This window comes from Pseudokineococcus sp. 5B2Z-1, assembly GCF_037482305.1.
GTDB lineage: Bacteria > Actinomycetota > Actinomycetes > Actinomycetales > Quadrisphaeraceae > Pseudokineococcus.
The window spans coordinates 1-55,056 of the sequence record NZ_JBBHZG010000003.1; the positions used below are offsets into that span (position 1 = coordinate 1).

At 75.6% G+C, this 55,056-nt stretch carries 36 protein-coding genes, 1 tRNA gene and 1 pseudogene; 24 read left to right on the forward strand and 14 right to left on the reverse strand.

The window, feature by feature from the left end; translation table 11 throughout:
- Positions 1 to 533 precede the first annotated feature (533 nt).
- The 3 genes from gltB (at position 534) to pyk (ending at position 8,278) form a co-directional block, all read left to right on the forward strand.
- Positions 534 to 5,153, forward strand: a complete 4,620-nt coding sequence (gene gltB, locus WDV85_RS08550) for a glutamate synthase large subunit (RefSeq protein WP_339570207.1) — start codon at positions 534 to 536, stop codon at positions 5,151 to 5,153.
- Positions 5,146 to 6,639, forward strand: a complete 1,494-nt coding sequence (locus WDV85_RS08555) for a glutamate synthase subunit beta (RefSeq protein ID WP_171202051.1) — start codon at positions 5,146 to 5,148, stop codon at positions 6,637 to 6,639. The genes gltB and WDV85_RS08555 overlap by 8 nt, the downstream gene beginning before the upstream one ends.
- 148 nt (positions 6,640 to 6,787) lie before the next feature.
- Positions 6,788 to 8,278 (forward strand): pyruvate kinase, encoded by a 1,491-nt coding sequence (pyk, locus tag WDV85_RS08560; protein WP_339570208.1) that lies wholly within the window; start codon positions 6,788 to 6,790, stop codon positions 8,276 to 8,278.
- 281 nt (positions 8,279 to 8,559) lie between these two features.
- Here pyk and WDV85_RS08565 read toward each other — a convergent pair.
- Positions 8,560 to 8,633, reverse strand: a tRNA-Leu gene (locus tag WDV85_RS08565).
- Positions 8,634 to 8,724: 91 nt separating this feature from the next.
- On the opposite strand from WDV85_RS08565, the gene WDV85_RS08570 reads away from it, so the two are divergent.
- Together WDV85_RS08570 and WDV85_RS08575 are read left to right on the forward strand one after the other, a co-directional pair.
- Complete coding sequence (locus tag WDV85_RS08570) at positions 8,725 to 9,384, forward strand: ANTAR domain-containing response regulator (protein WP_339570209.1); 660 nt, start codon at positions 8,725 to 8,727, stop codon at positions 9,382 to 9,384.
- A 213-nt stretch (positions 9,385 to 9,597) separates the two neighbouring features.
- A complete protein-coding gene (locus WDV85_RS08575; RefSeq protein WP_339570210.1) occupies positions 9,598 to 10,947 on the forward strand; it encodes an ABC transporter substrate-binding protein in 1,350 nt (449 codons plus the stop codon).
- Between the two features lie 197 nt (positions 10,948 to 11,144).
- Here WDV85_RS08575 and WDV85_RS08580 read toward each other — a convergent pair whose 3' ends face one another.
- The 4 genes from WDV85_RS08580 to WDV85_RS08595 are packed head-to-tail and all read right to left on the reverse strand — an operon-like array spanning position 11,145 to position 15,279.
- Entirely contained in the window at positions 11,145 to 11,921 is a 777-nt protein-coding gene (locus WDV85_RS08580) for an ABC transporter ATP-binding protein (protein WP_298802898.1), read from the reverse strand.
- Entirely contained in the window at positions 11,918 to 12,934 is a 1,017-nt protein-coding gene (locus WDV85_RS08585) for an ABC transporter ATP-binding protein (RefSeq protein ID WP_339570211.1), read from the reverse strand. The genes WDV85_RS08580 and WDV85_RS08585 overlap by 4 nt, the downstream gene beginning before the upstream one ends.
- Positions 12,924 to 13,919 carry a branched-chain amino acid ABC transporter permease gene (locus WDV85_RS08590; protein ID WP_298802893.1) on the reverse strand — a complete coding sequence of 332 codons (996 nt, stop codon included), beginning with the start codon at positions 13,917 to 13,919 and terminating at the stop codon, positions 12,924 to 12,926. Before WDV85_RS08590 ends, WDV85_RS08585 begins: the two co-directional genes overlap by 11 nt.
- A gap of 13 nt (positions 13,920 to 13,932) precedes the next feature.
- Positions 13,933 to 15,279, reverse strand: coding sequence for a branched-chain amino acid ABC transporter permease (locus WDV85_RS08595; protein WP_339570212.1), 1,347 nt, complete (start codon positions 15,277 to 15,279; stop codon positions 13,933 to 13,935).
- Between the two features lie 329 nt (positions 15,280 to 15,608).
- Here WDV85_RS08595 and WDV85_RS08600 point away from each other — a divergent pair, with 329 nt between their 5' ends.
- Entirely contained in the window at positions 15,609 to 16,253 is a 645-nt protein-coding gene (locus WDV85_RS08600) for a GNAT family N-acetyltransferase (protein WP_339570213.1), read from the forward strand.
- Positions 16,254 to 16,310: 57 nt separating this feature from the next.
- Here the strand turns inward: WDV85_RS08600 and WDV85_RS08605 are convergent, their stop codons facing one another.
- Positions 16,311 to 16,856 carry a PaaI family thioesterase gene (locus WDV85_RS08605; RefSeq protein ID WP_339570214.1) on the reverse strand — a complete coding sequence of 182 codons (546 nt, stop codon included), beginning with the start codon at positions 16,854 to 16,856 and terminating at the stop codon, positions 16,311 to 16,313.
- A 94-nt stretch (positions 16,857 to 16,950) separates the two neighbouring features.
- Between WDV85_RS08605 and polA the strand changes: the two genes are divergently transcribed.
- On the forward strand, positions 16,951 to 19,713 hold the full coding sequence (polA, locus tag WDV85_RS08610) for a DNA polymerase I (protein WP_445263272.1): 2,763 nt from the start codon (positions 16,951 to 16,953) through the stop codon (positions 19,711 to 19,713).
- 46 nt (positions 19,714 to 19,759) lie between these two features.
- On the opposite strand, the gene WDV85_RS08615 is transcribed toward polA, so the two are convergent.
- Positions 19,760 to 20,617, reverse strand: coding sequence for a class I SAM-dependent methyltransferase (locus tag WDV85_RS08615; RefSeq protein ID WP_445263268.1), 858 nt, complete (start codon positions 20,615 to 20,617; stop codon positions 19,760 to 19,762).
- 486 nt (positions 20,618 to 21,103) lie between these two features.
- Here WDV85_RS08615 and rpsA point away from each other — a divergent pair, with 486 nt between their 5' ends.
- The 5 genes from rpsA (at position 21,104) to WDV85_RS08640 (ending at position 28,523) form a co-directional block, all read left to right on the forward strand.
- Positions 21,104 to 22,642, forward strand: coding sequence for a 30S ribosomal protein S1 (gene rpsA, locus WDV85_RS08620; RefSeq protein ID WP_339570217.1), 1,539 nt, complete (start codon positions 21,104 to 21,106; stop codon positions 22,640 to 22,642).
- Between the two features lie 134 nt (positions 22,643 to 22,776).
- Complete coding sequence (gene coaE / locus WDV85_RS08625) at positions 22,777 to 23,931, forward strand: dephospho-CoA kinase (RefSeq protein WP_339570218.1); 1,155 nt, start codon at positions 22,777 to 22,779, stop codon at positions 23,929 to 23,931.
- 101 nt (positions 23,932 to 24,032) lie between these two features.
- Positions 24,033 to 26,144: an excinuclease ABC subunit UvrB gene (gene uvrB, locus WDV85_RS08630; RefSeq protein ID WP_339570219.1), complete on the forward strand. Its 2,112-nt coding sequence runs from the start codon at positions 24,033 to 24,035 to the stop codon at positions 26,142 to 26,144.
- 247 nt (positions 26,145 to 26,391) lie between these two features.
- The gene (locus WDV85_RS08635; RefSeq protein WP_339570220.1) at positions 26,392 to 27,537 is read left to right on the forward strand and encodes a TerC family protein; all 1,146 of its coding nucleotides are present in this window, start codon (positions 26,392 to 26,394) and stop codon (positions 27,535 to 27,537) included.
- Positions 27,534 to 28,523 carry a TerC/Alx family metal homeostasis membrane protein gene (locus WDV85_RS08640; RefSeq protein WP_339570221.1) on the forward strand — a complete coding sequence of 330 codons (990 nt, stop codon included), beginning with the start codon at positions 27,534 to 27,536 and terminating at the stop codon, positions 28,521 to 28,523. The genes WDV85_RS08635 and WDV85_RS08640 overlap by 4 nt, the downstream gene beginning before the upstream one ends.
- Before the next feature lie 274 nt (positions 28,524 to 28,797).
- Here WDV85_RS08640 and WDV85_RS08645 read toward each other — a convergent pair whose 3' ends face one another.
- Both WDV85_RS08645 and WDV85_RS08650 read right to left on the reverse strand, forming a co-directional pair.
- Positions 28,798 to 29,361 carry an MBL fold metallo-hydrolase gene (locus tag WDV85_RS08645; RefSeq protein ID WP_445263273.1) on the reverse strand — a complete coding sequence of 188 codons (564 nt, stop codon included), beginning with the start codon at positions 29,359 to 29,361 and terminating at the stop codon, positions 28,798 to 28,800.
- Positions 29,362 to 29,426: 65 nt separating this feature from the next.
- Positions 29,427 to 31,223 carry a glycoside hydrolase family 15 protein gene (locus WDV85_RS08650; RefSeq protein ID WP_339570223.1) on the reverse strand — a complete coding sequence of 599 codons (1,797 nt, stop codon included), beginning with the start codon at positions 31,221 to 31,223 and terminating at the stop codon, positions 29,427 to 29,429.
- Between the two features lie 205 nt (positions 31,224 to 31,428).
- Here WDV85_RS08650 and WDV85_RS08655 point away from each other — a divergent pair, with 205 nt between their 5' ends.
- From WDV85_RS08655 to WDV85_RS08710, 12 genes and pseudogenes are all read left to right on the forward strand, one after another.
- A complete protein-coding gene (locus WDV85_RS08655) occupies positions 31,429 to 32,943 on the forward strand; it encodes a glucose-6-phosphate dehydrogenase (RefSeq protein WP_339570224.1) in 1,515 nt (504 codons plus the stop codon).
- Between the two features lie 88 nt (positions 32,944 to 33,031).
- Positions 33,032 to 35,938, forward strand: a complete 2,907-nt coding sequence (gene uvrA, locus WDV85_RS08660) for an excinuclease ABC subunit UvrA (RefSeq protein WP_339570225.1) — start codon at positions 33,032 to 33,034, stop codon at positions 35,936 to 35,938.
- 100 nt (positions 35,939 to 36,038) lie between these two features.
- Positions 36,039 to 38,471 carry a bifunctional diguanylate cyclase/phosphodiesterase gene (locus WDV85_RS08665; RefSeq protein ID WP_339570226.1) on the forward strand — a complete coding sequence of 811 codons (2,433 nt, stop codon included), beginning with the start codon at positions 36,039 to 36,041 and terminating at the stop codon, positions 38,469 to 38,471.
- Positions 38,472 to 38,516: 45 nt separating this feature from the next.
- Positions 38,517 to 40,697: an excinuclease ABC subunit UvrC gene (gene uvrC / locus WDV85_RS08670; protein WP_339570227.1), complete on the forward strand. Its 2,181-nt coding sequence runs from the start codon at positions 38,517 to 38,519 to the stop codon at positions 40,695 to 40,697.
- Positions 40,698 to 40,781: 84 nt separating this feature from the next.
- A complete protein-coding gene (gene rapZ, locus WDV85_RS08675) occupies positions 40,782 to 42,011 on the forward strand; it encodes an RNase adapter RapZ (protein ID WP_339570228.1) in 1,230 nt (409 codons plus the stop codon).
- Positions 42,004 to 43,062, forward strand: coding sequence for a gluconeogenesis factor YvcK family protein (locus tag WDV85_RS08680; protein ID WP_339570229.1), 1,059 nt, complete (start codon positions 42,004 to 42,006; stop codon positions 43,060 to 43,062). The genes rapZ and WDV85_RS08680 overlap by 8 nt, the downstream gene beginning before the upstream one ends.
- Before the next feature lie 115 nt (positions 43,063 to 43,177).
- Entirely contained in the window at positions 43,178 to 44,158 is a 981-nt protein-coding gene (whiA, locus tag WDV85_RS08685; protein ID WP_171202889.1) for a DNA-binding protein WhiA, read from the forward strand.
- A 303-nt stretch (positions 44,159 to 44,461) separates the two neighbouring features.
- Positions 44,462 to 45,466, forward strand: coding sequence for a type I glyceraldehyde-3-phosphate dehydrogenase (gene gap, locus WDV85_RS08690; protein ID WP_339570230.1), 1,005 nt, complete (start codon positions 44,462 to 44,464; stop codon positions 45,464 to 45,466).
- A complete protein-coding gene (locus WDV85_RS08695) occupies positions 45,463 to 46,680 on the forward strand; it encodes a phosphoglycerate kinase (RefSeq protein ID WP_339570231.1) in 1,218 nt (405 codons plus the stop codon). The genes gap and WDV85_RS08695 overlap by 4 nt, the downstream gene beginning before the upstream one ends.
- 33 nt (positions 46,681 to 46,713) lie before the next feature.
- Positions 46,714 to 47,472, forward strand: a pseudogene (gene tpiA, locus WDV85_RS08700) (triose-phosphate isomerase); the annotation flags it as partial.
- Between the two features lie 133 nt (positions 47,473 to 47,605).
- A complete protein-coding gene (gene secG / locus WDV85_RS08705) occupies positions 47,606 to 47,857 on the forward strand; it encodes a preprotein translocase subunit SecG (protein ID WP_363326077.1) in 252 nt (83 codons plus the stop codon).
- 97 nt (positions 47,858 to 47,954) lie between these two features.
- Positions 47,955 to 48,305 carry an RNA polymerase-binding protein RbpA gene (locus tag WDV85_RS08710; RefSeq protein WP_171202892.1) on the forward strand — a complete coding sequence of 117 codons (351 nt, stop codon included), beginning with the start codon at positions 47,955 to 47,957 and terminating at the stop codon, positions 48,303 to 48,305.
- A gap of 120 nt (positions 48,306 to 48,425) precedes the next feature.
- On the opposite strand, the gene pgl is transcribed toward WDV85_RS08710, so the two are convergent.
- Genes pgl through tal form a run of 5 tightly spaced genes read right to left on the reverse strand, consistent with a single transcriptional unit; the run spans position 48,426 to position 54,919 of the window.
- On the reverse strand, positions 48,426 to 49,298 hold the full coding sequence (pgl, locus tag WDV85_RS08715; RefSeq protein WP_339570232.1) for a 6-phosphogluconolactonase: 873 nt from the start codon (positions 49,296 to 49,298) through the stop codon (positions 48,426 to 48,428).
- A complete protein-coding gene (opcA, locus tag WDV85_RS08720; protein WP_339570233.1) occupies positions 49,295 to 50,518 on the reverse strand; it encodes a glucose-6-phosphate dehydrogenase assembly protein OpcA in 1,224 nt (407 codons plus the stop codon). Before opcA ends, pgl begins: the two co-directional genes overlap by 4 nt.
- Positions 50,515 to 52,044 (reverse strand): glucose-6-phosphate dehydrogenase, encoded by a 1,530-nt coding sequence (zwf, locus tag WDV85_RS08725; RefSeq protein ID WP_445263274.1) that lies wholly within the window; start codon positions 52,042 to 52,044, stop codon positions 50,515 to 50,517. The genes opcA and zwf overlap by 4 nt, the downstream gene beginning before the upstream one ends.
- A gap of 59 nt (positions 52,045 to 52,103) precedes the next feature.
- Positions 52,104 to 53,750, reverse strand: coding sequence for a glucose-6-phosphate isomerase (locus WDV85_RS08730; protein WP_339570235.1), 1,647 nt, complete (start codon positions 53,748 to 53,750; stop codon positions 52,104 to 52,106).
- Positions 53,747 to 54,919 carry a transaldolase gene (gene tal, locus WDV85_RS08735; protein ID WP_339570236.1) on the reverse strand — a complete coding sequence of 391 codons (1,173 nt, stop codon included), beginning with the start codon at positions 54,917 to 54,919 and terminating at the stop codon, positions 53,747 to 53,749. The genes WDV85_RS08730 and tal overlap by 4 nt, the downstream gene beginning before the upstream one ends.
- Positions 54,920 to 55,056 lie beyond the last annotated feature (137 nt).

The following is a 55,056-nucleotide window of genomic DNA, read 5'->3' on the forward strand; positions in this document are numbered from 1 at the left end:
GGTCACGTCAGGGGCGCCGGCGCCACGACCGGCGCACGGCGAGGCGCACGGCAGGACGGCGTCGTCCCCCTCGCCCCCGCACCCGCCCATCTCGAACACGTGTACGACACTAGGGGCGGAGTCCGACAACGCCCCCACGGCTCCGCGGCCTGTGGACGACCCCCTCTTCCACGGACCTGTGCGCTGCGGCCGGACACCCGCCGGTCGGTGCGGTTCGGGACGCCGATCTCCGCCGCTGCTCTGCGCCCTCGTCGCGAGCGGTCCCCGTCCTGCGAGCCGTCGACCGACGGCCGACGGGGCCCACCCCACCCCCTGATCACGCCGTGATCACGCCGCGATCACGTCGCGGTCACGACCCGGTCACCGCGCCAGGGGTGGTCTCGCGGGGTGGATCGACCGCCGGGGCGCCGCAGCCCCCGGTGTACCTTCTCCCGACCCGGGGCCGACGACGTCCCCTCCCGTCCCCCGTCCCGCCGGCCCGCCGGCGGGGCACGTCGACCGCCCCGGCGGTCCCCGTGAGGATGGTGCGACGCATGACGACGACCTCGCAGATCAGCCCGCAGGACCAGCACGAGAACCCGGCGCCCGGACCCCGCGCCGCCGTCCCGGCCCCGCAGGGCCTCTACGACGGCCGCCACGAGCACGACGCGTGCGGCGTGGCCTTCGTCGCCACGCTGCGCGGCGAGCCGGGCCACGACATCGTCGACGCCGCGCTCACCGCCCTGCGGAACCTCGACCACCGCGGCGCCGTGGGCGCCGAGGTCGACACCGGCGACGGCGCCGGGATCCTCACGCAGATCCCCGACGACCTCTTCCGCGCCCTGGCGGAGGAGGAGATGGGCGTCCAGCTCCCGCCCAAGGGCGCCTACGCCGTCGGCGTCGTCTTCCTGCCCGCCGTCGACGAGGGGGCGGCCGAGGCCGTGCGCCGCGTCGAGGCCCTCGCGGAGGAGGAGGATCTCGCCGTCCTCGGCTGGCGGGACGTGCCCGTCGCGGCCGAGCTCGTCGGCGCCACCGCCCGCGCCACGATGCCGCGCTTCCGGCAGCTCTTCGTCGCCGGCCGCGGCGCGCGCATCACGGGCATGGCCCTCGAGCGCCGGGCCTTCTGCCTGCGCAAGCGCACGGAGCGGGAGGTCGGCGTCTACGTCGCGTCCCTCTCGTGCCGCACCATCACCTACAAGGGGATGCTGACGACGGGCCAGCTCGAGCCCTTCTTCCCCGACCTGTCGGACCGGCGCTACACGACCGAGCTCGCCGTCGTGCACTCGCGCTTCTCGACCAACACCTTCCCGTCGTGGCCGCTGGCGCACCCGTTCCGGCTCATCGCCCACAACGGCGAGATCAACACCGTCCAGGGCAACCGGAACTGGATGCGGGCGCGCGAGAGCATGCTCAGCTCGTCGGTCATCCCCGGCGACCTCCAGCGGCTCTTCCCCATCTGCACGCCGGGTGCCAGCGACTCCGCGTCGTTCGACGAGGTCCTCGAGCTGCTGCACCTGTCCGGCCGCTCGCTGCCGCACGCGATGCTCATGATGATCCCCGAGGCCTGGGAGAACCACGCCTCGATGGACCCGGCCCGCCGCGCCTTCTACGAGTTCCACTCGATGTTCACGGAGGCGTGGGACGGCCCGGCCGACGTCGTCTTCACCGACGGCACGCTCATCGGGGCCGTCCTCGACCGCAACGGCCTGCGCCCCTCGCGGTACTCGATCACGTCCGACGGCCTCGTCGTCCTCGCCAGCGAGACGGGCGTGCTGGACCTCGACCCCGCCACCGTCGTGCGGAAGGGCCGCCTCCAGCCCGGGCGCATGTTCCTCGTCGACACCGCCGCGGGGCGCGTGGTCGACGACGAGGAGGTCAAGGCCGAGCTCGCCGCCGCGCACCCCTACGACGAGTGGCTGCACGCGGGCCTCGTCACGCTCGACGGGCTGCCCGAGCGCGAGCACGTCGCGCACACGCACTCCTCGGTGACCCGCCGCCAGCAGACGTTCGGCTACACCGAGGAGGAGCTGCGCCTGCTCGTCGCGCCGATGGCGCGGGCGGGCGCCGAGCCGATCGGGTCGATGGGCACCGACACGCCGATCGCCGTGCTCTCGCAGCGCCCGCGGCTCGTCTTCGACTACTTCACGCAGATGTTCGCGCAGGTGACCAACCCGCCGCTGGACGCCATCCGCGAGGAGCTGGTGACGTCGCTCGTCACGGGCGTGGGCCCGGAGCAGAACATGCTCGACGCCGGCCCGGCGCACTGCCGCCAGCTCGTCATCCCCTTCCCGGTCATCGACAACGACGAGCTCGCGAAGATCGTCCACGTCAACGCCGACGGCAACCTCCCCGGCTTCCGCTGCGTCCGCGTGTCCGGCCTGTACCGGGTCGACGGCGGGGGAGCAGCCCTGGCGGCCCGGATCGACGAGATCTGCGCGGAGGTGAGCGCGGCCATCGCCGACGGCGCCCGCTTCGTCGTCCTCTCGGACCGCGACTCGGACTCCGTGCTGGCGCCCATCCCGTCGCTCCTGCTGACGGCGGCCGTGCACCACCACCTGCTGCGCGAGAAGACGCGCACCCAGGTCGGGCTCGTCGTCGAGGCGGGGGACGTCCGCGAGGTCCACCACGTCGCCCTGCTCGTCGGCTACGGCGCGGCGGCCGTGAACCCGTACCTGGCGATGGAGTCGGTGGAGGACCAGGTCCGCTCCGGCCACCTCACCGGTATCGCCCCCGAGGACGCCGTCCGCCGGCTCATCTACGCGCTCGGCAAGGGCGTGCTCAAGGTCATGAGCAAGATGGGCATCTCGACGGTCGCCTCCTACCGGGGCGCGCAGACCTTCGAGACCATCGGCCTGTCCCAGGAGCTGGTCGACCGGTACTTCACGGGTACGACGACGCAGCTCGGCGGCGTCGGCATCGACGTCCTCGCCGAGGAGGTCGCCGCCCGCCACCGCACCGCCTACCCCGTCGGGGGCGTGCAGCCCGCGCACCGGCGCCTCGAGGTGGGCGGGGAGTACCAGTGGCGCCGCGAGGGCGAGCACCACCTCTTCGACCCGGAGACGGTCTTCCGCCTGCAGCACGCCACCCGCGCGGGGCGCTACGACGTCTTCAAGCAGTACACGCAGCGGGTCGACGACTCCTCCGAGCGGCTCATGACGCTCCGCGGCCTCTTCTCCTTCCGCGAGGGCGCCCGCCCGCCGGTGCCGCTCGACGAGGTCGAGCCCGTCAGCGAGATCGTCAAGCGGTTCTCGACGGGCGCGATGAGCTACGGCTCCATCTCCGAGGAGGCGCACGCGACCCTCGCCGTCGCGATGAACCGCCTCGGCGGCCGCAGCAACACCGGCGAGGGCGGCGAGGACGTCGAGCGCCTGCTCGACCCGGAGCGCCGCAGCGCCGTCAAGCAGGTCGCCTCGGGGCGCTTCGGCGTGACGAGCATGTACCTCACCCACGCCGACGACCTGCAGATCAAGATCGCGCAAGGCGCCAAGCCGGGCGAGGGCGGCCAGCTCCCGGGCCACAAGGTCTACCCGTGGATCGCGCGGACGCGCTTCTCGACGCCCGGCGTCGGGCTCATCTCCCCGCCGCCGCACCACGACATCTACTCGATCGAGGACATCGCCCAGCTCATCCACGACCTCAAGAACGCCAACCCGTCGGCGCGCGTGCACGTCAAGCTCGTCAGCGAGATCGGCGTCGGGACGGTCGCCGCGGGCGTGAGCAAGGCGCACGCCGACGTCGTCCTCATCTCCGGCCACGACGGCGGCACGGGCGCCAGCCCGCTGACGTCGCTCAAGCACGCCGGCGGGCCCTGGGAGGTCGGGCTGGCCGAGGCCCAGCAGACGCTGCTGCTCAACGGCCTGCGCGACCGGATCACCGTCCAGGTCGACGGCCAGCTGAAGACCGGCCGCGACGTCGTCGTGGCCGCCCTCCTCGGCGCCGAGGAGTACGGCTTCTCGACGGCGCCGCTCGTCGTGTCCGGCTGCATCCTCATGCGGGCCTGCCACCTCGACACCTGCCCCGTCGGGATCGCGACGCAGAACCCCGAGCTGCGGGCGCGGTACGGCGGCAAGGCCGACTTCGTCGTGAGCTTCTTCGAGTTCGTCGCCCAGGAGGTGCGCGAGCACCTGGCGGCGCTGGGCTTCCGCTCGCTCGACGAGGCCATCGGCCGCAGCGACGCCCTCGACGTCCGCCGCGCCGTCGACCACTGGAAGGCCTCCGGCCTGGACCTCGGCCCCGTCCTGCACCAGGTCGAGCTGCCCGAGGGCGCCTCCCGCCGGCGCACGACGAGCCAGGACCACGGCCTCGAGAAGGCCCTGGACCACCAGCTCATCGCCATGTCGCGCGACGCGCTCGAGCACGGCACCCCCGTGCGGGTCGCGAGCGCCGTCCGCAACGTCAACCGCACCGTCGGCACGATGCTCGGCCACGAGGTCACCCGCCGCTACGGCGAGCAGGGCCTGCCCGACGGCACCGTCGACGTCACCCTCACGGGCAGCGCCGGGCAGTCCTTCGGCGCCTTCCTGCCGCGGGGAGTCGTGCTGCGCCTCGTCGGGGACGCCAACGACTACGTCGGCAAGGGGCTGTCGGGGGGCCGCGTGGTGGTCCGCCCCGACGACGCCGCGCCGTTCGCGGCGCAGGACAACGTCATCGCCGGCAACACGATCGGCTACGGCGCGACGTCGGGCGAGATGTTCCTGCGCGGCGTCGTCGGCGAGCGCTTCTGCGTGCGCAACTCCGGCGCCACCGCCGTCGTCGAGGGCGTGGGCGACCACGCCTGCGAGTACATGACCGGCGGCACCGTCCTCGTCCTCGGCGGCACCGGCCGCAACGTCGGCGCGGGCATGTCCGGCGGGACGGCGTACGTGCTCGACCTCGACGAGGCCGAGGTCAACCAGGCGGCCGTGCGCAGCGGGGAGCTCGGGCTCCACCCGCTCGACGAGGCCGACCGGGTGCTCGTGGCGGACCTGCTCGTGCGCCACCGCGACGAGACCGGGTCGGAGGTCGCGGCGTCCCTGCTCGAGGAGGGCGACGCGGGCCTGGACCGCATCACCAAGCTGCTGCCCCGGGAGTTCTCCCGCGTGCTCGCCGTGCGGGCGCAGGCGGCCGAGGAGGGGCTGGACCTCGACGGCGACGTCGTCTGGGGCCGGATCGTGGAGGCGACGACGCATGGCTGACCCGAAGGGCTTCCTCACCCAGCGCGAGCGCGAGCTGCCGCAGCGCCGCCCGGTGGACGTCAGGATCATGGACTGGCGCGAGGTCTACGAGAAGCAGGAGGAGGGCGCGCTGCTGCGGCAGGCGGGCCGCTGCATGGACTGCGGCATCCCCTTCTGCCACCAGGGCTGCCCGCTGGGCAACCTCATCCCCGAGTGGAACGACCTCACGTGGCGCGGGGACTGGGCCGAGGCCGTCGAGCGGCTGCACGCCACGAACAACTTCCCCGAGGTGACGGGGCGGCTGTGCCCGGCGCCCTGCGAGAGCGCCTGCGTCCTCGGCATCAACCAGCCGCCGGTGACGATCAAGCAGGTCGAGGTGTCGATCGCCGACCGGGCCTTCGCCGAGGGGTGGGTCGTCCCGCAGCCCCCCGACCGCCTCACCGGGCGCACGGTCGCCGTCGTCGGCTCCGGACCCGCGGGGCTCGCCGCCGCCCAGCAGCTCACGCGCGCCGGGCACACGGTGGCGGTCTACGAGCGCGACGACGCCATCGGCGGGCTCCTGCGCTACGGGATCCCCGAGTTCAAGATGGAGAAGGACCTCCTCGACGCCCGCCTGGCGCAGATGGCGGCGGAGGGCACCCGCTTCCGGCCGGGCACGCCCGTCGGCGGCTCCGCGCCCGGCGCGGTCTCGGGCGCGGCCCTCGTGGCGCGCTACGACGCCGTGCTCCTGGCCGTCGGCGCCACGGCGCCGCGGGACCTGCCGGTCCCCGGGCGCGACCTGCCCGGCGTCATGCCGGCGATGGACTACCTCGTCCCCGCCAACCGCGCCGCCCGCGGCGCGGGGGAGGGGCCGGAGGGCCGTGACGTGCCGGCGGAGCTCGACGCCCGCGGCCGCGACGTCGTCATCATCGGCGGCGGTGACACCGGCGCCGACTGCCTCGGCACGGCGCTGCGCCAGGGCGCCCGCTCGGTGACGCAGCTGGCCCACGGGCCGCAGCCGGCCGCCGAGCGGACGGCGGGCGAGCCCTGGCCCGTCGACCCGCGCCTCTTCGAGGTGACGAGCGCCCACGAGGAGGGTGGCGAGCGCCGCTTCACCGCCTCCACCACCCGCTTCGTCGCGGGGGAGGACGGCCGGGTCGGCGGCCTGGAGATCGTCCAGGCGGAGCGGGTGGGGCGCGAGGTGCGACCCGTGCCGGGCACCGAGGAGGTGCTCGACACCCAGCTCGTCCTCATCGCCACGGGCTACACGGGCCCCGAGCGCGGCCCGCTCCTCGACGAGGTGGGGGTCGACCTCGACGAGCGCGGCCTCGTCGCCCGCGACGGCTCGTACGCGACGTCGGTCCCCGGCGTCTTCGTCGCCGGCGACGCCGGCCGGGGGCAGTCCCTCATCGTCTGGGCCATCGCGGAGGGCCGCGCCGCGGCGGCCGCGATCGACGCCCGGCTCTCCGGCCGGCCCAGCACGCTCCCCGCCCCGGTGCGCCCGACCGACCGGCCGCTCGTCGTCTGACGGGCCCTTCGACGGACGTCCGCCCGCCCCCTCGTCGCCACCCCCCGCATCACCGGGTGGCGCGGGGGCGGCGCGCGGCCGCGCCGGGCCGTCCCACGGACGGCCTCGCCCGCCGTGGCGGGGTGCCCGGCTCTGTAAGGTGCGTCACATGCGCCGCGCCAAGATCGTCTGCACCCTCGGCCCCGCCGTCTCGAGCCCCGAGCAGCTCCGCGAGCTCGTGGACGCGGGCATGGACGTCGCCCGCTTCAACCTCAGCCACGGCTCGCACGCCGAGCACTCGGAGCGCTACGAGGCGGTGCGCCGCGCCGCCGAGGAGGCGGGGCGCCCGGTCGCGGTGCTCGTCGACCTGCAGGGCCCCAAGATCCGGCTGGGCCGCTTCGCGAGCGGGCCGCAGGCGCTGCCCGTGGGCCACGTGCTCACCATCACCACCGAGGACGTGCCGGGCGACGCGACCCTCGTCTCGACGACGCACAAGGGTCTGCCGGGCGACGTCTCGCCGGGCGACCGCATCCTCGTCGACGACGGCAAGGTGACCCTGCGGGTCACCGGCGTCGAGGGCCCGCGCGTCGTCACCGAGGTCGAGGTGGCGGGCGTCGTGTCGGACAACAAGGGCCTCAACCTGCCCGGCGTGGCGGTCGGCGTCCCGGCGCTGTCCGACAAGGACGTCGAGGACCTGCGCTGGGGCCTGCGGCAGGGCTGCGACCTGGTGGCGCTGTCCTTCGTCCGCGACGCGGCCGACGTCGAGGGCGTGCACCGCGTCATGGACGAGGAGGGCCGGCGGGTCCCCGTCATCGCCAAGGTGGAGAAGCCGCAGGCGGTCGACAACCTCGAGGCCGTCGTCGACGCCTTCGACGGCGTCATGGTGGCGCGCGGCGACCTGGGCGTCGAGCTGCCCCTCGAGCAGGTGCCGCTCGTGCAGAAGCGCGCGGTCGAGCTGTGCCGCCGCGCGGCCAAGCCGGTCATCGTGGCGACGCAGGTGCTCGAGTCGATGATCTCCGCGCCCCGCCCGACCCGGGCCGAGGCGTCGGACTGCGCCAACGCCGTCCTCGACGGCGCCGACGCGATCATGCTGTCGGGCGAGACGAGCGTCGGCCAGTACCCCTTCGAGGCCGTGCGGACGATGGCGCGCATCATCGAGAGCACCGAGGACCACGGCCTCGACCGGATCAGCCCGCTGGGCACCAACCCCCACACCACGGGCGGTGCCATCACGCGGGCCGCGCTGGACGTCGGCGTCAACCTCGACGCCAAGCACCTCGTCGTCTTCACGACGACGGGCGACTCCGCCCGGCGCATGTCCCGCCTGCGCTCGGAGATCCCGCTCATCGTCTTCACGCCGGAGCCGTCGGTCCGCGCGCAGCTGTCCCTCACGTGGGGCGTGCAGACCTTCCTCATGCCCTACGTGACCCACACCGACGAGATGGTCCTCGCCATGGACGAGGTGCTCCTCGAGAGCGGCGTCGCGCAGGAGGGCGAGCTCGTCGTCGTCGTGGCCGGGGCGCCCCCGGGCATCCCCGGCTCGACCAACGCGCTGCGCGCCCACCGCATGGGCGACGCCGTCAACGGCGTCACGCAGGCCTACCGCGAGACCCGGCGCGACACGGGCGCCCGCCAGCTCGGCGCCCCCGACGCCGGCTGACCACCCCCCAGGCACCACCGGCCCCGACACCCCCGGCCCACCCGGTCACGACCTGACCGGGTGGGCCGTCGTCGTCCGGGTGCGCCCGCGGACCGGTGAGGCGCCCAGGCGGGGGGCGGTCGGTGGGGCGGCACGTCAAGCCCGACGTCCCCGCGGGGCGGCGGCCTCGCGGGGACGTCGGAGCCAGTGCCGTCGCACCGACCGCCCCCCCCCCCGGCCGTCCCAGCCCGACCACGGCGGGCCCGACCGCACGAGCGGCGGACCCAGCCGGTCGCGAGAGGTGCCCCGGGTGGGACTCGAACCCACACTGCGTGGATTTTGAGGCCACTTCCTCTGCCGGTTGGGATACCGGGGCGGGCCGGGCGGTCGGCGGCCGGGGGGGCCGGGGCGGACGCGCTGCGGCGGCCCGGGCGTCGTCGCCCGGATGCCCGGATAGGGTAGCCGACGTGAGCGAGCAGCCCCCCAGCACCGAGGCCAGCAGCGGACCGAGCACGGGCGCGGCGGAGGACGACGAGGTCCCCCAGGGCCCGCGTCGCCGTGTCGTCGTCGCCGAGGACGAGGCGATCATCCGCCTCGACGTCGTGGAGACGCTGACGGAGGCGGGCTTCGACGTCGTCGGGGAGGCGGGCGACGGCGAGAGCGCGGTGCGCCTCGTCGAGGAGATGACGCCCGACCTCGTCGTGATGGACGTGAAGATGCCGGTGCTCGACGGGATCTCGGCGGCGGAGCGCATCGGGCGCTCGGGCCGGTCGGCGGTCGTCCTGCTCACGGCGTTCTCGCAGAAGGAGCTCGTGGACCGGGCGCGCGACGCGGGGGCGATGGCCTACGTGGTCAAGCCGTTCACGTCGGCGGACCTCCTCCCGGCCGTGGAGATCGCGCTGAGCCGCCACGCGGAGCTGCGGGCCCTCGAGGACGAGGTGTCCGACCTCACCGAGCGGTTCGAGACGCGGAAGCGGGTCGAGCGGGCCAAGGGCCTGCTCATGCAGCAGATGGGCCTTTCCGAGCCCGAGGCCTTCCGCTGGATCCAGAAGACGTCGATGGACCGGCGCCTCACGATGCGCGAGGTGGCGGACGTGGTGCTGGAGCAGGTGGGCGGCAGCCGCTGAGGGCGAGGCCGGGCCGCCGCGGGGGCGGCCCGGCGGCCCTGCGCGAGCGGCCTGCTCGCGCAGCGGGTCACGGCGCGGCGGAGCCAGGGTCACGATGGGGTGACGACGCGACGGATCGCTCCGGGCCTGGCCCGTGGAGGGCGACCGTCGAGTACGGTCCGGCTCACCTACTGGACCTCAGCGCCCAGCCGCTGGGACGAAGGAGAGCCCTGCATGAAGCGAACCACCCTGGCGCGGCGGTCCGTCGCCGTGGCCGGCATCGCAGCCCTCGCCCTCACCGGGTGCGGTGACGACGGCGGGACCGACGACGGCGCGGCGCCGGCGGCCTCGGGCGAGCCGAGCGCGAGCTCGTCGTCGTCCGACGACGCCGCCGCGGGCTCCGAGGACTGCGAGCCCGAGACCCCGCCGGAGGCGGAGGGCGACGGCGTCCTCACCATCGGCTCCGTCCTGCCGCAGACCGGCAACCTGGCCTTCCTCGGTCCGCCGGAGTTCGCCGGCGTCGAGCTGGCGGTGCAGGAGATCAACGAGGCCGGCGGTTACAACGGCCAGGACGTCGCGTACGTCGAGGGCGACTCCGGTGACACGAACACCGACATCGCGTCCTCGACGGTCCAGCGCCTCCTGTCGGCGGACGTCGACTCGATCATCGGCGCGGCGTCCTCGGGCGTCTCCTTCACGATCATCGACGCCATCACCGGCGCCGGGGTCGTGCAGATCTCGCCGGCGAACACGGCGCCGGACTTCACGTGCGCGAGCGACTCCGGCCTGTACTTCCGCACCGCCCCCTCCGACGTCCTCCAGGGCCGCGTCATGGGCGACCTCGTGATCGGCGACGGGTACCTCGACGTCGGCATGATGGCGATCGACGACCCGTACGGCACCGGTCTCGCGGCGAACGTGCAGGACGCGGTCGAGGCCGGCGGCGGCAGCATCGCCGGCGGCGACCCGATCATCTACAACCCGCAGGCGCCGAACTACAGCGCGGAGGTCGCCCAGCTCGCGGAGACGAACCCGGAGGCGATCGTCCTCATCGGCTTCGACGAGTCGCTGCGCGTCATCCCCGAGCTCATCTCCCAGGGCATCGGCCCGAGCGAGGTGCCGCTCTACCTCGTGGACGGCAACCTGGCGAACTACAGCGACGACGGCCTCGCGCCGGGCGCGCTCGTGGGCACGAAGGGCACCCTGCCGGGCGCCGCGTCGACGGGTGACTTCCAGGAGCGCCTGCTCGCCGTCGACCCGTCGCTCGCGGACTTCAGCTACGCGCCGGAGTCCTACGACGCCGTCATCATGACGGCGCTGGCGGCCATCGCGGCCGGCGACGACAGCGGCGCGAGCATCGCCTCGCAGCTGCCGGCGGTCAGCCGCGAGGGCACCGAGTGCTCGGGCTTCGTCGAGTGCCGCGACCTGCTCGAGGCCGGCGAGGACATCGACTACCAGGGCGTGTCCGGCCCGGTCGAGTTCTCCGACCTCGGCGACCCGACGGAGGCCACCATCGGCATCTACTCCTACGTCGAGGACAACAGCTACGTGAACGACTCCTACGTGGAGGGCTCGCTCGACTGAGCCGATCCGCTCCACGCCGTGGAGCCGCACCACCGGAGCCCCGGTCCCCCTCGCGGGGGGGCCGGGGCTCCGCCTCGTCCGGGATGCGCCCCGGCCGGGAGGGGCGGCCGCTGCGCCACCGGGGCCCGGACGCGACGACGCCCGGCCCCCCTGGGCGGGGGACCGGGCGTCGGCCGCGGCGGGGCGTCGGGCGGCGGTCAGGAGCCGGCGAGCGTGCCCAGGTACAGCTGGATGACCTTGGGGTCCTGGGCCAGCTCGCGGCCGGAGCCGCTGTAGGCGTTGCGGCCCTGGTCGAGGACGTAGCCGCGGTCGCAGATCTGCAGGCAGCGGCGGGCGTTCTGCTCGACCATGACGACCGAGACGCCGGTGCGGTTGATCTGCCGCGTGCGGATGAAGACCTCGTCCTGCAGGGCGGGGGACAGGCCCGCCGACGGCTCGTCGAGGAGCAGCACGCGCGGCTCCATCATGAGCGCACGGCCCATCGCGACCATCTGCCGCTCGCCGCCGGACAGCGAGCCGGCGCGCTGGTTGCGCCGCTTGCCGAGGGTGGGGAAGAGGTCGACGACGGCCTCGAAGCGCTGCGAGAAGCGCTTGGGGGCCTGGTAGAGCCCCATCTCGAGGTTCTCGGCGATGGTGAGCGAGGGGAAGACGTTGTTCGTCTGCGGCACGAAGCCGACGCCCCGGCGCACGAGCTTGTCGGCGCCCATCCCGGTGATGTCGTCGTCCCCGAGCCGGACCGTGCCCTTCCGGATCTTCACGAGGCCGAACATGGCCTTGAGGAGCGTCGACTTGCCGGCGCCGTTGGGGCCGATGATGGCGACCAGCTCGCCCGGCTGCACGTGCAGGTCGCAGCCGTTGAGGATGTCGACGCCGGGCAGGTAGCCCGCCACGAGCTCGTCGGCGCGCAGCACCGCTCCCTCCGCGGCGGCGACGTGCGCGCTGCGGTCTCCCGTCGTCGTGCTGCTGGCGCTCATCGTCCGACCTCCTGGTCGCGCTCCCGCTCGAGCTCCGCCTCGGCGGCGGCGATCTGCTCGGCCTCGTCCTCCTCGGTGAGCGGGGCGTCGTGGTGGCCCCCGAGGTAGGCGTCGATGACCGCCGGGTCCGCCATGACGGCGTCCGGGGGACCCTCCGCGACGACGGTGCCCTGGGCCATGACGACCACCCAGTCCGAGATGTCGCGGACCATGTCCATGTCGTGCTCGACGAAGACGACCGTCATGCCCTGCTCCCGCAGGTCCTTGACGTGCCCGAGGAGCGACTGCGTGAGCGCCGGGTTCACCCCGGCCATCGGCTCGTCGAGCATGACGAGCCGCGGCTCGGTCATGAGGGCGCGGGCCATCTCCAGCAGCTTGCGCTGCCCGCCGGAGAGGCTGCCCGCGAAGTCCTCGCGCTTGGCGTCGAGCTTGAAGCGCCGCAGCAGCTCGTCGGCGCGCCGCGTGTTGGAGTCCTCCTGGCCGCGCCACACCCGCCGGAACATCGCCGACAGCAGCCGCTCGCCCACCTGGCCGGTGGCGCCGAGGCGCATGTTCTCGATGACGGTGAGCCGCGAGAGCGCCTTGGTCAGCTGGAAGGTGCGGACCATGCCGCGACGGGCGACGCGGTGCGCCGGCACCCGGGCGAGGCTGCGGCCCTCGAAGGTCCACGAGCCCTCGTCGGGCCGGTCGAACCCCGTGAGGAGGTTGAAGAACGTCGTCTTGCCGGCGCCGTTGGGCCCGATGAGGGCCGTGATGGCGCCGCGCTGGAACTCCACGTGCTGCACGTCGACGGCCGTGAGGCCGCCGAAGCGGCGCACGACGCCGTCCGCGACGAGCACGGGGTCGGGCTTGGGCGCCCCCGGCACCCGGGGGACGTCGCGGAGCACCTCGCGGGCGGCGAGGGCGCGCGGCCCGGGACCCGGGGCGGTGGCCGGGTGGCTCCCGCCGTGGCCCTCCTGGGGGGCGCCCTCGTCGAGGTCGGTCAGGTCGGGGCGGTTCTCGTCAGCGGGCATCGATCGCCAGCTCCCTCCGGTCGCCGAAGATGCCTTGCGGCCTGAAGATCATGAGCAGCATGAGCGCGAGCCCGACGAGCATGAAGCGCACCTGGCCCACCTGGGTGGAGGACATCAGCCAGTCGGGGACGTAGCCGGCGCCGACGGCCTGCACGAGCACGTTCTCGATGAGGACGAGGGCCACCCAGAAGATCGCCGCGCCGACCACGGGCCCGAGGACGCGCGCGGCGCCGCCGAGCAGGAGCACGGTGTAGACGAAGAACGTCAGCTCCGTGCCGTAGAGGTCGGGCTGCACCGAGGCGCGGCCGACGCCGAAGACGAAGCCGGCCAGCGCGCCGATGACGCCGCCGATGACGAGGGCCTGCATCTTGTAGGCGTAGACGTTCTTGCCGAGGCTGCGGACGGCGTCCTCGTCCTCGCGGATGCCCTTGAGCACGCGGCCCCAGGGGCTGCGCATGAGCAGGAAGACGACGAGGCAGCACACCGCCACCAGGACCCACCCGACGACGAGGATCCACGCCAGCCGCGCCCCGAAGACCCAGGGCCCGAAGCCGTAGGACTGCCCGGGGGTGAAGGGGTTGAGGTCGTAGAACCCCTCGGCGAAGCCGGAGAGCCCGCTCGAGCCGCCGGTCTGGTCGCGCAGCGTGGCGCTGCGGACGGTGAGGCGCACGATCTCCGCCGCGGCGATGGTGGCGATGGCGAGGTAGTCGGCGCGCAGGCGCAGCGTCGGGATGCCGAGGAGCACCGCCAGCAGCACCGCGGCGACGAGGCCGACGACGACGCCGAGCCAGAAGGGCAGCCCGAGCACGGTGACGGTGACGGCGATGCCGTACGCCCCGACGGCGACGAAGGCCGCCTGCCCGAAGTTGAGCAGGCCGGCGTAGCCGAACTGCACGTTGAGCCCGATCGCCGCGAGGGCGTAGATGACCGTCTCCAGCCCGATGGCCGCGCGGGCGGTGTTGCCGAGGATCGAGGACCAGTCCACGGGGGTGCTCCGCTCAGCCGATGCGCGAGGCGCGGCCGAGGATGCCCTGGGGCCGCACGAGGAGGACGAGGATGAGGACGAGCAGGGCGCCGACGTTGCGCAGCTCGGTGGGGATGACGAGCGTGCTCACCTCGAGGAAGACGCCGATGAACAGGGCGCCCACCATGGCTCCGAAGGCCGTGCCGAGGCCGCCGAGCGTCACCGCCGCGAAGACGAGCAGCAGGATCTGGAAGCCCATCTGGTACTGCACCTGCTGGGCGAGGCCCAGCAGCACCCCGGAGAGCGCGGCGAGCGCGGCGCCGGCGACCCAGACGACGAGGATCACGCGGTTGACGTCGATGCCCGAGGCGGCGGCCAGGGCCGGGTTGTCGGAGACGGCGCGGGTGGCCTTGCCCAGCCGGGTGCGCACGAGGACGAGGCCCACCGCCACGAGCACGACCGCGGCGACGGCCATGCTGATGAGGTCGATGGGGCGCAGGGTGAACAGGCCCAGGTCCAGCCCGCGCTGGCCCTGGTACTCGGCGTAGGTCTGCGTCGAGCCGCCGAAGACGTAGAGGAAGAGGTAGCGCAGCAGCAGGGCCAGGCCGATCGAGACGATCATCATGGCCACGAGGCCCGTGCCGCGGCGCCGCAGCGGTCTCCAGAGGAGGCGGTCGTTGGCGTACCCCGCGACCCCGCCCAGCACCACGGCGAGCGGTGCCGCCAGGAGGAAGGGGACGCCCGCGCCCACGTTGAGGAAGTAGGTCGCGACGGCGCCGAAGGTGATGAGCTCGCCGTGGGCGAAGTTCGTCAGCCCCGTCGTCCCGAAGACGAGCGACAGGCCGATGGCCGCGAGGGCGATGATGAGGCCGTACCGCAGGCCGTTGGCGACGAGCTGGGCCACCTGGCCGGCGCTCACGCCACCGGCCGACGCCGACGCACCGCCGTCCTCCGACAGCTGGAAGATGACGGGGTTGGCGCTGCCCGAGGCCACCGAGCGCTGGACCGGGTTCTCGCGGGGGAGCAGCCCGGCGGCGGGCCCGGTGAGGCTGTCGACGTCGAGCGTGACCTCGTAGGTGCCCGTCCCCGGGACCACGAGCTCCACGGCCCCGCCGTCGTCCGTCGTCCCCGAGACCGGGTCGACGCCCGCGCCGGTCGCCGTGACCTCCGCGCCCGGCACGTCCTCGCGGTCGGCGGTCCGCACCCGGACCGTGATGGTCTCGCCCTCGACGTCCGTCGGTGCGCTGGCCCCGGGCGAGGGGGTGGGCGTGGCGGCGTCGGCGCGCGCGCCGCCGCCCGGCAGCGCGGGGGCGAGGGCGAGCAGCAGCGCGAGCGCCACGAGGGCGAGCAGCGCCCGGGGGGCGGCGAGCGTCGTCAACACGGTCTCCTGGGGCAGGACGGCGGCGGTGCGGCGACGGCGGCACGGCCGGACGAGCGCGCGTACTCAACCACGCGATCGCCCGCCGCGGGGACCACCTCGCCGAAGGGGGACGACGTCACCCGCCGGGGGAGGCCCGTGCCGCCGCACCGCGGGAGCCGCCGACCGGCTCGGCGAGAAGGGCCGCGCGAGAGCGCGTCCGGGCGCCGCGGGCGCCGGGCGGGCGCTCGTCGGGGCGGGGTGACCCCGTCGGGTGGTGCTGCGGCCCGGGGGCGGCGCCGCGACGGCCGCGGGACTACGCTCCAGCGGCCGTCGACGAGGAGGGGGAGCGCGTGAGCAGGTCCAGGCTCGTGGTCCGGCCGGCCGGGCCGGCGGACGTCCCCCGCGTCGCGGCCGTCGTCGGGGCCGTCCGCGGAGACGTGACCGCCGCCCCCCAGCTGACCGGCCCTCCGCCGACCGGCGCCCTCTCCGCCGTGGAGCCGGACGCGGCGGCCGGCGTCGACGAGGAGCTCGTCGCGTCCGCGCTCCGCCGCCCCGACGTGGTGGTGCTGCTCGCCGAGGCGGGGGAGCGTCCGGTCGGCGTCCTCGTGCTGCGGCGCGGTGAGGTGCTGCCCCTGGCGGCCGTGGCGGCGGCGCACGTCGACCAGCTCGCCGTCGTCCCGACCGAGCGCCGCCGGGGGGTCGGCCGCGCGCTGCTCGCGGCCGCCGCGCGCATCGCCGACGCCGACGGCCTCGAGCGCATCGTGGTCTCGGCCCCGCCCGGGGGCCGCGAGGCCCACCGGCTGCTGGCGCGCCTCGGGTTCACGCCGCTCGTCGTCCAGCGGTGCGCGTCCGTGCCGGCCCTGCGCCGCTCGCTGCGGCTCCAGGCCGCGCTCGGCCCCGCCGGCGGGCTCGAGCAGGAGGAGTCGCGGCGCGCCGCGCTGGAGCGCGTGCTGAGCCGGCGCCGTCGCGAGCGCGGCCTCGCCGGCACGGCCTGACCCCGGGCGCCCCTCGGGAGGGGCCCGTCGTCCGCCGGCCCCGTCCGCCCGACCGCGTCAGCCGCTCGTGGCCGCGACCAGCTGGCAGGTGAGGCGCGCGGTGCACACGCGCCGGTCGTCGTCGTCGACGACGACCACCTCGACCGTCGCGACGCGGCGACCGACGTGCAGGGGCCGGGCCGTCGCCGTGACCCACGTCGAGCGCGCGGGCGTGACGCCGCGGTGGTGGGTGGCGCTGAGGTCGACGCCGACCGCGGCCGTCCCGGGGCCGGCGGCGAGCGAGCACAGCACCGAGCCGACCGTCTCGGCCAGGGCGGCCGAGGCGCCGCCGTGGAGCAGGCCCATGGGCTGGGTGTTGCCCGCGACGGGCATCCGCGCGGCCACCTCCTCGGGCCCCACGACCGTGAACTCCGTGCCGGTGCGCTCGGCCAGGGTGCCGGCGCACCAGGCGGTGGCGGCCCGCGCGGCGGCCGCCGGGTCGTGCCCGGCCAGCGCCAGCAGCCCGGCGACGTCGCCGGCACCGGGGTCGGGCCCCGCGGGCGGGCCGGCAGTGGGGCCGGGGGCAGGGGCGGGGGCGTCCGCGGCGGGGGCGTCGTCGGTCACGGCGCCTAGTCTGGCGCGCGTGAGCGACAGCGCCCTCCTCCGCCCCGACGCCGCGGCCGCCGACACGGGCGAGGACCCGCTCGTCGCGCCGCCCCTGGAGGCCGACGCCGCACCGCCGCCCGCCCCCGGGGACGGCGGCCCGCGCCCGCGGCTCCTGCTCGTCGACGGCCACTCGATGGCCTACCGCGCCTTCTTCGCCCTGCCCGTGGAGAACTTCTCGACGACGACGGGCCAGGTCACCAACGCCGTCTACGGCTTCACGTCGATGCTCATCAACGTCCTGCGCGACGAGGCGCCCACGCACGTGGCCGTGGCCTTCGACGTGTCCCGCGACACCTTCCGCGCCCAGGAGTACGCGGAGTACAAGGCGGGCCGCGCCAAGACGCCCACGGAGTTCTCCGGGCAGGTGGGCCTCGTCAAGGAGGTCCTCGCGGCGCTGCGGGTGCCCGTCGTGGAGAAGGAGGGCTTCGAGGCGGACGACGTCATCGCCACCCTCGCGACGCAGGCCCGCGCGCAGGGCTTCGAGGTGCTCGTGTCCACGGGCGACCGCGACGCCCTGCAGCTCGTGGACGAGGCCACCACCGTGCTCTACCCGCGCAAGGGCGTCTCCGACCTCGTGCGGATGACGCCCGACGCCGTCGAGGAGAAGTACGGCGTGCGCCCCCAGCGCTACCCCGACCTGGCGGCGCTCGTCGGCGAGACGAGCGACAACCTGCCGGGCGTGCCCGGCGTCGGGCCGAAGACCGCCGCCAAGTGGCTGGCCGCGCACGACGGCCTCGACGGCGTCGTCGCCCACGTCGACCAGATCGCGGGCAAGGCCGGGCAGTCGCTGCGCGACCACCTCGACCAGGTGCTGCGCAACCGCCGGCTCAACCAGCTCGTCGCCGACCTCGACCTGCCCGTCGTCGTCGACGACCTCGTCGTCGCGGCCTGGGACCGCGAGGAGGTCCACCGCGTCTTCGACTCCCTCGAGTTCCGCGTCCTGCGCGACCGCCTGTTCGCCACGCTCTCCGCCCCCCAGCCGGAGGCGGAGGAGGGGTTCAGCGTCACCGTCGAGCGGCCGCGCGGCGCAGAGGTCGACGCGTGGCTGTCCGCGCGCGGGCGGGAGCCCGTGGGCCTGCACGTGCTCGGGCGCTGGGGCGCCGGGTCGGGCCTGGCCACGGCGGTCGCGCTCGCGTCGGCCGACGGCGCCACCGCGTGGCTGCCCCTCGGTGGCGACAGCGACGGCGAGGACGAGGGAGCGCTCGACGACGAGGGCCGCGGCGCCCTCGCCGCCTGGCTGGCGGACACCGACCGGCCGAAGGTGCTGCACGACGCGAAGGGCCCGCTGCAGGCCCTCGCGGGCGCCGGCCTCCCGCTGGCCGGTCTCGTCGACGACACCGCCCTGGCCGCCTACCTGTGCCGGCCCGACCAGCGCTCCTACGACCTGGCCGACCTCTCGGTGCGCCACCTGCACCGCGAGCTGCGCGCCGAGGAGCCGGAGGCGCCCGCCGCCGACCAGCTCGCGCTCGACGTCGACGGCGACGGGCCGCCCGACCCGGCGCCCGCGGCGGCCGTGCGCGCGGCCGCCGTCGTCGAGCTGTCCTCCGTCCTCGCCGGCGAGCTGGCCGAGCGGGGCGGCACGGCCCTGCTCGCCGAGCTCGAGCTGCCCCTCGTCGGCGTGCTGGCGCGCATGGAGGCCCGCGGCGTGGCCGCGGACCGCGGCCACCTCGAGGCGCTCGAGCAGCAGTTCGCCGCGGCGGTCGAGGAGCAGGCGGAGGCGGCGTACGCCGTCATCGACCGCCGCGTGAACCTCGGCTCGCCGAAGCAGCTGCAGGAGGTCCTCTTCGACCAGCTCGGGATGCCGAAGACCAAGCGCATCAAGACCGGGTACACGACGGACGCCGAGGCGCTGGCCGACCTCCTCGTCAAGACTGACGGGCAGCCCGGCAGCGGCTTCCTCGTGCACCTTCTGGCGCACCGCGACGTCAGCCGGCTGCGCCAGACCGTCGAGGGCCTGCTCAAGACGGTGGCGCCCGACGGGCGCATCCACACCACCTACCAGCAGACCATCGCGGCCACGGGGCGGCTGTCGTCGACCGACCCCAACCTGCAGAACATCCCCATCCGCACGGAGGAGGGCCGCCGCATCCGGCAGGCCTTCGTCGTCGGCGAGGGCTACGAGAGCCTGCTGACGGCCGACTACAGCCAGATCGAGATGCGGATCATGGCGCACCTGTCCGGCGACGAGGGGCTCGTGGAGGCCTTCCGGTCGGGGGAGGACCTGCACTCCTTCGTCGGCAGCCGCGTCTTCGAGGTCGAGCCGGCGGAGGTCACGCCGGCCATGCGCAGCAAGATCAAGGCGATGTCGTACGGCCTGGCCTACGGCCTGTCGGCCTTCGGGCTCTCGCGCCAGCTGCGGATCGGCGTCGACGAGGCCCGCGGGCTGATGGACGACTACTTCGAGCGCTTCGGCGGCGTGCGCGACTACCTGCGCGGCGTCGTCGACACCGCGCGGACCACGGGGTACACGGAGACCATCCTCGGCCGCCGTCGCTACCTGCCCGACCTCACGAGCGACAACCGGCAGCGGCGCGAGATGGCCGAGCGCATGGCGCTCAACGCGCCGATCCAGGGGTCGGCGGCCGACGTCATCAAGGTCGCCATGCTCGGCGTCGAGCAGGCGCTCGCCGAGCAGGGCCTGCGCTCGCGGATGCTGCTGCAGGTCCACGACGAGCTCGTGCTCGAGGTGGCGCCGGGGGAGCGCGAGGCCCTCGAGGCGCTCGTGCGCGCGCAGATGGGCGGGGCCGCCGAGCTGAGCGTCCCGCTCGACGTGTCCGTCGGCGTCGGGACGTCGTGGCACGAGGCGGGCCACTGAGGCACCGGCGCCGGGGCCGGGCAGCAGGGCCGGACGGGCGGCGAGGTCAGCCGGGCAGGTCGCAGACGAAGACGGCCGTCCCCGGCAGGACCCGCCCGCGCAGCGCGCTCCAGCCGCCCCAGACCACGTCGCGGCCGGCGGGCCAGCGCGGCTCGACGAGGTCGACGAGGCGGAAGCCCGCGCCGACGACCTCGCGGACGCGCTGGCCGAGCGTGCGGTGGTGCTCGGCGTAGAGCACCTCGCCGTCCTCGCCCGTCTCGGCGTAGGGCGTGGTGTCGAAGTAGGAGCTCGTGGCGACCAGGCCCGCCTCGCCGGGGTCGTCGGGGAAGGCCCAGCGGACGGGGTGGGTGAGGCTGAAGACCCACCGGCCGCCCGGGCGCAGCACGCGCGCGACCTCGGCGTGCACCCGCTCGGGCTCGGCCGTGAAGGGCAGCGCGCCGTAGGCGGACACCGCCAGGTCCACCGACGCGTCGGCCAGCGGCAGGCGTGCGGCGTCGGCCTGCAGGAGCGCCAGGGCAGGGTCGGCGCGACGCCCCTGCGCCAGCATCCCGGCCGAGAGATCGAGGCCGACGACCTCGGCGCCCTCGTCGGCCAGCCACCGGCTCCCCTGCGCCGCCCCGCAGCCCACCTCGAGCACCCGTCGGCCGCGGACGTCGCCGAGCAGGCGCGCGTCGGCCTCGCGCAGCCCCTCGGGGCCCCACACGAGGTCGCGGTCGCCCAGGTGCTCGCCGTGCTCGGCGAGGTAGCCGGGGGCCGCCTCGTCCCACCAGCCGCGGTTGGCGCGCACGGACGCCGCCGCGCCGACGTCGCGGTAGCCGGCCGCGGCGAGCGCGCTGCGACCCGCCGGTCCGGCCGCGGGGGAGGGGAGGTCGCGCTCGGGGTCCACCCCCCGATGCTCGCCCATCGTGGGCCGGCGCCGCGTCGGACGGCCGCGTGCGAGTCCGACGTCGGGCGTCGAGTCCGACGTCGGGTGCCGAGTCCGACGTCGGGTGCCGAGTCCGACGTCGCGCGGCCCGTCAGGCACCGAGAGCCGTGGGACGTCGGACTCGGCACGCTGCGTCGGACTCGCCGACCTCGCGACGCCCACCTCCGGCAGCCCCCAGCCGTGCCGCACGTCATCGCTCCCGGGCCGGCGGGCGCCCAGGAGGGTCGAGGGGGGTGGCCGGCCCTCCGGCGTCCCCCTTTGACCCCCCGGAGAGCGCCCGCGTACTCTTGTCGGGCGCGCGTCCAGCGCGCGGCACACGTCCTCCTCGCAGCGGACCGGCCCGACCGGCCCGCGGCGCCGATGTCGCGGTCCGCGCCGGACGGGCGCAGGACCTGACCACGAGGTGGTGCCGCGCAGCGCGGGGCCGCCCCTCATCCCCCGCCCGCATCGGAGCCCGACGACTTCATGACCACCACCACCGAGCGCACGACCACGCCGCCGCAGGTCGCGATCAACGACATCGGCACGGCCGAGGACTTCCTCGCCGCCATCGACGCGACCATCAAGTACTTCAACGACGGCGACATCGTCTCCGGCACGATCGTCAAGGTCGACCGTGACGAGGTGCTCCTCGACATCGGCTACAAGACCGAGGGCGTCATCCCCTCGCGCGAGCTGTCGATCAAGCACGACGTCGACCCCAACGAGGTCGTCGGCGTCGGCGACGAGGTCGAGGCCCTGGTCCTCCAGAAGGAGGACAAGGAGGGCCGGCTCATCCTGTCCAAGAAGCGCGCCCAGTACGAGCGCGCCTGGGGCACGATCGAGCGCATCAAGGACGAGGAGGGTGTCGTCACCGGCACCGTCATCGAGGTCGTCAAGGGCGGCCTCATCCTCGACATCGGGCTGCGCGGCTTCCTGCCCGCCTCGCTCGTCGAGATGCGCCGCGTCCGCGACCTGCAGCCCTACGTGGGCCAGGAGCTCGAGGCGAAGATCATCGAGCTCGACAAGAACCGCAACAACGTCGTCCTCTCGCGCCGCGCGTGGCTCGAGGAGACGCAGTCGGCGGTCCGCCACAACTTCCTGCAGACCCTGCAGAAGGGCCAGGTCCGCTCCGGCGTCGTGTCGTCGATCGTCAACTTCGGCGCCTTCGTCGACCTGGGCGGCGTCGACGGGCTCGTGCACGTCTCCGAGCTGTCCTGGAAGCACATCGACCACCCCTCCGAGGTCGTCGAGGTCGGTCAGCAGGTCACCGTCGAGGTCCTCGACGTCGACATGGACCGCGAGCGGGTCTCCCTGTCGCTGAAGGCGACGCAGGAGGACCCGTGGCAGCAGTTCGCCCGCACGCACGCCATCGGCCAGGTCGTGCCGGGCCGCGTCACCAAGCTCGTCCCCTTCGGCGCCTTCGTGCGCGTAGAGGAGGGCATCGAGGGCCTGGTCCACATCTCCGAGCTGGCCGTGCGCCACGTCGAGGTGCCGGAGCAGATCGTCGGCGTCGGCGACGAGATCTTCGTCAAGGTCATCGACATCGACCTCGAGCGCCGGCGCATCTCGCTGTCCCTCAAGCAGGCCAACGAGGGCGTCGACCCGAGCAGCGACGACTTCGACCCGTCGCTCTACGGCATGGCGCAGGAGTACGACGAGGCGGGGAACTACAAGTACCCCGAGGGCTTCGACCCCGAGACGAACGAGTGGCTCGAGGGCTTCGAGACCCAGCGCGAGGAGTGGGAGCGGCAGTACGCCGAGGCCCAGGCGCGCTGGGAGGCCCACAAGGCGCAGGTCTCGGCGGCCAGCCAGGCCGAGGCCGAGGCCGTCACCGCGGGCGACGCCCCGGCGACGTCCTACTCCTCGGGCGGCCCGTCGTCCTCCGACCGCGGCGACCGCGGGGACCGCGACGACCGCGGCTCCTCCTCCCCGGCGCCCTCCTCGGGCGGCGGCGAGGGCACGCTGGCCTCCGACGAGGCCCTCGCGGCCCTGCGCGAGAAGCTCACCGGCGCCGGCAGCTGACGCTCCCGCACCACCGCACCACCGCACGGCCCGAGGGGGCCCGGCGCTCCGGCGCCGGGCCCCCTCGGCGCGTCCGGGCCGCTCCCGCGAGCGACCGGCCCGCCCGGCCCGCGCGGCGTCCTAGGGTCGGCGGCGTGCTGAGGGTGGGTCTGACGGGCGGGACCGGGGCGGGCAAGAGCACGGCGGCGCGCCGGCTGGCCGCGCTGGGGGCCGTGGTCGTCGACGCGGACGCGCTGGCCCGCGAGGTCGTCGCCCCGGGCACCCCGGGCCTCGCCGCCGTCGTGCGCGAGTTCGGCGAGGTCGTGCTCGGCCCGGACGGCGCCCTCGACCGGCCCGCGCTCGGCGCCGTGGTCTTCGCGGACGCCGGCCGCCGCCGGGCGCTCGAGGCCATCACCCACCCGCTCGTGCGGGCGCGCCGGGACGAGCTCGTGGCGGCCGCCCCGGCGGACGCCGTCGTCGTCGACGACATCCCCCTCCTCGTCGAAACCGGCCGCGGCGCGGATTGGCCCCTCGTCGTCGTCGTCGACGCCCCGCTCGAGCAGCGGGTGCGCCGGCTCGTCGAGGGCCGCGGCCTGGCCGAGGAGGACGCCCGCCGCCGGGCCGCCTCGCAGGCCTCGGACGACGAGCGCCGCGCGGCCGCCGACGTCGTCCTCGACAACTCACGGGCGCCGGCGGACCTCGAGCGGGGCGTCGACGCCCTCTGGCGCGAGCGGCTCGTGGCCTTCGAGGCGCGCCTGCGGGCGGGGGAGCGGGCGCCGAGGCCCGCGCACGCGGTGCTCGTGCCGTACGACCCGACGTGGCCGGTCCAGGCGGAGCGGCTGCTGGCGCGCGTGCGCCGGGCGGCGGGGGAGCGGGCGCTCTCGGTCGAGCACGTCGGCTCGACGGCGGTGCCGGGCCTGCCGGCGAAGGACGTCCTCGACGTGCAGGTGGTCACCCGCGACCTGGCCACCGCGGGCGCCGTCGCGGACGACCTGCGGGCCGCGGGTCTCGTGCGGCCGCCGGGGAAGTGGTGGGACGAGCGGCCCGACGGGAGCCGGCTGCCGAAGGCCTTCGCGGCGGAGGCCGACGCCGGGCGCCCCGTCAACTGCCACGTGCGCCCGGCGGGCGGCCAGACGGAGGACGTCCTCGCCCTGCGGGACCTCCTGCGCCGCGACGCCGGCGAGCGGGAGGCCTACGCGGCGCTCGAGGCGCGGCTGGCCGCGGAGCCGCACGGCTCCGTCGACGAGGACGCGAGCCGCAAGGGGCCCTGGATCGCCGCCGCCCTCGGGCGCGCTCGCGGCGCCCGGTAGCCCGGGGGGAGACGGCGGAGCGGGGGAGGTGCGGGCGTCGCTGCGGTGCGACCGGCCGCCTCCCGGGGCCGCTGTCGGTGGGCGGGCCTACCGTTGTCCCCATGAGACCGGTGACCGACCTGCAGCGGCGCGTCGCCCCCTTCGAGGTGGTGTCGGAGTACTCGCCGAGCGGCGACCAGCCGACGGCCATCGCCGAGCTCGCGCGGCGCGTCGAGGCGGGGGAGAAGGACGTCGTCCTCCTCGGCGCCACGGGCACCGGCAAGTCCGCGACCACGGCGTGGATGATCGAGAAGCTCCAGCGGCCGACGCTCGTCATGGCGCCCAACAAGACCCTCGCGGCGCAGCTGGCCAACGAGTTCCGCGAGCTGCTGCCGAACAACGCCGTCGAGTACTTCGTGTCGTACTACGACTACTACCAGCCCGAGGCGTACGTCCCGCAGACCGACACCTACATCGAGAAGGACTCGTCGATCAACGACGAGGTCGAGCGGCTGCGGCACTCGGCCACCAACTCGCTCCTCACCCGCCGCGACGTCGTTGTCGTGGCCTCCGTGTCGTGCATCTACGGCCTGGGGACGCCGCAGGAGTACGTCGACCGGATGGCGCGCCTGCACGTCGGCCAGCAGGTCGACCGCGACGAGCTGCTCCGCCGGTTCGTCGGCATGCAGTACACCCGCAACGACCTCGCCTTCACCCGCGGCACCTTCCGCGCCAAGGGCGACACCGTCGAGATCATCCCGGTGTACGAGGAGCTCGCCCTGCGCATCGGGTTCTTCGGCGACGAGATCGAGTCGCTCTACACGCTCAACCCGCTCACGGGCGAGGTGGTCGCCGAGGAGCAGGAGATGTACGTCTTCCCGGCCACCCACTACGTCGCCGGGCCCGAGCGCATGGAGCGCGCCATCGCCTCGATCGAGGCGGAGCTGGCCGGGCGCCTCGCCGAGATGGAGCAGCAGGGCAAGCTCCTCGAGGCGCAGCGGCTGCGGATGAGGACCACCTACGACATCGAGATGATGCGCCAGGTCGGCTCGTGCTCCGGCATCGAGAACTACTCCCGGCACGTCGACGGCCGCGAGCGCGGCACGGCCCCCAACACGCTGCTCGACTACTTCCCCGAGGACTTCCTCCTCGTGCTCGACGAGAGCCACGTGACGGTGCCGCAGATCGGGGCCATGTACGAGGGCGACATGTCCCGCAAGCGCACGCTCGTCGACCACGGCTTCCGCCTGCCCAGCGCCATGGACAACCGGCCGCTCAAGTGGGAGGAGTTCCTCGAGCGCATCGGCCAGGCGGTGTACCTCTCGGCGACGCCGGGCGCCTACGAGCTGGGCCGGGGCGACGGCTACGTCGAGCAGATCATCCGGCCCACCGGGCTCGTCGACCCCGAGGTCGTCGTCAAGCCCACGAAGGGCCAGATCGACGACCTGCTGGAGGAGATCCGCCGCCGCACCGAGAAGGACGAGCGCGTCCTCGTCACCACGCTGACGAAGAAGATGGCCGAGGACCTCACGGACTACCTGCTCGAGCACGGCGTCCAGGTGCGCTACCTGCACTCGGAGGTCGACACCCTGCGCCGGGTGGAGCTCCTGCGCGAGCTGCGGCAGGGCGAGTTCGACGTCCTCGTCGGCATCAACCTCCTGCGCGAGGGCCTCGACCTCCCGGAGGTCTCCCTCGTCAGCATCCTCGACGCCGACAAGGAGGGGTTCCTGCGCAGCGGCACCTCGCTCATCCAGACGATCGGGCGCGCGGCCCGCAACGTCTCCGGGCAGGTGCACATGTACGCCGACACCGTGACGCCGTCGATGGCCCTGGCCATCGACGAGACCAACCGCCGCCGCGAGGTCCAGCTCGCCTACAACCGCGAGCACGGCATCACGCCGACCGCCCTGCGCAAGAAGATCCGCGACATCACCGACATGCTCGCCCGCGAGGACGCCGACACGGCAGCCCTCCTCGGCGGCGCCGGCCGCCAGCAGTCGCGCGGCAAGACGCCGGTGCCCGGCATGGCGTCCCGCGGCGGCGGCGCCGACGACGGCCGGCGCGAGCGGCTGGCGGCGATGCCGGCGGCGGAGCTGTCCGACCTCATCCAGCAGCTCACCGACCAGATGCACGCCGCCGCCACGGAGCTGCAGTTCGAGCTGGCCGGCCGGCTGCGCGACGAGATCGGCGACCTCAAGAAGGAGCTGCGGGGGATGCAGGCCGCCACCGCCTGACCGCCCCTCCCTCCCGGTGAGGGGCCGGCGCGCGGCGTCCGGCGCGTCGCCGTGGACCGGCTTGGCGCCCCTGCGGCCGCGGCCCCATACTCACGGGGTCGAGGAGGGGAGTATCCCTGCGCGACGGTCTCGTCATCACGACGCCTCCCCGGGCCCGCCGGCGGCGCTCCGGGGCCGTCGGTCCGCGCCGCGAGGCGGTCGGGCGGGAGAGACCTCCGGTCGAGCAGCCCTGCCAACCGGAGGAACCATGGACGTGCCCCTCTACGTGTGGGCGATCACCGTCGCCGGCATCGTCGCGATGATCGCGTACGACTTCGTCGTGCACGTGCGGACGCCGCACAGCCCCAGCATCAAGGAGGCCGCCGTCTGGTCGGCGGCCTACATCGGCATCGCCGTGCTCTTCGGCCTCGGCGTGCTCGTCGTGTCGGGGAGCACCTTCGGCGGGGAGTACTTCGCCGGCTACATCACCGAGAAGAGCCTCTCGGTCGACAACCTCTTCGTCTTCGTGCTCATCATGAGCAGCTTCGCGGTCCCCCGCGAGTACCAGCAGAAGGTGCTGCTCATCGGCATCGCGCTGGCGCTCGTCTTCCGGACGATCTTCATCGCCCTCGGCACCGCGGTCATCGCCAACTTCGCCTGGATCTTCTACATCTTCGGCGCCTTCCTCATCTACACGGCCTGGGTGCAGGCCAAGGCGGGCCGCACCGACTCCCACGCGGACGACGAGTTCGAGGAGAACGCCGTCCTGCGCCTGGCCCGACGGGTCCTGCCGACGACGGACGAGTACCACGGCGACAAGTTCACGACGAAGGTCGACGGCAAGCGGCTCGTGACCCCGCTGCTCGTCGTCATGATCGCCATCGGCAGCGCTGACCTGCTCTTCGCCGTGGACTCGATCCCCGCCATCTTCGGGCTCACGCAGGAGCCGTACCTCGTCTTCACGGCCAACGCCTTCTCGCTCCTCGGGCTGCGCCAGCTGTACTTCCTCATCGACGGGCTGCTCGACCGGCTCGTGTACCTGCACTACGGCCTCGCCGCGATCCTCGGCTTCATCGGCGTCAAGCTGCTGCTCCACGCCCTCCACGAGAACGAGCTGCCGTTCATCAACGGCGGCGAGCACGTGCCCGTGTGGGAGGTCCCCACGTGGTTGTCGCTGCTCTTCATCGTCGTCGCCCTCGGCATCACGACTGTCCTCTCGCTGCGGGAGAACGGGCGCACGGCGGCGCGGGCCGACGCCGACGAGCCGGGGGCGAGCCGACCGGCGGAGGCGCCCTCGGCGACGCGGCGTCCGGTGGGCGAGGGCCGGCGCGGGGGCGGGGCCCTCGACGAGGTGCCGGACGACACCCCGGCGGGCGCCGGCGGTCGTGACGGCCGAGAGGGCCGCGACGCATGAGCGTCCCCGCCTGGGTGTGGGGGGCGACGATCGCCGCGGCGGTCCTCTTCCTCACGGCGGACGTGCTCCTGAGCCGCCGCCGCCCGCACGTCCCGAGCACGCGGGAGAGCGCCCTGCACCTGGCGGGCTTCGTGGCCGCCGCCGTGGTCTTCGGCCTCGGCGTCTGGTGGTTCGGCGGCGGTCAGGCGGCGGGGGAGTTCTTCGCCGGGTGGCTCACCGAGTACTCCCTGTCCGTCGACAACCTCTTCGTCTTCCTGCTGATCTTCCGGCGGTTCGCCGTGCCGAAGGAGCTCCAGCAGAACGCGCTCCTCATCGGCATCGTGCTGGCGCTCGTGCTGCGCGCCGCCGTCATCGCCGTCGGGGCGGGCCTCATCGCCGCCTTCAGCTGGGTCTTCTTCCTCTTCGGCGCCTTCCTCCTCTTCACCGCCGTCCAGCTGGTGCGCGGCAGCGGCGAGGACGACGACGAGTTCGAGGAGAACCGGCTGGTCCGGCTCGTGCGGCGGGTGCTGCCCGTGACGGAGGACTTCCGCGGCCCGACGCTCGTGGTGCAGGAGGCGGGGCGACGCGCCATCACGCCGATGCTCCTCGTCCTCGTGGCGCTCGGGACGACGGACCTGCTCTTCGCCCTCGACTCCATCCCGGCGATCTTCGGTCTGACGTCGGACCCCTACATCGTCCTGACGGCCAACATCTTCGCCCTCATGGGGCTGCGCCAGCTCTTCTTCCTCGTCGGCGACCTGCTGAAGAAGCTCGTCTTCCTCGACATCGGGCTGGCGGTGCTCCTGGCCTTCGTCGGCGTCAAGCTCGTCCTCGAGGCGCTGCACGAGAACTCGCTGCCCTTCCTCAACGGCGGCGAGCCGGTGGAGTGGGCGCCGGTCGTCCCGATCTGGCTCTCGCTGACGGCGATCGTCGTCATCCTCGGGACGACCGCGGTCGTCTCGCTCGCCGTCAGCCGCCGCCGCGAGAAGGCCGCCGCCCGCGGCTGACGGGAGCGGGCCGCCGCCCGACCGCGGGGCGGCCCGCCAGCACCTCGTCACCAGCCCCTCGTGACCGCTCACGGTGCCGGGACGCGTGCGAGCCGAGAGCGAGCCGATGGCGGGCGTCCGGCGGGGCGGCGCGGAGAGGCACGTCAGGCCGGCGCCCCGCACCGAGCGCGGGGTGACCACGGCGCGCCGAGCCAGTGCCCGGAGCGCCGCCCCGTCGGACGCGGACCCAGCCGTGCGCAGGGACCTCGCGCAGCGCCCCGTCACCCAGCGGGCGTCACCACCCCCGGGCGCGCCAGTCGGCCAGGGAGGGCCGCTCGGCCCCGAGCGTCGTCGGCTCGCCGTGGCCGGGGAGGACCTCGGTGCGGTCGGGCAGGACGGCGAAGAGCCGCTGCTCGACGTCCTCGAGCAGGCGGGTGAAGCGCCCGGCGTCCCCGCCCGTCGCCCCCACGCCGCCGGGGAAGAGGCTGTCGCCGGTGAGGGCGAGCACCCGGCCGCCCGGGTCGTGCAGCACGAGGGCGACGGAGCCGGGGGTGTGGCCCCGCAGCCCGACGACGTCGAGCCGCAGCTCGCCCACCGCGACGACGTCGCCGTGGTGCAGGAGGACGTCCGCGGGCACGGGGAGGTCGGCGGCGTCCTCGGCTCCCACCAGCACCTGCGCGCCCGTGGCCGCGACGACCTCCGGGAGGGCGCGGTGGTGGTCCCCGTGCCCGTGCGTCGTCACGACGGCGTCGACGCGCCCGTCGGCGAGGGACAGCAGCCGTGGGGCGTCGTCGGCGGCGTCGACGAGCAGCCGCCGGCCCGTCGCCGTGCACTCCAGCAGGTAGCAGGCGTTGTCCATCTCCGACACGCGGGCCACCGAGAGGCGGGCGGCGACGAGGTCGTCGCCGCCCGCCGGCGGGACGCTCACCGGTGCCCCCGCGGCGTGCAGTCGCCGAGGGCGTCCGCGGCGCGGACGAGCGCGAGGTGGCTCAGCGCCTGGGGGACGTTGCCGGCCTGGCGGTCGGAGCCCGTGTCGTACTCCTCGGACAGCAGGCCGAGGTCGTTGGCGCACGCGAGGCAGCGCTCCATGAGCGCGTGCGCGTCGGCCACCCGACCGCTGCGGGCGTGCTGCTCGACCAGCCAGAAGGAGCAGGCGAGGAAGGGGTGCTCGTCACCGGAGAGGCCGTCGAGCCCCGGCCCCGTGTCGTAGCGGAGCAGGAGGCCGTCGCGCAGGAGGTCCTCCTCGATGGCCGCGACGGTCCCGAGCATGCGGGGGTCGTCGGCCGCGAGGAAGCCGACCTGGGGCAGCATGAGCAGCGACGCGTCGACCTGCGGGGAGCCGTAGACCTGGGTGTAGGTGCCCCGCTCGGCGTCCCACCCGTGCTCCTCGACCTCGGCGCGGACCTGCTCGCGCAGCGCCTCCCAGCGCTCGACCGGCCCGTCCATGCCGCCCTCGCGGACGGCGCGCACGCCGCGGTCCAGGGCCGCCCACACCATGACGCGCGAGTGGGTGAAGTGCTGGAGGTCCCCGCGCATCTCCCAGATGCCGTGGTCCTTGCGCTGCCAGTGCTCCTCGACGAACCCGAGGAGGGCGCGCTGCAGCGGCCACGAGAACTCGTCCTCGGGCACCCCCTCGCGGCGGGCGCGGTCGAGGGCCACGAGCACCTCCCCGAGGACGTCGGCCTGGTACTGGTCGACCGCCCCGTTGCCCGTGCGGACGGGACGGGAGCCCTCGTAGCCCGGCAGCTGCGGCTGCTCCGTCTCCGGCAGCTCCCGCTCGCCGGCGATGCCGTACATGATCTGCACGTCGGCGGGCTCGCCCGCGACCGCGCGCAGGAGCCACCGGCGCCAGCCCTCAGCCTCCTCGCGGTAGCCGTGCGTGAGCAGGGCCTCGAGGGTGAGGGCGGCGTCCCGCAGCCACACGTAGCGGTAGTCCCAGTTCCGCTCCCCGCCGAAGTCCTCGGGCAGGGAGGTCGTCGCCGCCGCGACGATCCCGCCGGTGTCCGCGTGCGTGAGCGCGCGCAGGACGAGCAGCGAGCGCCGCACCGCGAGCGGGTGGTGCTCGCCGGGGTCCGCCCGGTCGGCCCAGTCCTGCCACCAGGCGAGGGTGGCGGCCAGCCGGTCACCGACGTCGAGGCGCTGCGGCACGTCGCGGTACGAGCGGAACCACGTCAGCCCGACGTCGTGCTGCTCCCCGGCGGCCTGGTCCCACTCGCCCGCGTGCCGGTGGTCGGCGGCGGTCGGCAGGGGCCCGCCCCGCAGGAGGAACGCGTCGGGCCCGGCCACCGCCAGCAGGCCCGGCAGGCCGTCGGGGTCGGTGATGCGCCGCACCCACGGCACCGTCTTGGCGTAGTCGGGCCGGACGACGAGCTCCTGGCGCATCCGCACGACGCCCTCGACGCCCTCGACGCGGCGGACCAGGTCCGCCCGCAGGTCGTTGGTGGGCATGAAGTCGACGACCCGCACCACGCCGGTCGACGTCGTCCACGTCGTCTCGAGGACGAACGAGTCCCCCAGGTAGCGCCGCTCGCACACGGCGTCGTCGTCCACGGGGCGCAGCAGCCAGCGCCCGTGCTCGGGGCCGCCGAGCACGGCGCTGAAGACGGCGGGGGAGTCGTAGCGGGGCAGGCAGAGCCAGTCGACGCTCCCGTCCCGGCCCACGAGGGCGGCGCTGTGGCAGTCGCTGAGCAGGGCGTAGTCCTCGATGCGCTGGCTGGGCATGGGCGGAGGCTCCCACGAGCCCCGGGCTCCGACCTCCTCGCGCCGACCTGCGGGCGCGCCGACAGCGGACCTCGCGCCCCTGTCCAGGTGCCCCGGGTGCGCGGCGCTGCTTGCACCCTCCGCCGGGCGACGGGAGGGTGGGCGCGCCGGGGGCGGCCCCGGCCGGGCACCGCCCCGCCGACCGCGTCGACAGGAGCACCGCCCCGTGACCACCACCCTCGTCGTCCTGGGCGCCGGAGGCGACCTCGCCTCGCGGCTGCTCCTGCCCGGGCTCGCCGACCTCCTCGTCAGCCACCACGGGGAGGGCCTCGACCTGCGCCTCGTCGGCGCCGACCGGGCCGAGCACGACCGGGAGTGGTGGACCGAGCGCGTCCGCGGGGCCGCCGAGGCGGCGGACGCCCGCGGCCCGGCCGTCGACCGGCTCGTCGAGGGCACGCGGTACGCCTCGTGCGACGTCAGCGCGGACGACGACCTCGCCGACCTCGTCGCGGAGGCGTCGCAGGACGGCGACGTCGTCCTCTACTTCGCGCTGCCGCCCGACGTGACCGCCGGGGCGCTGCGGGCGCTCGAGCCCGAGCAGGTGCCCGCGGGGACCCGTCTCGTGCTGGAGAAGCCCTTCGGCCACGACGCCGCGTCCGCCGCCGAGCTCAACGGCGTCCTCACCCGGCTCGTCCCGGAGGACCACGTCCACCGCGTCGACCACTTCCTCGGCAAGTCGACGGTGCTCAACATCCTCGGCCTGCGCTTCGCCAACCGGCTCTTCGAGCCGCTGTGGAGCGCCACCCACGTCGAGCGGGTCGACGTCGTCTTCGACGAGGACCTCGGGCTCGCCGGGCGCGCGGGGTACTACGACGGCGCGGGCGCCCTCGCCGACATGGTCCAGAGCCACCTCCTGCAGCTGCTGGCCCTCATCGCGATGGACCCGCCGGCGACGATCTCCGAGCGGGACCTGCGCGACCGCAAGGCCGAGGTCCTGCGCGCGACGCGGCTGTGGGACGCGGACGACCCGGCCTCCTGCACGCGCCGGGCCCGGTGGACCGCGGGTCGCCTCGGCGACGAGGAGGTCGGCGCGTACGCCGACGAACCGGGCGTCGACCCGGAGCGGGGCACGGAGACGCTCGCCGAGGTGGTGCTCGCCGTCGACACCTGGCGGTGGGCCGGCGTCCCGTTCCGGCTGCGCTCGGGCAAGGCGCTGGGGCGGCGCCGCAAGGAGGCCGTCATCACCTTCAAGCACGTGCCGCACCTGCCGACCGGGCTGCTGGGGACGCCGTCGCCGACGCGCCTGCGGGTCGGCTTCGGCCCCGACGACATCACGCTCGAGCTCGACCTCAACGGCCAGGACGACGCCTTCGGGCTCGAGCGCACCGCGCTCGGCACCGAGCTCTCGCCGGGCGAGCTCACGGCCTACGGCCAGGTGCTCCTCGGGGTCCTGCACGGCGACCCGACGCTCTCGGTGCGCGGCGACACCGCCGAGCAGTGCTGGCGCGTCCTCGAGCCGGTCGTCGCCGCGTGGGGTGACGGGCGAGTGCCGCTCGAGACCTACCCCGCCGGGAGCGGCGGGCCGCGCGGGCACGGCCTCCTCGAGGACGTCGACGCCCGCGAGTGCGCCGAGGACGCCCAGGTGGCGGCCGAGCGCGGCCCGCGCCGGGCCGCGGGCGACGGCGGGTCGGAGGGGACCGGCGGCGAGGGCCGCGACGGGGACGACCCGCCCGTCGCCTGACGGCGAGGGTCCCGGGCCCGCGCGCGGCGCCCTCCCGGCGCCGGGGTGCGCGGCGGGCGGTGTCGGGGGCCGCGCCTACCATCGGCGGGTGCAGTCTGAGCTCATCGTCCGCGGCGCCCGCGAGCACAACCTCCGCGACGTCTCGATCGACCTGCCGCGCGACGCCATGGTGGTCTTCACCGGCCTCTCGGGCTCCGGCAAGTCCTCCCTCGCCTTCGACACGATCTTCGCGGAGGGCCAGCGCCGCTACGTCGAGTCGCTGTCGGCCTACGCCCGCCAGTTCCTCGGGCAGATGGACAAGCCCGACGTCGACTTCATCGAGGGCCTGTCGCCGGCCGTCTCCATCGACCAGAAGTCGACGAGCCGCAACCCGCGCTCCACGGTCGGCACCATCACCGAGGTCTACGACTACCTGCGCCTGCTGTGGGCCCGCGCGGGGCAGCCGCACTGCCCGGTCTGCGGCGAGCCGATCGGCCGCCAGACCCCGCAGCAGGTCGTCGACCGCCTCCTCGAGATGCCCGAGGGCACCCGCTTCCAGGTGCTGGCGCCCGTCGTGCGCGGGCGCAAGGGGGAGTTCGTCGAGCTCTTCGCCGAGCTGCAGACCAAGGGCTTCTCCCGCGCGCGGGTGGACGGGGAGGTCGTCTCCCTCGCCACCCCGCCGCAGCTGGACAAGAAGTTCAAGCACGACATCGAGGTGGTCGTCGACCGCCTCGTCGTCCGCGAGGGCGTCCAGCGGCGCCTCACCGACTCGGTCGAGACGGCCCTCGGGCTGGCCGACGGCGTCCTGCTCGTCGACCTCGTCGACGCGGGGGAGGACGAGCAGCGCGAGCGCCGCTTCTCCGAGAAGCTGGCCTGCCCCAACGAGCACCCCCTCCAGCTCGACGAGGTCGAGCCCCGCACCTTCTCCTTCAACGCCCCCTACGGGGCGTGCCCCGAGTGCACGGGCATCGGCACGCGCCTCGAGGTCGACCCCGACCTCCTCGTGCCGGACGACGAGCTCACGCTCGCCGAGGGCGCCATCGCGCCGTGGGCGAGCGGCTCGGGCTCGGCGGACTACTTCCAGCGGGTCATGCGCGGCCTGGCCGACCAGCTGGGCTTCTCCATGGACGTGCCGTGGCGCGCGCTGCCGAAGCGCGCGACGACGGCGCTGCTGCAGGGCCACGAGCACGAGGTGCACGTGCGCTACCGCAACCGGTTCGGCCGCGAGCGCGCCTACTCCACGGGCTTCGAGGGCGTCGTCCCCTTCATCCGGCGCCGCCACGCGGAGACCGACTCCGACTGGTCCCGCGAGCGCTACGAGGGCTACATGCGCGAGGTGCCGTGCCCGGTGTGCGGGGGCAGCCGCCTGCGCCCGGAGGTCCTCGCCGTCACGCTCGGCGGCCGCTCGATCGCCGAGGTCTGCGCCCTGCCCGTCGACGAGTGCGCGGCCTTCCTCGGCGCGCTCGAGCTCGACGCCCGCCAGCGCCAGATCGCGGCCGCGGTGCTCAAGGAGATCAACGCCCGGCTCGGCTTCCTCCTCGACGTCGGCCTGGACTACCTCTCGCTCGACCGGGCGTCGGGGACGCTGTCGGGCGGCGAGGCCCAGCGCATCCGGCTGGCGACGCAGATCGGGTCGGGCCTCGTCGGCGTCCTCTACGTCCTCGACGAGCCGAGCATCGGCCTGCACCAGCGCGACAACCGGCGCCTCATCGACACGCTCACGCGCCTGCGGGACCTCGGGAACACCCTCATCGTCGTCGAGCACGACGAGGACACGATCCGCGCCAGCGACTGGGTGGTCGACGTCGGCCCCGGCGCCGGCGAGCACGGCGGCCGGGTGGTCCACTCCGGCTCGGTGCAGGGGCTGCTCGACCACGAGAGCTCGCTGACGGGCGGCTACCTGTCGGGCCGCCTCGCCATCCCCGTCCCGGAGAGCCGGCGGCCGCGCGACCGCGCGCGCCAGGTGGTCGTCAAGGGCGCCCGGCAGAACAACCTCAAGGGCGTCGACGTCGCCTTCCCGCTCGGCTGCTTCGTCGCCGTCACCGGGGTGTCGGGCTCGGGCAAGTCGACCCTCGTCAACGACATCCTCTACACGGTCATGGCCAACCAGCTCAACGGCGCCCGCCGGGTGCCGGGCCGCCACCGCACGGTCACGGGGCTCGACCAGCTCGACAAGGTCGTCCACGTCGACCAGAGCCCCATCGGCCGGACGCCGCGCTCCAACCCCGCCACGTACACGGGCGTCTGGGACCACGTGCGCAAGCTCTTCGCGACGACGACGGAGGCGAAGGTGCGCGGCTACCAGCCGGGCCGCTTCTCCTTCAACGTCAAGGGCGGGCGCTGCGAGAACTGCCAGGGCGACGGCACGATCAAGATCGAGATGAACTTCCTGCCCGACGTGTACGTGCCGTGCGAGGTGTGCCAGGGGGCGCGGTACAACCGCGAGACGCTCGAGGTGCACTTCAAGGGGAAGACCGTCTCCGACGTCCTCGAGATGCCCATCGAGGAGGCGGTGGACTTCTTCGCCGCGGTCCCCGCCATCTCGCGGCACCTGCGGACGCTCGTCGACGTCGGCCTGGGCTACGTGCGCCTGGGCCAGAGCGCGCCCACGCTCTCCGGCGGCGAGGCGCAGCGGGTCAAGCTCGCCTCCGAGCTGCAGCGGCGCTCGGCGGGCCGGACGGTCTACGTCCTCGACGAGCCGACGACGGGCCTGCACTTCGAGGACATCCGCAAGCTGCTCGGCGTCCTGCAGGGCCTCGTCGACAAGGGCAACACGGTGCTCGTCATCGAGCACAACCTCGACGTCATCAAGAACGCCGACTGGGTCGTCGACATGGGCCCCGAGGGCGGCGGCGGCGGCGGGCGCGTCGTCGCCCAGGGGACGCCGGAGCAGGTGGCCCGCGTGCCCGAGAGCCACACCGGCCGGTTCCTCGCCGAGGCGCTCGGCGTGCCGCGCGAGGAGCCCGGTGCCGCGCTGCCGCCCCCGCGGCGCCAGGAGGAGCCGGCCTCCGCCTGAGCCGCGCACGCGGCGGGAGGGCGGCGTCCGCCCGGAGGACGTCGGCGCGGGCGGGGCCGCCGCCCTCAAGGTCCCCGCCGGGGCTGCCGACGGGCCGGGGGTGAGCCCCTCTGCGCCGCGACGGCCGTCCGCGGCCCGCGTCGTCCCCGTCGGGGCGGTGCAGACCGGGGGAGCGCCGGGGCGCCCGGTGCTCGCCGCCGCGGGTGTCGGCGGGGCGTGCGCCGCCGCCGTGGTCCTCACGGGCGTGCTCGCGCGGCCGGCCGCACCGATGGTCGCCTCGCTCGTCGTCGCGGTCACCGGCCTCGTCGGCGGCCTGCTCGTCCTCGCCCGCCGCGGGCCGCAGCGCGCGGCGCCCTCGCGCCGGTGGTTCGCCCTCTCGGCGCTCGCGTGGTGCGGGGGCGAGCTCGTGAGCGCTCTCGTGGACCTCGCGCTGCCGGGCCCGCCGCCCCGCCCCAACGTCGGGGACGCCGTGAGCATCTGCGCCGGCCCGCTCGCGCTCGTCGGCGTCCTGCGCCTGCCGCGGCCGCCCGGGCGCAGCGGAGCCCTGCGGACCCTGCTCGTCGACGCGGTCGTGCTGGCCCTCGGGCTGGCCGTCGCCGTGTGGACGGCGGTCTTCCCGCCCGGCGGGCCACCGCTGCTCGTCCTCTTCTGCGTCAGCGTGGTGCTCCTGTACCTGCTGCTGTGCAGCCTGCTCGCGCAGGTCGCCATGGTCGGGCGGGACCGCGGCGTCGTGGCCGTCCTCGCCGGGCTGGCGCTGCTCGCCGTGGGCGACCTCGCCGTCACGCGCGAGCTCGTCGCGGGCGCGGCCGTCTGGGACTGGCGCCTCGCCGCCCTCCAGTGCCTCGCCTGGCCCGTCGTGCTCGGGGGCGTCGACGCCATCGGACGGGGGCGGCCCCTGCAGCGCCGCGGGGGCGCGACGGACGAGGGCGAGACCTACGCGACGGTCGTCACGACGGCGACCGTCTACGTCTCCTGGGTGCTCGGTCTGGTCGCCCTCCTGACGACCGGGGCGGCGGGCGCGGCCACCGGTGCGCTCGGGCTCCTCGCGGTGACGAGCGCGGGGCTGCGCGAGGTCCTCCGGCTGCGCGCCCGCCTCGGGGTCCTGCGCCGGCTGTCGCAGGAGTCCCGGCACGACGCCCTGACGGGGCTGGGCAACGCGCGGGCCCTCTCGGCCCGCCTCGCCCCGCTGCTCGAGGACGGCGCCGCCGTCTCGCTCGTCGTCGTGGACCTCGACGGCTTCGGGGACGTGGACGAGCGGCTCGGGCGCACCGCCGCGGACGCCCTCCTCGTGGGCGTCGCGTCCGCCCTCGCGGCCCGCACCGGCGAGGACCGCACCTTCCGGACCGGGGGGGACGAGATCGCCCTGCTGTGCCCGTGCGGCCCCGAGGCGGCGCGGGAGGCGGCCGACGCCGCGCGGGAGCTCGTCACGGCCGCCGCCGCGCGGGCGGGCACCCACCTGACCGCCAGCGCCGGCGTCTCGGGCCTCGACGCCGGCGCCGCGCCCGCGGGCGCGCCGCCCGAGCTCCTGGCCGAGGCGACGACCGCCGTCACCGCGGCCAAGCGCGCCGGCGGCGACCGGACGGCGCTCTTCCGCGGCGAGGTCGCCGAGGGGGTGCGTCGTCGCGCCCTCGTCGAGCGGCGCCTGCGCGCCGCCCTGGCGGCCGACGCGCTGCACGTCGAGCTCCAGCCGCTCGTCCACCTCGCGAGCGGCCGGCTCAAGGGCTTCGAGGTGCTCGCCCGGTGGGAGGACGACGCGCTGGGCCGGGTCGGCCCCGACGAGTTCGTCGCGGTGGCCGAGAGCAGCGGCCTCGTGACGGCCCTCGGCCGCCACGCGCTGCGCCGGGGCCTGCACGCGCTGGTGGCCAGCGGCGCCGCCGCGCGCGGGCTCACCCTCTCGGTCAACGCCTCGCCCCTCGAGCTGCGCGACCCCGGCTACCCCGCCGCCGTCGCGGACGCCCTGGCCGAGGCGGGCGTGCCGGCGGCCTCGCTCGTCGTCGAGGTCACCGAGGGCGTGCCCGTGGCGCCGGGGGACCCGGCCCTGGGGGCCATGGCCGCGCTGCGTACGGCCGGCTGCCGGATCGCCCTGGACGACGTCGGGTCGGGCTACGCGTCGCTGACCTACCTCGCCCGGCTGCCGGTCGACGTCGTCAAGGTCGACCGGTCGCTCGTCGTCGCCCTGGGGGACCCGCGCAGCGCCCGGGTGCTGGAGGCCCTCGTACGGCTCAGCCGCTCCCTCGGGCTCGTCGTCCTCGCCGAGGGCGTCGAGCACGACGCGCAGGTGCGGGCGCTGCTGCGCGCCGGCGCGACGCTGGGGCAGGGCTGGCTGTGGTCGCGCGCCCTGCCGGTGGACCACCTCGCCGACCTCGTCGCCCGCGACGCCGCGGCCCACCCCGGGCCGCCGCCCGACCTCCCGACCTCGCTCCTGCCGGTGGCCGCCCTGGCGGCCCCGTCCCCGCCCGCCCCGTCCCCGCCCGCCGACGGGGTGCCGGTGCAGCGCGCCGCACGCCGGGAGGAGGCGGCGCCCGGGGCGTAGGTCGGCGCGGTCGGGACCGTCGGACGCCCGACCTACCCTGGGTGCGTGGCCGACCCGTCCTCCTACCGCCCGCGACCGGGGGAGGTGCCCGACTCCCCGGGCGTCTACCGCTTCCGCGACGAGCACGGCCGCGTCATCTACGTCGGCAAGGCCCGGAGCCTGCGCCAGCGCCTCGCGTCCTACTTCCAGGACGTCGCGAACCTGCACCCGCGGACGCAGACGATGGTCACGACGGCCGCGTCGGTCGAGTGGACGACGGTGGCCACCGAGGTCGAGTCGCTGCAGCTCGAGTACTCCTGGATCAAGGAGTTCGACCCGCGCTTCAACGTCAAGTACCGCGACGACAAGTCCTACCCCTACCTCGCCATCACGATGGGCGAGGACGTGCCGCGGGTCCAGGTCATGCGCGGCGCCAAGCGCAAGGGCACGCGGTACTTCGGGCCCTACACGCACGCGTGGGCGATCCGCGAGACCGTCGACCTCCTGCTGCGCGTCTTCCCCATCCGCAGCTGCTCGGCCGGCGTGCTCAGGCGCGCCGCCCAGGTCGGGCGTCCCTGCCTGCTCGGCTACATCGGCAAGTGCTCGGCGCCGTGCGTCGGGCGCATCAGCGAGGAGGACCACCGGGCGCTCGCCGAGGACTTCGCGTCCTTCATGGCGGGGGACACCAGCCGCTTCGTGCGCCGCCTCGAGGCGGAGATGCGCGAGGCCTCGGCCGACCTCGACTTCGAGCGGGCGGCCCGGCGCCGCGACGACCTCGGCGCTCTGCGCCGCGCGCTCGAGAAGAGCGCGGTCGTGCTGCCCGACGCCACCGACGCCGACGTCTTCGCCCTCGCGGAGGACGAGCTGGAGGCCGCCGTCCAGGTCTTCCACGTGCGCGGCGGGCGCATCCGCGGCCAGCGCGGGTGGGTCGTCGAGAAGGTCGAGGACGTCACGACCGCCGGTCTCGTCGAGCACCTGCTGCAGCAGGTGTACGGCGACGCCGACGCGGTGGCGGACGCCGCGGCCGGCGGCGCCGGGGGCGCAGCGGCGGGGGCGTCCCCGGGGGCCGTCCCGCGCGAGGTGCTCGTGCCGGTGGAGCCCGCCGACGCGGCCCAGGTCACCGCGTGGCTGTCGGGGCTGCGGGGCTCCGCGGTCGACGTCCGCGTGCCCCAGCGCGGCGACAAGCGCGCCCTGCTCGAGACCGTGGCCAAGAACGCCTCGCAGGCCCTCGCCCTGCACAAGACGCGGCGCGGGGGCGACCTCACGACCCGCGGCCTCGCCCTGCAGGAGCTGCAGGACGCCCTCGGCCTCGACGACGCGCCGCTGCGGGTCGAGTGCTACGACGTCTCGAACCTCCAGGGCACCGAGGTCGTGGCGTCCATGGTCGTCTTCGAGGACGGTCTGCCGCGCAAGGGCGAGTACCGGCGCTTCGCCGTCCGCGGCGAGTCGGTGCGCGCCGGCGACGCGCAGGACGACACCGCCGCGATCCACGAGGTGATGCTGCGCCGCTTCCGCCGCCACCTCGCCGACGGCGCCCCGCCCGCCGGGTCGCCGCCCGCCGGGTCGCCGCCCGCCGAGGACGGGGCGCCGGGCTCCCGCGGGGTCGCGGCCGGGGACGCCGTGCCGGGAGAGGTCGCGGACGGGGTCGCCGCGCACGCGCCGGTCGACCCCGAGTCCGGTCGGCCGCGGCGCTTCGCCTACCCGCCGCAGCTCGTCGTCGTCGACGGCGGCGCCCCCCAGGTCGCCGCCGCCGCGCGCGCCCTCGAGGAGCTGGGCGTGACCGACGTGGCGCTGTGCGGGCTCGCCAAGCGCCTCGAGGAGGTGTGGCTGCCGGGGGAGGAGTTCCCCGTCGTCCTGCCGCGCCAGAGCGAGGGCCTGTACCTCCTCCAGCGCGTGCGCGACGAGGCCCACCGCTTCGCCATCACCTACCACCGCCAGCGGCGCAGCTCGTCGATGACCCGCAGCGCGCTCGACGACGTGCCCGGCCTCGGGCCCGCGCGCCGCACCGCCCTGCTCAAGCGCTTCGGCTCCCTCAAGCGGCTGCGCGCCGCGACGGTGGAGGAGGTGTGCGAGGTCCCCGGCGTCGGGCCCGCGACGGCCCGCGCCGTGCTCGACGCCCTCGCCCCCGCGAGCACGACCCCGGCGGGCGGCGCCCCGGCGCCCCGCGACGGGCGGCGCGAGGACGAGGCGGCCGCGGAGGCGCCGCTGCGCGTCAACACCGCCACCGGCGAGCTGCTCGACGACTGAGGCCGGCCCGCAGCGGCGCCCCGGGGGCGGCCGGACCGGGCGGGGGGCGTCGACGGCGGCCGCCCGGCTTGGGAGGATCCCCGCGTGGACGCGACGCCCCCGCCCGACGACGACCCCGGGACCCCGTCACCCGGGACCCCGCCCCCCGCCGGCCGCGATCCCCGCGGCCCGGCGGTGCGGCCGGGGCCGCGGGGCAACCTCGAGGAGACCGGCGAGGTCCCGGTCCTCGTCGGTGACGACCCGCCCGGCTGGTCGGCCGCGTCGCGCTCGGGAGCCGCCCGCGCGCAGGTCCCGGTGCCGGCGGCCGGGTCCGGTCCCCGCGGCGCCGCCGACGGGGCGGACGCCTCCGACGGTGCCGACGAGGACGGCGCCCCCGGGCGCGGGGAGCGGCCCGGCGGGGTGGACGACGGGGCGGGCGACGCCGGTGAGGGCGCGCCGCCGGGGGCCTCCGAGGGCGGCACCGAGGTCCTCGTCGTCACCGGCATGTCGGGCGCGGGGCGCTCGACGGTCGCGGACCGGCTGGAGGACCTCGGCTGGTACGTCGTCGACAACCTGCCGCCGCAGATGCTCTCCGCGCTCGCGGGGCTCGCCGCCCGCGCGCGGCGCGGGCTGCCCCGCGTGGCCGTCGTCCTCGACGTCCGGGGCCAGGAGTTCTTCCCCGAGGTGCAGTCGGCCCTCGAGGAGCTGCGCGACCGCGGGATCGTCGTCCGGGTCCTCTTCCTCGAGGCGTCCGACGAGGCGCTCGTGCGCCGCTTCGAGTCCGTGCGCCGACCCCACCCGCTGCAGGGGGAGGGGCGGATCCTCGACGGCATCCGCGCCGAGCGGGAGCTCGTCGCGGCCCTGCGCGGGGGCGCCGACCTGCTCGTCGACACGAGCTCCCTCAACGTGCACGAGCTCGGCGCGCGGGTCGGGGACGTCTTCGGCGAGGCGGGGCGGCCGCGCCTGCGGGTCACGGTCATGTCCTTCGGCTTCAAGTACGGCATCCCCGTCGACGCCGACCACGTCGCCGACGTCCGCTTCCTGCCCAACCCGTACTGGGAGCCGTCGCTGCGGGCGCAGACCGGCCGCGACGAGGGCGTCCGCGACTTCGTCCTGCGCCAGGAGGGCGCCGAGGAGTGGCTGGACCGCTACGTCGCGGCGCTCGAGCCCGTCGTCGCGGGCTACCGGCGCGAGCACCGCGGCTTCGTCACCGTCGCCGTCGGGTGCACGGGGGGCAAGCACCGGTCCGTCGCGCTCAGCGAGCAGCTCGCCCGGCGCCTGTCGGGGACCGACGTGCGCGCCCGCGTCGTCCACCGCGACCTCGGCCGTGAGTGAGGGGCCCCGGGCGGGCGCGGCGGTGCCGGGCCCGGCGGGGGCGGGCCCGAGGCCCGAGGGGCCGCCGTCCTCGCCCTTCGCGGCGCCCGCGCCCGGCGCCGCGGACGGCCGGTCGGCGCCGCCGTCGGTCGTCGCGCTCGGCGGGGGGCACGGCCTGTCCGCCTCGCTGCAGGCCCTGCGCCACCTCACCGACCGTCTGACGGCCGTCGTCACGGTGGCCGACGACGGCGGGTCCAGCGGGCGCCTGCGCCGCGAGCTCGGCGTCCTGCCCCCGGGTGACCTGCGCATGGCCCTCGCGGCGCTGTGCGACGACGCCGACTGGGGCCGCACGTGGCGCGACGTCGTCCAGCACCGGTTCGGCGGCGACGGCGAGGTCGGCGGCCACGCGGTCGGCAACCTCCTCATCGTCGCGCTCTGGGAGCTCCTGGGGGACCAGGTGGCCGGCCTCGACTGGGTGGCCCACCTCCTCGGCGCCCGCGGCCGCGTCCTGCCCATGTCCCTCGTGCCGCTGGACGTCGAGGGCGACGTCGTCCCGCCCGGCGGCGGCCCGGCGCGGGTGGTGCGCGGCCAGGTGGCGCTCGCGACCGCCGCCGGCCGCATCGGCGGCGTGCGCCTGCAGCCCCCGGACCCGCCCGCGTGCCCGGAGGCGGTGGAGGCCGTCGAGGAGGCCGACTGGGTCGTCCTCGGCCCCGGGTCCTGGTTCACGAGCGTCCTGCCGCACCTGTGCGTGCCCGAGCTCGCCGCCGCGCTGGTGCGCACGCGCGCCCGTCGGTGCGTCGTGCTCAACCTGACCTCCTCCCAGCAGGAGACGGCGGGGCTCACCGCGGCGGACCACCTCGGCGCCCTGGCCCGCCACGCGCCCGACCTGCGGGTCGACGCCGTGGTGGCCGACCCGCGCGCCGTCGGGGACCCCGAGCCGCTCGGGCGCCTGTGCACCGACCTCGGCGCCCAGCTCCTGCTGCGCCGGGTCGCGCGCTCGCGGCGCGACGACGTCCATGACCCCCTGCGGCTGGCGGCGGCCTTCCGCGACGCCTTCGAGCCGTCGGCGTGAGGGGCCCCGCGGCGGGGAGGCGCGCGTCCTCGGGCGCCGGGTCGCCGGCGGGCGCCGGTGGGCGGGTCGTCGGTCGGCGGGTCGGGGGCCGGCGCGGCGGTGGGATGATGGCCGCATGGCACTGACGGCCCAGGTGAAGGACGAGCTCAGCCGCCTCCCCGTGACCCGGTCCTGCGACCGCAAGGCGGAGACGTCGGCGGTCCTGCGCTTCGCGGGCGGGCTCCACATCGTCTCGGGGCACGTGGTCGTGGAGGCCGAGCTCGACACGGGGGCGGCCGCGCGGCGGCTGCGCAAGGACATCACCGAGGTCTTCGGCGCCTCGTGCGACGTGCTCGTCCTCCAGCCCGGCGGGCTGCGGCGGGGCACCCGCTACGTCGTCCGCGTGGTGCGCGAGGGCGAGGCGCTGGCGCGCCAGACCGGGCTGCTCGACGGGCGCGGGCGCCCCGTCCGGGGCCTGCCGCCCCAGGTCGTCGGCGGGGCCACGTGCTGCGCCGAGGCCGCCTGGCGCGGTGCCTTCCTCGCCCACGGCTCCCTCACCGAGCCGGGCCGCAGCGCGGCCCTCGAGATCACCTGCCCGGGGCCCGAGGCGGCGCTGGCGCTCGTCGGCAGCGCCCGGCGGCTCGGGGTGGCCGCGAAGGCCCGCGAGGTGCGCGGCGTCGACCGCGTCGTCCTGCGCGACGGCGACGCCATCGGCGCGCTGCTCACGCGCCTCGGGGCGCACGACGCCGTCCTCGTGTGGGAGGAGCGGCGCATGCGCCGGGAGGTGCGCGCCACGGCCAACCGGCTCGCCAACTTCGACGACGCGAACCTGCGTCGCTCGGCCCGTGCGGCCGTCGCGGCCGGCGCGCGCGTCGAGCGGGCGCTGGAGATCCTCGGCGACGACGTCCCCGAGCACCTGCTCGTGGCCGGGCGCCTGCGCACCGAGCACCGCCAGGCGTCGCTGGAGGAGCTGGGCGCCATGGCCGACCCGGTCATGACGAAGGACGCCGTCGCCGGGCGCATCCGACGCCTCCTCGCCATGGCGGACCGCCGCGCCGCCGAGCTCGGCGTGCCCGGGACCGAGTCCGGCCTCACCCCGGAGATGCTCGAGGTCTGAGCCGGGGCGCGGCCCGCACGACCTCCGGGCCGTCCTCTCCGGGGCCCGGCCCCGCGGTCCGGCGTCCAGCATGTGACCGGCGTCACACCTCGGGCCGCGCCGGGGGGTGGGGCGCCGGGCCGATCCCCTAGGGTCGGGGCATCCCAGCGCTGCGGCGAGCACGTCCGACCACCCCCGGGCACACCCGGGCACGCCCCGAGGCCCCCGAGCCCGTCCGGGCAGGTCGGGGGCGCGCCGCAGCCGGCAGACCCGACCGCCCCGTCGGCCCGCCCACCGCGGGCCACCGACCCCAGGGAGACCGACGTGACCATCCGCGTGGGCATCAACGGCTTCGGCCGCATCGGCCGCAACTTCTTCCGCGCCGCCGCGGCGTCCGGCGCCGACGTCGAGGTCGTCGGCCTCAACGACCTCGGCGACAACGGCGTCCTCGCCCACCTGCTGAAGTACGACTCGATCCTCGGGGTCTTCCCGGGCGAGGTCACCGCCGACGCCGACGGCATCACCGTCGACGGCCGCCGCATCCGCGTCATGTCCGAGCGCGACCCGAAGGACCTCGCCTGGGGCGAGCTCGGCGCGGACGTCGTCGTCGAGTCCACCGGCTTCTTCACCAAGGCCTCCGCGGCCCGCGCGCACGTCGACGCCGGCGCGAAGAAGGTCATCATCTCGGCGCCCGCCACCGACGAGGACGTCACCGTCGTCATGGGCGTCAACCACGAGCAGTACGACCCGTCGGCGCACACGATCATCTCCAACGCCTCCTGCACGACGAACTGCCTCGCGCCGATGGCCAAGGCCATCCACGACGCGTTCGAGATCAAGCAGGGCCTCATGACGACGGTCCACGCGTACACGGCCGACCAGAACCTCCAGGACGGCCCGCACAAGGACCTGCGCCGCGCCCGTGCCGCCGCGCTCAACATCGTCCCCACCTCGACCGGCGCGGCCAAGGCCATCGGCCTCGTGCTGCCCGATCTCAAGGGCAAGCTCGACGGCTACGCGCTCCGCGTCCCGGTCCCCACGGGCTCGGCCACGGACCTCACCGTCACCGTCGGCCGCGAGACGTCCGTCGAGGAGGTCAACGCCGCCGTCAAGGCCGCCGCGGAGGGCGCCCTCGGCCCCTACCTGCGCTACAGCGAGGCGCCCATCGTCTCCTCCGACATCACGCAGGACCCGGCGTCGTGCATCTTCGACGCGCCCCTCACCAAGGTGATCGGGGACCAGGTCAAGGTCGTCGGCTGGTACGACAACGAGTGGGGCTACTCCAACCGCCTCGTCGACCTGGTCGGCCACGTCGGCTTCTCCCTGTGAGGACGGTCGAGGAGCTCGCCGCGCAGGTCGACGGCCTGCGCGGCAAGCGCGTCCTCGTCCGCAGCGACCTCAACGTCCCGCTCGCCGAGCGGGACGGGGGTCGCGAGATCACCGACGACGGTCGCATCCGGGCCTCCCTGCCCACCTGGCAGCGGCTGCTCGACGAGGGCGCCCGGGTCGTGGTGTGCGCCCACCTCGGCCGGCCGAAGGGCGCGCCGGAGGAGCGGTACTCGCTCGCGCCCGTCGCCGAGCGGGTCCGGGAGCTCCTGCCCGACGTGACGGTGCGCTTCGCCACCGACACGACGGGGGATTCCGCGCGGGAGCAGGCCGCGGCCCTCGCCGACGGCGAGCTGCTGATCCTCGAGAACCTGCGGTTCAACCCGGGGGAGACGAGCAAGGACGACGACGAGCGGGGCCGGTTCGCCCGCGACCTCGCCGACCTGGCCAGCGCCTACGTCGGCGACGGCTTCGGCGCCGTGCACCGCCGGCACGCGTCGGTCTACGACGTCCCGCGGCACCTGCCGTCGGCCGCCGGCGGCCTCGTGCTCGCGGAGGTCGAGGTGCTGCGGCGGCTGACGCAGGACCCGGAGCGGCCCTACGTCGTCGTCCTCGGCGGCTCGAAGGTCTCCGACAAGCTCGGCGTCATCGACGCCCTGCTCGGCACGGCCGACCGGATCCTCGTGGGCGGGGGGATGGTCTTCACCTTCCTCGCGGCGCAGGGCCACGACGTGGGCACGAGCCTGCTCGAGGCCGACCAGCTCGACACCGTGCGCGGCTACCTCGCGACGGCGGCCGAGCGCGGCGTCGACGTCGTCCTGCCGACCGACGTCGTCGCGGCGACCGCCTTCTCGGCGGACGCCGAGCACGGGGTCGTCCCGGTCGGCGCCATCCCGGCCGACCGCATGGGGCTCGACATCGGGCCGGAGTCCGCCACGGCCTTCGCCGCGGCGCTGGCCGACGCCGGGACCGTCTTCTGGAACGGCCCGATGGGCGTCTTCGAGATGGAGCCGTACGCGGCGGGCACCCGGGCCGTGGCCGAGGCCCTCGCCGGCTCCGACGCCTTCTCGGTCGTCGGGGGCGGCGACTCCGCGGCCGCGGTGCGGGCCCTCGGGCTCTCCGAGGACGACTTCGGGCACATCTCGACGGGCGGGGGGGCGAGCCTGGAGTACCTCCAGGGCGACGAGCTCCCCGGCCTCCAGGCGCTGGAGGGCTGAGACGTGGCGACCACCACGAGCAGGACCCCGCTCATGGCGGGCAACTGGAAGATGAACCTCGACCACCTGCAGGCGGCGTCCACGCTGCAGAAGCTGGCGTGGACCCTGCAGGACGCCAAGCACGACGCCGCGAGCGTCGAGGTCGTCGTCCTGCCGCCGTTCACGGACCTGCGGACGGTGCAGACGCTCGTCGACGGCGACCGCCTGGAGCTGGCCTACGGTGCGCAGGACGTCTCGCCGCACGACAGCGGGGCCCACACCGGCGACGTCTCCGCGCCGATGCTGGCGCGGCTGGGCTGCCGCTACGTCGTCGTCGGGCACAGCGAGCGGCGCGACGACCACGGGGAGGGCGACGAGCTCGTCGCGGCCAAGGCCGCGGCGGCGCTGCGCCACGGCGTCACGCCGATCGTGTGCGTGGGGGAGGCCCTCGACGTCCGGCAGGCCGGTCGCCAGGTCGAGCACGTGCTCGCCCAGCTCGACGGCTCCCTCGCCGGCCTCGACGCCTCCGCCGTGGCGGGCCTCGTCGTCGCCTACGAGCCCGTGTGGGCCATCGGCACCGGCGAGGTCGCCACCCCGGCGGACGCCCAGGAGGTCTGCGGGGCGATCCGCGCGCGCCTGCGCGAGACGCACGGGGACGTGGCCGCGGACGGCGTGCGCGTCCTCTACGGGGGCTCGGTGAAGCCCTCCAACGTCGCGGCCGTCATGGCCGAGGACGACGTCGACGGCGCGCTCGTCGGCGGGGCCAGCCTCGACCCGGCGGACTTCGCCGCGATCGTCCGGTACCAGCACCACCACGGCGGCGCGCCGTCCCGTACCCTGGGGCCCGCGCACGACCGCCCGGCACCCGCAGCGGCTCCAGGGGAGCGACCGCGGGTGCGCCCAGCACACCGCCGAACGGCGGGCACCACCCGCGAGGAGCCCCATGATCGACGTCCTGAGGATCGTGCTGCTGGTCCTCCTCGGCATCACCGGCCTCTTCCAGGTGCTCCTCGTGCTCCTGCACAAGGGCAAGGGCGGCGGCCTCTCGGACATGTTCGGCGGCGGCATGTCGGCGAGCGTGGGCAGCTCCGGCGTCGCCGAGCGCAACCTCAACCGGCTGACAGTGGGCATGGCCCTGCTGTGGGCCGCGGTGGTCGTGCTGCTGGGCCTCGTCGAGCGCTTCGACCCGAGCATCTGACCAGCACCTGACGAGCAGGTGGGCCGGCGGGGAGCCGCCGGCGGCAACGGACGGACGAGCGCCCCGCGGGGCGCCCTGAGCACGAGGAGTGGGCCACGTGGCTGGAGGGAACGCGATCCGGGGCAGCCGGGTCGGCGCCGGACCGATGGGCGAGGCGGAGCGCGGCGAGAGCGCGCCGCGCGTCGTCATCTCCTACTGGTGCGCCAACGAGCACGAGACGCGGCCGAGCTTCGCGCAGGACTCCGGCGCGCCCGTGCCGGAGACCTGGGACTGCCCGCGCTGCGGGTTCCCCGCCGGCCAGGACCGCGCGAACCCGCCGCAGCCGCTGCGCAACGAGCCCTACAAGACGCACCTCGCGTACGTGAAGGAGCGCCGCAACGACGCCGACGGCGCGGCCATCCTCGAGGAGGCGCTCGAGTCGCTGCGGGCCCGCCGGCTGGTGCCCTGACCACGCCCTGACGGCGCCGCGTCCGCTGACGTGGGCGGCGCACGCACGAGAGGGCTCGCTCCCCGTGGGGGAGCGGGCCCTCTCGTGCGTCCGAGCCCCCGCCGCGCGGCGGGGGTGCGGTCAGCCGTGCAGCTGCGAGGCCGCGGCCCGGTCGACGAGCCACCGCGTGGCGCGGCGGCCGCGGGCGGCCACAGCCGGCGTGCGCACGGGGTCCTCCCCGGGGTCGAGCCCCCGCGCGACAGCGGTCGCCTTGTCCTCGCCGGACACGACGAGCCACACCTCGGCCGCCGCCCGCAGGGCGTCGGCGCCGAGGCTCAGGCGCAGCGGCGGGGGCTTGGGCGCGTCCTCCTCCACGACGACGGTCGCGCCGCGGAGCCCGAGGGCGGGGCGCCCCGGGAAGAGCGAGGCGACGTGCCCGTCGGGGCCGACGCCGAGGAGGAGCACGTCGAAGACGGGGACGCCCGGGGCGGGCTCGCCCTCCGGACCGAGGTCGTCCGCGTGCTCGGCGAGCTCCGCGGCGTAGCGCGCCGCCGCGTCGACGGCCGCCTCGGGACCGCCGCCGGCGTCGTCCGCCGGCATGGGGTGCCAGCGGGCGGCGTGCAGCGCGGGCGCCCGCAGCAGGGCCGCCCGCGCCTGGACGTCGTTGCGCTCGTCGCTGGCGGCGTCGACGAAGCGCTCGTCGCCGAACCACAGGTGCACCCGCGACCAGTCGAGCGCCGCGGGGCTCCCGCCGCCTCGCTCGTCGCCGGCCGGGGGAGCGCCGGCGGGGGCGCCCTCCTCGGTGCCGACGGCGTCCGCGACCGCCGCGAGGGCCCGCCCGCCGATCCGGCCGCCGGTGAGGACGACGTGCACGGGCGCCGGGGCGGGCCGCTCGTCGAGCGCCGCGCCGACGGCCGCGAGCAGCCGGTCGGCGACGTCCGCGACGAGCGCGTCGGCGTCCTCGAGGACGGCGACCTCCGGGGGCGCGCCCCCGGGGCCGGCGGGGGCGCTCACGCCGCGCCCCCCCGGCCCCCGCCGACCGCCTGCGGGTCGGCCACGTCCGCCGCCGACGCACCGCCGTCGTCCGGGACGAGCTCGCTGCCGACCGGCTCGCCGGCCCCGTCGCCGTCCGGCACGGGGGCCGCCGCCGCGCCGGCGACGACCTCCGAGTCGTCCGTCGGGCTGGGCTCCGCGGGGGCGTCCTCCGGCTCCGCCCCGCGGACGGCCGCCGCCGTCTCGCGCTCGGCGGCCCGGTGTCCGGCGAGGCGCCGGCGCGCGTCCTCCCGGGAGGAGCCGCCCGCCTCGGCCGCGCGCCGGGGACGGGCCAGCGCCCGCAGCCCCTGGGTGAGGACGTCGCCGTAGACCTCGTCGGGGTCGAGCCGGCGCAGCTCCTCGGCGAGGCAGTCGCGGACGCTGCGCGGCGGCAGCGACACCTGCCGCTCGGGCTGCCCGGGGGCCGTGAGCAGCGCCGTGGCGCCCTCGGGGCGCACGAGCTCGACGTCGCCGGCCCCGCGCTCGAGCCGGACGCCGACGATGCCGCTGCCCGGCTCGCTGCGGACGCGGCTCACGGGGCAGCCGAGGGCGAGCCCGAGCCAGCCGGCCAGCAGGTCGGCGCTGGGGGAGTCCTCGGCGCCCGTGACGACGGCCGAGCGCACCGGGTCGTGCGGGGGCTGGTCGAGCGCCGCGGCAAGGAGCCCTCGCCACAGGGTGACCCGGCTCCAGGCCAGGTCGGTGTCCCCGGGGGCGTGGCCGGCGGCGAGCGCCTGCAGCGCCTTGAGGGGGCGGCGGGCGGCCCCGGAGTCGGTGATCCGCCGCTGGGCCATCGCCCCGATGGGGTCCTCGGCCGGCACGGCCGGGGGCTCGCCCGGCCACCACGCGACGACCGGGGCGTCCGGCAGCAGGAGCGGCACGACGACGGCGTCGCCGTGCCGCGCGAGCTCGCCGTACAGGCGGGCGACGACGACCTCGCTGGCGCCGGCGTCGCCGCCGACGCGGATCTGGCCGTCGAGGCGGTTCGCGCCACGACGGCTCCCGCGGGCGACGACGAGCACCCGGCACGGGTGCTCGCGGCTGGCGTCGTTGGCCGCGGCGATGGCCTCCTCGGCCTCCTCGTCGCCCGTGCAGATGACGAGGGTGAGGACGCGGCCGAGCGCCACGGCCCCGCCCGTCTCGCGCAGGTCGACCAGGCGCCGGTTGAGGGCGCTGGTCGACGTCGAGGGCAGGTCGATGATCACGGGCGCCTCCACTCGCGGCCGTCGCGCTCCATCATGGCGAAGGCGCTGGGCGGTCCCCAGCTGCCCGAGGGGTAGGCCTCCGGCGCCCCGCTCCGCGCCCAGTGCTCGATGACCGGGTCGAGGATGCGCCAGGAGAGGTCGACCTCCTCGTGCCGGGGGAAGAGCGGCGGGTCGCCGAGGAGCACGTCGAGGATGAGCCGCTCGTAGGCCTCCGGGCTGGACTCGGTGAAGGCGTGGCCGTAGCCGAAGTCCATCGTCACGTCGCGCACCTCCATCGCCGTGCCCGGCACCTTGGAGCCGAAGCGCAGGGTGACGCCCTCGTCGGGCTGGACGCGGATGACGAGGGCGTTCTTGCCGAGCTCCTCCGTGGCCGTCTGCTCGAAGGGCAGGTGCGGGGCGCGGCGGAAGACGACGGCGATCTCGGTGACCCGCCGTCCGAGGCGCTTGCCGGCCCGCAGGTAGAACGGGACGCCCGCCCACCGGCGGGTGTCGATCTCGACCTTGACGGCGGCGAAGGTCTCGGTGGTCGAGTCCTCCGGGATGCCGTCCTCCTCGTCGTACCCCCGCACCTGGCTGCCGCCCTGCCACCCGGCGGCGTAGCGGCCGCGGGCGGTCGAGGAGTCGAGCCCGGACGCGGGGTGGCGCACCGCCGAGAGGACCTTCTCCTTCTCGGCCCGCAGGTCCGAGGCCCCGAAGGACACGGGCTCCTCCATGGCGGTGAGGGCCAGCAGCTGGAGGAGGTGGTTCTGGATGACGTCGCGCGCCGCGCCGATGCCGTCGTAGTACCCGGCCCGCCCGCCGATGCCGATGTCCTCGGCCATGGTGATCTGCACGTGGTCCACGTGCTGGGCGTTCCAGATCGGCTCGAAGAGCTCGTTGGCGAAGCGCAGCGCCAGGAGGTTCTGGACCGTCTCCTTGCCGAGGTAGTGGTCGATCCGGAAGACGGCGTCCGAGGGGAAGACCCGCTCGACGACGCCGTTCAGCTCGCGCGCCGAGGCGAGGTCGTGGCCGAAGGGCTTCTCGATGACGACGCGCCGCCACGAGCCCTCCTGCGCGCGGGCGAGGCCCGAGCGGTCGAGCTGCTCGCAGACCACGGGGAAGCTCGAGGGCGGCACGGAGAGGTAGAACGCGACGTTGCCGCCCGTGCCGCGGGCGGCGTCGAGATCCTTCACCGTGGCGGCGAGGCGGTCGAAGGCCTCGTCGTCGTCGAAGGCGCCGGGGATGAAGCGCAGGCCCTCGGCGAGCTGGCGCCACACCTCCTCCCGGAACGGGGTGCGCGCGTGCTCGCGGACGGCGTCGTGGACGACGCGCCCGAAGTCCTCGTCGCGCCAGTCGCGGCGCGCGAAGCCGACGAGCGAGAACCCCGGCGGGAGGAGGCCGCGGTTGGCCAGGTCGTACACGGCCGGGAGCAGCTTCTTGCGCGCCAGGTCGCCGGTGACGCCGAACATGACGAGGCAGGAGGGCCCCGCGATGCGCGACAGCCGCTTGTCGCGGGGGTCGCGCAGCGGGTTGGCCGCCTTCCCCACCGTGTCCGCCGCCCCCGCCGTGCCCGACCCGAGCGTGCCCGACCCGAGCGTGCCCGCCGTCACCGGGTCCGTCCGTCGGCCCCGGCGAGCACCGCCCGCAGGCGGCCGAGCGCGGAGCGGTCGGTGAGGTGCAGGCGCAGCACGGGACGGCCGTGGTCGGCCAGCACCGCCGCGTCGCCGGCCGCCTGGGCGCGCTGGAGCCCGCCGAAGGTGAAGGGCCGGTCCGGGATGGGGAGGTCCTCGCCCGCGGGCTCGGACGTCACCTGCAGGTAGACCCCCGTCGCCGGGCCGCCCTTGTGGTACTGGCCCGTCGAGTGCAGGAAGCGCGGGCCCCAGCCGAAGGTCACCGGGCGCCCGGTGCGGGTGGCGAGGTCCTCGCGGACCCCCTCGAGGTCGGCGTCGGCCTCCCGGTCGAGGTAGGCCATGACCGCGAGGTAGCCGCGGTCGCCGTCCACCTGCGCGAGGAGCGCGTCGACCGCCTCCTCGAGCGTCGCGGCCCCGGCGACCTCCGAGGTCCCGCGGATCTCGACGTCGCCGTCGACCGCGAGGGGCTCCTCGGTCTCCGGCGAGCCCTCGAGCAGCTCGCGCGTCGCCTGCTTGGCGCTCTCGACGTCGGGCTGGTCGAAGGGGTTGATGCCGAGCAGGCAGCCCGCCACGGCGACAGCGGTCTCCCACAGGGCCATCTGCCCGCCGAGCGAGCCGCTCGTGCGCACCTCGGCGGCGTCCCCGCCTCCCACGCCGTCGGCGCCGTCCGTGTCGTCGTCCTCCGCGACGAGCCGCACGACGAGCGCGTCCGCCGTCGGGGAGGCGACCTCCGGCGAGCCGGTGCCGGCGACGACGACCGGGAGGAGACCTGTGCCCTCCTTGCCGGTGGACTCGGCGACGAGCTGCTCCGCCCAGGCGCCGAAGCCGGAGAGCGGCGTGCCGTCCTCGACGAGGACGAGCTTGTCGCGCAGCGGGTCGGTGCCGCCGAGGGCGGCGCCGAGCTGCAGGCCGGGGTTGCCCTCGTCGTCGGCGGCCAGCACCTCGAGGGCCTCGGCCGCCTCGTCGAGGAGCTGCTGGACGTCGGCGCCCGCCAGCCCGGCGGGCACGAGGCCGAACGCCGTGAGGGCCGAGTAGCGGCCGCCCACGTCGGGGTCGGCCTCGAAGAGGGCGCGGTAGCCCTCGTCGCGCGCCATCTGCGCGAAGGGCGAGCCGGGGTCGGTGACGACGACGACCCGGCGCGCCGCGTCGACGCCGGCGGCGGTCATGGCCTCCACGAAGGCGCGGCGCTGCGAGTCGGTCTCGACGGTGCCGCCCGACTTGCTCGAGACGACGACGACCGTCCGCTCGAGGCCCTCGGTGAGCGCGCGGCGCACCTGGCCCGGGTCGGTGCCGTCGAGGACGACGAGCGGCACGCCCGCGGTGGCGGTGATGACCTCGGGCGCCAGGGACGAGCCGCCCATGCCGCAGAGCACCACGCGGTCGACGCCCTCGGCGGCGAGCTCCTCGCGCAGGGACGCCACGCGCCCCGGCAGGTCCGCCGAGCGCGACGCGACGTCGACCCACCCGAGGCGCTTGCCGGCCTCGTCGGCCGCCGCCGGCCCCCAGAGGTCGGCCTCCTGCGCGGCGACGCGGCTCGCGACGCGCTCGGCGACGAGCGAGGTCACGTGCGCCGAGACCGCGCGCGCAGCGGCGCCGGTCGCCGAGACGGACAGGCCGCTCACTGCTGGGCCTGGGCGTCGTCGTCGGCGGAGGACAGGCGCGCGAGCTCGTCCGAGACGGTCTGCTGGAGCTCGGTCCAGGAGTCGGCGAACTTCTTCACGCCCTCCTGCTCCAGCTGCTCGACGACCTCGGTGTAGGAGACGCCGAGGCGCTCGAGGTGGTCCATGACCGCCTCGGAGGCCTCGGCCGTGCCGGTGAGCGTGTCGCCGTGGACCTGCGCGTGGTCGTGCGCCTTGTCCAGGGTCGAGCCGGGCATGGTGTTGACGGTGCCCCGGGCGACGAGCTCGGTGACGTAGAGCGTGTCGGGGTAGTCCGGGTTCTTGACGCCGGTCGAGGCCCACAGGGGCCGCTGGCGGCGCGCGCCGGCCTGCTCGAGCACCTCCCAGCGCGGGGTGGAGAAGACCTCCTCGTACGCGGCGTAGGCGAGGCGGGCGTTCGCGAGGCCGGCCTGGCCGCGGAGCTCGCGCGCCTCGTCCGTGCCGATCGCGTCGAGCCGGCCGTCGATCTCCGTGTCGACGCGGCTGACGAAGAAGGACGCCACGGAGGCGATCTGCGAGAGGTCCCGCCCGGCCTCGCGGGCCTGCTCGAGCCCGGTGAGGAAGGCGTTCATGACGGCGCGGTAGCGGTCGAGGGAGAAGATCAGCGTGACGTTGACGCTGATGCCCTCGGACAGGGCGGTCGTGATGGCGGGCAGGCCCTCGACGGTCGCGGGGATCTTGACCATGAGGTTCGGGCGGTCGACGGCCGACCAGATCTGGCGCGCCGCCGCGACCGTCCTCTCGGTGTCGTGCGCCAGGCCGGGCTCGACCTCGAGGGACACGCGCCCGTCGTGGTGGTCGCTGCGCTCGTAGACCGGGGCGAAGAGGTCGCAGGCGCGGCGGACGTCCTCGGTGGTGATCTCGAAGATCGCCTCGTCGACGCCGGCGCCGCGGCGGGCCAGCTCGGTGGTCTGCTCGACGTACGCGTCGCCCTTCGCGAGGGCGCTGGCGAAGATGGTCGGGTTGCTCGTGACGCCGACGACGCTCTTCTCGTCGACGAGGCGCTGGAGCTCGCCCGACTCGAGGAGCTCGCGCGACAGGTCGTCGAGCCAGACGGAGACGCCCTCGGCGGACAGCTGCGCGAGGGGGTCGGTGCCGGTGCCGCCGGCGGGCGTGGGGGCTGCGCTGGTCATCTCGGGTCCTCCGGTGCGTGCGGGGTCTGGGCTGTCGCAGGTCTGGGCTGGCGCGGGCCTGGGCCGGCGCGGGGGGCGGTTCGACCGGTGGTCCGGCCGACCGGTGGCCGGGCGGCGCGCACGGGGCGCGCCGCCCG

What these genes read in the sequence shown, in the direction of transcription:
- WDV85_RS08650 (WP_339570223.1), bottom strand. Translation starts at nt 31,223, where the DNA reads ATGCCCAGCCAGCGCATCGAGGACTACGCCCTGCTCAGCGACTGCCAC.
- pyk (WP_339570208.1), top strand. Translation starts at nt 6,788, where the DNA reads ATGCGCCGCGCCAAGATCGTCTGCACCCTCGGCCCCGCCGTCTCGAGC.
- WDV85_RS08555 (WP_171202051.1), top strand. Translation starts at nt 5,146, where the DNA reads ATGGCTGACCCGAAGGGCTTCCTCACCCAGCGCGAGCGCGAGCTGCCG.
- WDV85_RS08640 (WP_339570221.1), top strand. Translation starts at nt 27,534, where the DNA reads ATGAGCGTCCCCGCCTGGGTGTGGGGGGCGACGATCGCCGCGGCGGTC.
- tal (WP_339570236.1), bottom strand. Translation starts at nt 54,919, where the DNA reads ATGACCAGCGCAGCCCCCACGCCCGCCGGCGGCACCGGCACCGACCCC.
- WDV85_RS08585 (WP_339570211.1), bottom strand. Translation starts at nt 12,934, where the DNA reads ATGCCCGCTGACGAGAACCGCCCCGACCTGACCGACCTCGACGAGGGC.
- WDV85_RS08635 (WP_339570220.1), top strand. Translation starts at nt 26,392, where the DNA reads ATGGACGTGCCCCTCTACGTGTGGGCGATCACCGTCGCCGGCATCGTC.
- WDV85_RS08615 (WP_445263268.1), bottom strand. Translation starts at nt 20,617, where the DNA reads ATGGGCGAGCATCGGGGGGTGGACCCCGAGCGCGACCTCCCCTCCCCC.
- rpsA (WP_339570217.1), top strand. Translation starts at nt 21,104, where the DNA reads ATGACCACCACCACCGAGCGCACGACCACGCCGCCGCAGGTCGCGATC.
- WDV85_RS08645 (WP_445263273.1), bottom strand. Translation starts at nt 29,361, where the DNA reads ATGGACAACGCCTGCTACCTGCTGGAGTGCACGGCGACGGGCCGGCGG.
- gltB (WP_339570207.1), top strand. Translation starts at nt 534, where the DNA reads ATGACGACGACCTCGCAGATCAGCCCGCAGGACCAGCACGAGAACCCG.
- uvrB (WP_339570219.1), top strand. Translation starts at nt 24,033, where the DNA reads ATGAGACCGGTGACCGACCTGCAGCGGCGCGTCGCCCCCTTCGAGGTG.
- whiA (WP_171202889.1), top strand. Translation starts at nt 43,178, where the DNA reads ATGGCACTGACGGCCCAGGTGAAGGACGAGCTCAGCCGCCTCCCCGTG.
- WDV85_RS08575 (WP_339570210.1), top strand. Translation starts at nt 9,598, where the DNA reads ATGAAGCGAACCACCCTGGCGCGGCGGTCCGTCGCCGTGGCCGGCATC.
- WDV85_RS08580 (WP_298802898.1), bottom strand. Translation starts at nt 11,921, where the DNA reads ATGAGCGCCAGCAGCACGACGACGGGAGACCGCAGCGCGCACGTCGCC.